Genomic DNA, 55491 nt, shown 5'->3' on the forward strand with positions numbered 1-55491 from the left:
CGGACTGCCGCTCACCCTCGACGACTTCCTGCGCTGACGGCGGGATCCGGGAGTTCGGCGTTCGGTGATCCGAGGCCCGGCGACGGCGGCCCGGGCTCCTGTGGCGCCGGGTACCGCACGGCTGCGGGAAAGCAGCGCAGCAGTGCGGCGAGCCGCTCGGTATCGCCCGCCACCTCGGTGTCTGCCCGCTCGACGGCGTCGTGCAGCGCCGCACCGGCGAACACCAGATCGCGCAATGTCGCCGCCTCCGCCACGGTCAGCCACGCGTCGGGTTCGGCGTGCTCGCCGCGGTCCAACTCGAGGCGCCCGCCCGCAACGGTGATGCGGAACCGATCGCCCGCGACGTCCAGCTGGCAGCGCAGCGACAGCCCACCCGCCAGTGCCGGATCGAAGGTGGCGCGCAGGGCGAACAGGAGCGCGTCGACGCTCAGTTCCGCCGCGCCGTCCTCGGGCAGCGGTGCGCGGCTGCCCCAGTGGGCGAGCGCGCGGAGCACGGGCTCCAGTTCCTGCCCGCGCTCGGTGAGTTCATACACGGCGGCGGGCGCAGGCGGTCCCAGGCGCCTTCGCCGCACCAGGCCGTCGGCTTCGAGCTCGCGCAACCGCTGCGCGAGGACGTTCTGGCTCATCTGCGGCAGCCCGCGGTGCAGGTCGGAGTAGCGCTTCGGGCCGAAGATCAGCTCCCGCACGACAAGCAACGCCCACCGCTCGCCGACCGCGTTCAGCGCTCGCGCGATGCCGCAGGGGTCGTCGAACAGCCGCTTCTTGCTCATACACCCGATTGTACTTGCACAACAGGTGTGATCACTCCTAAAGTAGGAGTATGAACCGTGACCTCAGCCGACGGCACCGTCATCGGCTACACACGGCACGGCGACGGGGCCCCCGGGTGATCCTTGGTCGACATGCTCCGACGGTGACGACCACACATCGAGAAATGGAGAGAAGCAGTGAACGAGATGACACTTCGGGTGACGTCCGCCGACGGTACGAGGATCGCCTACGACCGGAAAGGCGCTGGCCCGGCGGTGATCCTCGTCGGCGGCACCCTGGACGACGGCGCTGAGAACGCGCCGCTGGCCCGAGTCCTTGCCAACCATTTCACGGTCTACAACTACGCACGACGCGGCCGGGGCGCCAGCGGCAATACACCGCCGTACGCCGTGGCGCGGGAGGTGGAAGACCTCGACGCGCTGATTGCGACAGCCGGCGGCTCAGCTCACGTGTACGGCGCCTCATCTGGCGGCGCCCTCGCGCTGGAGGCAGCAGCGGCAGGTTCGGCGATCGACAAGATCGCGGTGTGGGATGTGCCGTACGTGATCGGGGACGACCTGCGGCCGAGGTTCGACCAGTACCTCGCGGACACCCACGAGGCATACGAAGCCGGCCGGGACGAGGAGATGCTGGAATTGTTCATGAGGCTTACCGGCGGACCCGACGCGGACATCGCGGCCGGCAAACAACACCCGTTCTGGGCCTGGTCCGTCGCGCTCGCCCACACGCTCGTCAAGGACGCCGTGGTCCTCAATGACTACAAGATCCCCACGAACCGACTTGCCCGCATCACTCAGTCGGTCCTGGTGACCACCGAGGGTCCGATCACCGAGCCCCAGATGGCGGGCCTCCCGACCGACTTCTTCGACCGCGCCGCGAAAGCGATAGCCGCTGCCATTCCCCAGACCGAACGACACACGCTCGACGGGCAGGGACACGTCGTCGCCCCCGAACCCATGGCCCGTGTACTGACGACGTTCTTCAACCAGTAACCCGTCGACTGATCAGGTCGCGACCGCGGGTCGCTTCGGAACGCAGGTCGCCACGCCACATACCCGACGATCTCCGCTCAGAGCCGATCCGTCCGGGATCGACACACATCAGTTCTGCGACCATGTCTAAGCTCGGATCCATGGTCGAGACGACGAGGATCGTGCTTGCTTCGCGCCCGGAGGGTGCACCCACCGCGGCGAACTTCCGCACCGAAACCGCCGAGCTGCCGCCGCTCGACGAGGGGCAGGTGCTCTTGCGAACGTTGTATCTGTCCCTCGATCCGTACATGCGCGGCCGGATGAGTACCGCCGAGTCGTATGCGAAGCCGGTCGAGCTCGGCGCGGTGATGGTCGGCGGCACGGTCGCCGAGGTGGTCGACTCCCGCGCCGCCGGTTTCACCAAGGGCGATGTGGTCCTGGGGTATTCGGGGTGGCAGACGCACGACGTGGCGGACGCGTCCACGCTGCGCAAGCTCGATCCGGAGACGGCGCCGGTGTCGACCGCGCTGGGTGTGCTCGGCATGCCGGGCTTCACCGCGTACTCCGGGCTGCTGAAGATCGGGCAGCCCAAGGCGGGGGAGACCGTCGTGGTCGCCGCCGCCACCGGGCCGGTCGGTTCGGCGGTCGGCCAGATCGCCAAGGTCAAGGGCGCTCGTGCGGTCGGTATCGCGGGTGGTCCGAAGAAGTGCGCGGCTCTGATCGATGAGTTCGGCTTCGATGCCGCGATCGACCATCGCGCGCCCGATTTCGCCGAGCAGCTGAAGGCCGCGGTGCCGGACGGCATCGACGTCTACTTCGAAAACGTCGCCGGCCCGGTCGCCGAGGCGGTGTATCCGCTGCTCAATACCTACGCGCGCGTCCCGGTCTGCGGCCTCATCGCCAACTACAACTCCGCCGGCGCCGCCGACGGCCCGGACCAGCTGCCCGCCTTCTACGGCCGCATCCTGATCAAGAGCCTCACCATTCGCGGCTTCATCCAGACCGAGTTCGTCCGCGAGCTGTACCCGGACTTCCTGCGCGACATGGCCGGCTGGGTCGCCGACGGCAGTGTCAATTACCTCGAGGACGTCACCGAGGGCCTGGACAACGCTCCCGACGCGTTCGTCGGCATGCTCGAGGGCCGCAACTTCGGCAAGGTCGTGGTGAAGGTCGCCGACTAGGGCTTGCGGCCGATGCCCGCCCAGTACCAGGCGGATTCCGGGTCCGCGGGCGGGTCACCGGGTGCCGGATGCCAGGTGACCACCGGCACGACACCCGGTTCGACGAGTTCGGTACCGGCGAAAAGTGTTTCGGTTTCGGCGTGGGTGCGCGGGTAGAAGGTGATGCCCGCGTGTTCGGCGGAGTCGACCACGCGGGACATGGCGCGTTCGTCGAAATCGGCGGTGGGATGGCTGATCACCAGGTAGCTGCCGGACGGCACCGCGTCCAGCAGGTTCTCGATGATGCCGTGCGGATTGTCTTCGTCGCGGAAATACATCATGATCGCGACCAGCATGATGGCGACCGGCTGGGTGAGGTCGAGGGTGGCGCCGAGGGATTCCTCGCGCAGGATGCCATGCGGGTCGTGCAGGTCGGCGTGGATGAACGCGGTCTTGCCCTGCGGGTTGCTCGACATGAGGGCGCGGGCGTGCGCGAGCACGATGGGGTCGTTGTCCACGTAGACCACGCGGGCGGCCGGATTGAGCCGCTGGGCCACCTCGTGGGTGTTGCCCGCGGTGGGGATGCCGGTGCCGATGTCGAGGAACTGGGTGATCCCGGCCTCGCGGGTCAGGTAGTCGACCGCGCGGCCGAGGAACGCGCGGTTGGCGCGGGCCATGGTGCGGATGGCGGGGATGTGGGCGGCGATGGTGTCGGCCAGGGCGCGATCGGCCGGGTAATTGTCGCGCCCGCCTAGCCAGTAGTCGTAGACGCGCGCCTCGTGCGCGACGCTGGTGTCGATCCTGGTCGGTAGTCCGCTGGCGGTCGGTGACTGGCTGTCCGGCATGGTGATTCCCTCCTGAGGCGGTCCCGGAGCGTCGGTTCCGGTGGCCGCCGAGTCGCCCACGGCTGGCGACTACTACTGCGAAACGTGCTCGGCAAGGATATTCCAGCGAACGCCTGGCATGCGGTAGTTCCGCGGTATATAGGTGGGTTTACGGGCGGTTCACCGGTTTCCTTGATCATTTCCGGGAACGACTGCGGGAACGGCCGCGCGCCGAGTGGCAAACCGGTCGGTCGCTTGTTGGGCGGTATGTCGTTTATGCGGTGTGTCGCGGGGCATACGTGATCTTGATGAGGTTGAATTGCCCAGGTCACGAGTTTTTCTTCGATATTCGAGTCTTGCGAGCCACACGCGATTCCTCGTGTCCGGACCCACCTCGGCCTGTGAAAAGGAGCATGAACGTGAGCATGATTCTGGCTGCGTTACACGACACCGTTCTTGCGGAGGTCGGCAATCCCACACCGGAAGCGCCTCCGCTCGCGGATAAATTGATGCAAATGGGTCGCTACTTCACCTGGCTGGTCCAACTCTCGGGCATCACCGCCATTACCTACGGCGGCGGCCGGTTCGCGTGGGAGAAGTGGAACGGCGGCGGTTTGCAGTCGCCGAAGATGATCGCCAGCGCGATGGCCGGCGGCGCGGTGGCCACCAGCGCGGGCACCATCATGAATTCCGTGATCAGTTGAGCCGGTAGGGCATGTGGTCACCGGCTCGGCGAGGTCGGTCTCGTTGAGCCGGGTTCGGTTGCGGCGCTGCCCGGTTCGTTTGGTCATCGGACCAAGAATTGGTCGCTTGTTCAAAGTTGTTGTGCAGCAAGATATTTCCACATGATTATGATGTACGTCACATTGCCGTAGCGAAACTGTCCCAGATACATTGTGGGCGATGAATCGCACGCGATCAATTCTAGGGGCGGCGGGCGAAACCGCCGTCGAGTCCCGAATCACCGTCGCCGACCGCATTGTCGAGGCGGTCGCCGAACACACCGACCACGTCTTCGGGGTCGGCGGCGCGAATATCGAGGACATCTACGACGCGTTGCACCGCAGTGCCGCGCCGATCACCGGGATCGTGGCCAAGCACGAATTCGGTGCCGCGACGATGGCCGATGGTTATGCGCGCGCCACCAGCCGGCTCGGGGTCGTCGCGGCGACGTCGGGTGGCGGTGCGCTGAACCTCGTTGCCGCGCTGGGCGAATCGTTCGACTCCCGGGTTCCGGTGCTGGCCTTGATCGGTCAGCCCCCGCTCGCGCTCGAAGGACGCGGGGCGTTCCAGGACACCGGCGGCGGGGCCGGCCGGATCGATGCGCAACGACTGTTCGGCTCGGTCTCGCGTTTCTGTGTCAAGGTCACCAGGGCCGAGGATGTCACCGCCGTCCTGGGCGATGCGCTGCGAGCCGCGCGGGCAGGCGGGCCCGCGGTGTTGTTGCTGCCGAAGGATGTTCAGGCACAAGACCTACCGGAGCCGGGCTCCGCCGTGCGGAACGGCTCGGGCGATAGCTTCGTCCACGACGGGCCGGAAGCCTGCGCCGAGGCGCACGCCCATGACGAGGCGCTCACCCTGGTCCGTTCCGCGGCGGGCAGTGGTCGCACCGTGATCATCGCGGGACCGGAAGTCGCTCGTGCGGATGCCCGAACCGAGTTGCTCGTCGCGGCGCGGGCGCTGCGTGCTGTGGTGGTGGTGACGCCGGATGCCAAAGACGCCTTCCCGAACGACCATCCGCTGTTCGCCGGTCTCGCGGGCAGCATGGGGCATCCGCGGGTGGCCGAGCTGATCGCCGGTGCCGAGCTGTGCGTGCTGGTGGGCACCCCGATGCCGGTAATGGCTCGAGCCGGTCTCGAAGCGGCCCTGGCGAATTGCCCTCGGGTCCTGCACCTGGGCGCCGAGCCGGCGTTCGTGCGGACGCAGACCTGGCTGCGCGGGCCGCTGCGGTCCCGGCTGCGGGAGGTGGCGTCGGCGGTGCCGCCGGACTCCGGCGACGAACCGGCACCGAATCTCCCACTCGCGCTGGAGGTTCCGCCCGCATCCGGACCGGGGGTGCGCTACCGCGACGCGGTGGCGGCGATCAATGCCAGGCTCGGTCCCGGCATCGACGTGGTGGCCGATGCGGGCAACACCGGCGCGGCGGCGGTGCACCACCTGCCGGTGCCGGCCGGCAGCCGATTCCTCATCGCACTCGGCATGGGCGGCATGGGTTACGCGTTCGGCGCGGGCATCGGCAGCGCGCTCGGCCGTGGCCGCCGGACGTTCGTCATCGCCGGAGACGGCGCCTATTTCATGCACGGTCACGAAGTCCACACGGCCGTGGAGCATCACGTACCGGTGACCTTCGTGATCTTCAACAACAACGCGCACGCGATGTGCGTGACCCGCGAACAGCTGTACTACTCCGGCGATTACACCTACAACCGCTTCGGCCCCGCGCGCATCGGCGCCGCGGTCGCCGCGATGTTCCCGCATATCCCGGCCTACTCCACCGACACTCGCGCGTCCTTCGAAGCCGCGCTCGACGAGACCCGCGGCGCGTCCGGCCCCGTGTTCATCGAAATCCTTTGCGACCCCGACGAAATACCTCCGTTCGCACCATTTCTGAAGGAGCTCTCCGCATGACCGAACCCGTCGCAAGCACGGCCACACCCGTCGAAGTCCCGGAACTCGACGTGCCCGGGGTGTATCGGGTCGAGAACATCAGCGTCAAAGAGGGCATGCCGATCGTCCTCGACATGACCCGCGCTGTTTACCCGCACGACGAGGTCTACGGCCAGTTCTGCACGGTCAACGAATACGTCGCGGCGCCACCGGACGAGGTGTTCGATTATCTCGCCGACACTCGTAGCTTGTGCGAATGGACCTACAGTATGCGAGGTTTCGAGCGCACTGCCGAGCCGGACCTTTGGGTGTCCGACGATCGCATCGGCGAGCACACCCGCATCTACACCCGAACGGTCGCCAATGCCTCAGCCCGCACAGTCGACTACCACTGCGCCTGGGACCAGCCCGACCACCTCTGGATGATCTACATCATGCGGGTGTTCGACGCGCAACTGGTGCTGAACAAGCCGGGATCGGTTGTCCTGTGGACCAATTGCCGTCACCCGTTCTACGACGAGAACGGCTACCCGGATACCGCACCACCGGAGCGTCCGGTCTGGGTCGGTGATTTCTGGAACCTCTTCTATGCCGGTCACCTGCTGGAATTGCGCAACCTCAAGGCTATCTGCGAGCACCGCCACGCCAAAGGTGAGCCGATCAAGCCGGAGTGGATGAACTGATGAGCACCGACACCGTAAGCCTTATCGATGTTTCTAGCTACCTGCCCGAGAACCGCGTAGCCGCAGAGTATTTCACCCAGTACGCGGAGCCTGAAGACCATATCTCGAACGCGATGTTCAAATCGCCGCCGTTCCGGCACCACATCGCGCCCGGTGAGACTCCCGCCGATATGGTCGAACAGGCGATCGCCCCGATGGTGCACCGGCGTGGTACCGACTTCCTCGGCGAGATCGACGTTCTCGTCGTGCACACGCAGCTGCCCGAGATCGGCATTGTCGGCAGCGGCGGTGAGGTGGCCGCTCGTCTCGGCATCAATCCGGAATGGCTGATCGACCTGCACAACGGTGGTTGCGCCGCCTTCGTGCACGGCATGAAGATCGCCAGGCAGATCTTGATGAGCAGCGACGCGCGCTCGGCTTTGATCGTAACCGTGCAAAACGTCGCGGGGCAGGTTTTCACCCAGGAACAGGTGCGCGCCAAACCGCAGGCCGCCATCCCCGGCGATGGGGCGGGGATCGGGCTGATGGAGACGTCCGATGCCTCGCCGATTCTCGATATCGAGACCCGGCACCTCCCGGAATTCGCGGGGCAGATGACGGTGGTCGCCGACCCGCCACGCAAATACTGGGAGGCCGGCGAAGGCCAAATGCACGTCGGCTTCACCGAGTCGAAGATCGCGAAAGTCCTTGCCCGCGGGAACCGTATCGTCCCGGAGGCGGCGCACGCGGTGTGCCGGCGCATCGGCGTGCGGTCGGACGAATTGGATCTGCTGGTGACCAATCAGCCGAACCGGGCGTTCCTGCGCAACTGGCGCGATGCCCTGCAACTGCCGGTGGAAAAGCACCCCGACACCTTCGACGAGTGCGGAAACCTGTTCGCCGCGGGCATACCCGTGACGTTCGACCAGGCCGTCCAGGCGGGGCGGGTGCCCGCGGGTTCGCTGGTGATGTTCGCCGGCTTCGCGCACGCCGGGGACTTCGCCGCGGCGGCCGCGGTGCGCTGGGGCGGACGCTGAGGGCCGGGCGGACCGTGCGACTCGGTCATCAGCTCTCGCTCAACGAGAACCCTTACGGCCCTTTGCCTTCGGTGCAGGCTGCGTTGACCGGCGCGCTGGTCACCGCGAACCGCTATCCGGAGTTCCTGCCGCGCAGGCTGCCCGGCCTGATCGCGGAGCGGCTCGGCTACGCGCCGGAGCGGGTCGTGGTCGGCGCGGGCGCGACCGGCGTGATCATGCACATCCTGCAGGAGTTCGTCACCGCGGGCGCCGGAGTGGTGATGGCGACGCCGACCTTCGACGGTTATCCGCTGCTGACCGGTACGGTCGGCGGCCGGGTGGTGGAAGTGCCCTTGACACCGGAGGGGCACCAGGATCTGGCGGCGATGTCGGCCGCCATCGACGAGCGCACGGCGGTGGTCGTTCTGTGCAGTCCGCACAACCCGACCGGAACCCGCGTCGAGCACGGTGCGCTCGCCGAGTTCCTCGCACGCACCGACCCGTCGATCACTGTGGTCTTCGATGAGGCATACATCGATTTCGTGCCGCCCGCCGACCGGGTGGACACCGCCGTGCTGGTCGAGCGACATCCCAATCTGATGGTGATGCGCACCTTCTCCAAGGCCTACGGTCTGGCGGCGTTACGCGTCGGCTACGCCTTCGGTTCGGCGCCGGTGATCGGCCGAATCCGCCGCTGGCAGTTGCCGTTCGGCATGACCGCCCTGGCCGAGGCGGGTGTCCGCGCCTGCTACGCGGCGGAGGACGAGCTGGCCGTGCGCACCGAAACCATCACCAGGGAATGCGGCAAACTCACCTCCGGCCTGCGCGACCTCGGTTACCGCGTCCCCACCAGTGCGGCGAACTTTGTCTACCTCTCCGGCTGCGCGCCCGCCGAACTCGACCGGCTCCGCGCGGTGTTCACCCGCGACGGCATCCAGGTGAAACACTGTGCCACCGGAATCCGGATCACCGTGGGCGACGCGGCGGCGACGGAAGCGGTCGTCGGGGCGGCCCGGTAAGAACCGATAGAATAAGCGAAAAGTTTGCCGGGCGATCAGATTTCGCGACCGGAACCGGTCGGCGACCGCATGCTATGAGGTGTGAACACGCACCGTCGCCCGGGTTTTCCCGCCGGGCGGGCCGCCGGTACCGGATTCATTGCCGGCTGGCCGGCAGTGGATATCCGTCCGCTCCGGCAGCGTGATCGCCTGTGGTGCCGGGTGCCGGTGCTCAAGGTGATCCGGTCGATCGTCGTGCCCGAGGTCGAGGAGGTTCGCGCTCGGCTCGCCGAGTGGCGTGCCGTCCGTCCGGACGATGCCCGGGTGCGGCTACTGGATGTCGAGCACGGCCGGACCGGACAACCGGCGCCCGGGTGGGCGGCCGCGTTCGTGCGGGCGCTGGTGACGAGCTCTGCGGAAGACTGTCCGGCGGACGGCTCGCCGGCGCCGGATGTGCGCGATTTGGGTGGGCTACCGTTCCGGCTCACCCTCGGCAGGGAGTGGGCGCAGTTCAGTTATTCGCACGCGCTGGCTGACGGCACAGCCAGCTGGGATTTCCTGGGATGGCTGCTGGCGCTGGGCAATTCGCGTGATCTCGGCTCCGATCGGTGCGTCCGCCCGCTGGCCCGCGGACTATTGGCGACGTTCTGCCGCTCCGGATCCAAGCTGCCGCAGGCAGTCTCGGTCCAACGGGAAATGCGGCACCTGCGCACCGAGGGCGACCGGAGGGTGGTGAACGTTGTCGGTCCGCCGTCCTTCACGACGACGGCGGTCGCCAGTTCCGAGTCGTTTGTCCAGGGAGCTAGGCGGTTTCGTGCGGAACGGGGATCGGCCGCGTCGGTCATGTCGATCATGACCCTGCGGGCACTGTTGCTGTGCCGCCATCACGGGCTCCAGGTCGACGGCACGGTGGTGTTCATGGTCGACCTGCGGCGCTATCTCGCCGGACGCGGATCGGTCGACGGCAACTTCAGCTGGTCCAAGTCCGTGCCGGTCCTGGACTCGGACACCCCGACCGAGCTGAGCGCGCGGATCGGCAGCATCGTCGACAGCGGGCTGCCGCTACTCGTCTTCGGTCAGGCCTTGCAGCGCAAGCGGATTCATCGCTCCGGTCCGCCATCGGTGCGGGCCGGTGGCAATGGTCCGGTCCGCCTGATGATGTCGTACGGGACCAGGTGGCCGGCCGCCCCGCCGCCGGCAGGCTCGGCGCCACCCCGGATCACGGTGTCCATCGCGCCGCCGGGCCCGAACTTCCTCGGCTTCAATGTCGTAGAGGCCTACGACCGCCTCCACGTGTCGGTGAACCGGTGCGGCGAATTCGATCGTGCGCTCGTCGGCCGGATCGCGACCGACTTCGTCGCAGACCTTGGCACCGGCCCGATCGACGAGTCGCTGTGGGCGCGATGACCGCTGAACGACCGGCCCGTCCGGCGGCATCGTCAGGCAGAGCTCGGACCCAGCACGGAGTCGGTCGGCTCGGACGGTGATTCCTTCAATTCGATGAACAGCGCGTGAGTTTCGGTGTCGCCGATGTTCTCGCCGGAGTGTTCCTGGGCACCGACCCAGCGCACCTGCCCTTGTGTGAGGGCGACCTCCACCTGCTGGCCGTTGGCGGTGATCCGGCGGCGAAACGACGTCAACGGATACAGCACGCTGTCCGGGTGATCGTGCGGCTGGGTCCGGTCACCGGGCCGGTCCCGGTATTCGAGGACGCGCACGCGTTCGTTTTCGAAGATCACCCGATACAGATCGGGGTTGACGACAGTGGGGTCAGTGCTCATCGCGACACCTCCGGAAGTATATGGAACTAGAGTACCATGATGGGCATGCCGGTACCATATGAAGAAGGGGGACGGCGCAGCCAGAAGGCGCGCACCCGTTCCGCGCTGGTGTCCGCGACGCGCGGATTGCTGGCGCAGGGGAAGATCCCGACCGTCGAGGAGGCTGCTCAGGCCGCCGACATCTCCCGGACCACCGCGTACCGGTACTTCGCGAATCAGCGTGCGCTGCTGGCCGCGGTGCGCCCGGAAATCGAGCGGGACGATCTGCTGCCCGACCCCGCGCCCGCCGACCCGGCTGCCCGGCTCGAACTGGTGATGCGCGAGTGTGTCCGCATCACGCGGGAGTGGGAGCCGGAATTGCGCACATCCCTGCGGCTTTCGCTCGAACCCGACGCTACGGACACGACGCTGCTGCGCCGTGGGCGGGGCATCGGCTGGCTCGAGCATGCGCTGGCGCCGCTGCGTGCGCACCGGCCCGGCCTCGACGTGCACCGGCTCGCTGTCACGATCCGGTCGGCCACGGGTATCGAGTCCTACATCTGGCTCGTCGACGTGGCCGGGCTGACCCGCGCCGAGGCCGCCGAAACGCTGTGCCGCACAGCGCAAGCCCTGCTCGCGTACGCGCTTGCCGAGCCGTCCGGCGCATCCTGAACCGGGCGAAGCGATCGCCGTGGGCGACTTTGCGGCAACCGCCACGGGCGTGACCGCGACGCGGTAGAGTGCGGTGTTCACGGGACATTTGCCGCATGCGGATGATGCCTCCGTTGGTCTGGATAAAACTGATCAATCACACAGAGGCACCAGGAAGATGAATCGTTCGGGGCCGGGTCGCTTCATTCTTATTGTGATGGCCGCTATTTCGCTGTCTGTGGGAGCGGTGACTCCTGAGGCGCCGGGCGGACCGTTCCTGCCGAGTCTGCCTATTGGAACGGCCTCGTACACGGTTGAGGTGGATCGATCGGGCAACGCCCCGGCGTACATCTTCTATACCGCCGGTGTGAGCGCGGCGGCGCTGGTCCCGGCCGTCGGCGCGGTGCTGTCCAGGGTGCCCGGCGGTGCGCCCGCCAACGTGATCGCGGATCGCTCCGGCCGCGAGATCTGGCGCTACACAGCACCTCCCGGCCAGGGGGTGGCGAACTTCCGTACCCAGACCTATCGGGGCAAACCGGTGCTGACCTGGTGGCAGGGCAGCACCGTCGGCGGGCACGGTTCCGGCGTCGACTACCTCGCCGACGACCACTACCGGGTCATCGCCACCGTCACGCCCGGCCCGGGGCTCGGCTCCGACGTGCACGAATTCCGGCTCACCCCCGACGGTCGTGCCCTGATCACCGCGTACCAGGAGATCGCCGCCGACCTCACCGCGATCGGCGGCCCGAAGGACGGCACGATGTTCGACTGCATCGCCTCGGTGGTCGACGTCGCGACGAACGAGGTGCTGTTCCAGTGGAGCGCCGCGGCACACATCCCGCTGACCGACACGCAGGTGCCGGGCCTGCTTCCCGGCAACACCAGTTATGACCCCTACCATATGAATTCGATCGCCCTGGATCCGGCGGGCGACCTGGTCGTCTCTCTGCGCAACACCTCGGCCGTCTACGACATCGATGCGCACACCGGTGCGATCAACTGGCAGCTCGGCGGCAGGAACTCCAGCTTCGAACTCGGGCCGGGTGTCCAGTTCGGCTTTCAGCACGACGCCGAATTCGCCGCCCCGGCAACGCTGCGCCTGTTCAACAACAACTCCAGCGGGCCGAGCACACTCGGCCCGTCCAGCGTGCAATGGATCCGTCTCGACCTCGAGGCGCGGCGAGCGACTCTGGTACGCAACCAGACTCATCCCAGCGGGCTGGTCACGGTCGCGATGGGCAACGCGCAGGGCCTGCCGAACGGGAACACGCTGGTCAGCTGGGGCGTCGTGCCACGCATTTCCGAGTTCGCCCCGGACGGTGAGCTGGTCTACGACGCGACCGTCCCGTTCGGCAGCTACCGCGCCTACGCGGACCCGTGGCCGCCCTGATCTCCTGAAGGCGCCCGGCTATCTGCCCGCACGACATGGAAGTTCCTGGGGCGCAGTCTGATTCCCACGGCAATCAGGACGAACATGCCGGCCACGCAGAGCCAGGCGAAGAGGTCGCCGGTGCGCCGGTAGAGCGTTGCGGTGCCGTGGATCGGAAACAGCAGCAGGCGCGCGACTCTGCCCAGGCGCGGCGCGAGCAGCCGGTCCACCAGGTAGGGGAGCGTGAGCACGGTGCCGAAGGCCAGGCCGCCCAGTGCGGTCGTCGCCGTCAGCGGTACGGCCACGTGCCACAGAACGAACATCGCGGCCGCCACGCCGGCCGGCCAGACCGAGCCGACCCTGGTGGCCACCCGGCTGGTGCGCGAAAACCGCAGCAGCAGAATCGAAAACAGCCATGCCGCCAACGGGATGTCCCAGCGGCCGTTGACCGCGAACAACGACAAGACTGTGCCGGCGGCGAGCCACAGATAGCGCAGCCCGTCGGGCGAGATAGCGCAGCCGGTCGGGCGGTCGCCCGGTGCTCGACGACGGATCGGCGCCGGAATCGACGCTGTCGGACAGTTGCTTGCTCGTACCCGTGGTCAAGGGGCTGATCACCCGTGAGGTGGATCCGGCGAATCGGCGGGCCAAGATCGTGACACTGACCGAGCGCGGCCGCGAAGTCCCCCAGCGGCTCGGCACGGCCATGTTCACCCGGTCGTCGGTTGCTCGGCTCGGCCCGGTCGAACAACGCCAACTCGCGCGGCTGCTGACCGAGCTGACCCGAGCGAAAGCTGTTGAGGCCGAAGCCGGTACGGACTGACGAATCGGCTGCCCGTCGGTCATCCTCGACTGCCGGGCTAACCCTGACGCTGCGGCAGGGTCGGCGACGGTGGGAATGATTGACGCGCAACGGATTTGCGGAAACGCGGCGTGTGCGGGGCCGAATGGCGGTGCCGTGTGCGAGTGTGGCGGGTGTCACCTGGCTGGGTACGCGCGCCGGGGTTAGCTTGAACTTTAGAGGTGCTAACTAAATCCGTGTGTTACTGATGCTTCAGGAAAGCTGGCGACATGTCTGACGACGTGAATGTGAAGCAGGACAACGACAATGGCGCGATCGGCCGCCGGGCGCTGATCGGCACCGGCGTGGTCGCGGTGGGTGCGGCGGCGCTGGGCGGCGGCTTGGTCGGAGCGGCCGCGGCGAGTCCCGCAGCGCCGGACGGACTCGGGAACGAGGGCGCGGTCGACAGCAACCTCAACAACGCACCGCATTTGTTCAAACTGACGGCATCGGAACGTGCCAACCATGACGGCGGCTACCTGCAAGGCGCCAACGAAGACAATTTCCCGGTGTTGAAGGGGCAGAAGGGATCCGTGTATTTCGTCCACCTCGACGGTGGCGGCATCCGGGAGCCGCACTGGCATCCCTCGGCCTGGGAGCTGAACTTCATCATCTCGGGCCGGGCGAAGTGGTCCATCCTGGGGACGCATCCGGACGGGACCTACCACAACGACGTGTTCGAAGCCGGGCAGGGCGATCTGGTCTTCGCCCCGCAGGGATACTTCCACTACTTCGAGAATGCCAGTGCCGATACACCTTTGGACGTGCTGGTCATGTTCAACACGAGCGCGGGGGAGCCGAACGACGACATCGGCATCGTCGGCACCCTCAACTCCCTGCCCCGGGAGGTGCTCGCCGCGTCCTTCGGGATCCCGGTCTCCGCCTTCGCCGACGTGCCCAAGGAGATCAAGCCGGTGGTGATCACCCGCCATCGATGACCCGGTCCCCGCCTCCGCCGCCGAGCGACGGCGGAGGCGGGCCGATTCGGACCGACGCCGACCTGCCACACTCACGCGCATCGGTCCCGGCGATACGCTGAGGGCGACGTCATGGTGCCGCGTACGAGTTACCGCGTGAGTGAAGGGAAGTCGCGGAATGCTGTTGCCCTCGACCGAGCGGGCGCTGTTGCATCGGGTCGCCGTCGAGCAGGCGGAATACCGCGTGCCGTCGCTCATCGCCGCGGTGGTGCGCGACGGGCAACTCGTGTGGTCGGGCGCGCGAGGCCGGGTCGACGGGAACCCGCCGACGACCGATACCCAATACCGCATCGGCTCGATCACCAAGTCGATGGTGGCCACCGTGGTGCTCCGGCTGCGCGACGAAGGCAAGCTCGACCTGGCCGACCCGGTGGCCAAGCATGTGCCCGGCGCACCGCTGGGAGACCGGACGGTCGCTCAGCTCCTTTCGCACACCGCGGGCCTGCGCGCGGAGTCGCCCGGCGAATGGTGGGAGCGCACCGCAGGCGGCGATTGGGCCGAGCTTGCCGACAGCTTGGACGGGGACCCGGGTAGCCAGGCGCTGGTGCACCGGGCGGGCCGGCGGTTCCACTATTCCAACGTCGGCTTCGCCGCGCTCGGCGAGCTGGTCGCCCGGCTGCGCGGGCACAGCTGGTTCGAAGCGGTGCACGCCGAAGTGCTTGTCCCGCTGGGCATGACGCGCACCACGGTATCGCCCGTGGCACCGCACGCCACCGGCTGCGCGGTGCATCCCTGGGCGGACGTCGTGCTCGCGGAACCCGCGCACGACCATGGGGCGATGGGCGCGGCCGGGCAGCTGTGGTCCACGGTGCGGGACCTCGCCCGCTGGGCGGCGTTCGTCGGCGGCGACACCGGCGAGGTGCTCGCGGCCGACACACTCGCCGAAATGCGGGACCCCGCCACGATCGACGACGGCGACGAGTGGAACATGGGGTACGGGCTCGGCTTCCAGTTGCGGCGTCACCAAGGTCGGCGGCTGGCCGGCCACAGCGGCGCCATGCCCGGTTTCATCGCCAACGTCTGGGCCGACCCCGACGATCGGACCGGCGTGCTGTTCCTGTCCAACACCACCTACGGCGGCATCCGGGGCAAGCTGGACCTCGCGCTGCTGGACATCCTGGCCGAGCACGAGCCGGCGTTGCCCAGGGAATGGCTGCCCGCACCCGCCGTCGACCCGAACCTGTTGGCGCTCACCGGAACCTGGAATTGGGGCACCGCGTCGATCGCCCTGCACCTGCGCGCCGACGGCCTGCTCCAGCTCAAAGCCCTCGCGCACGGGGGCCGGCAGTCCCGGTTCCGTCCCGAGCCCGACGGTTCCTGGACCGGCCTCGACGGCTACTACGCGGGTGAGCGCATGCGATTCGTGCACGGCCCGGATGGCACGGCCACCCGCCTGGAACTGGTGAGCTACGTCTTCACCCGCGCACCCTACGAACCCGCCGACCCCATCCCCGGCGGCGTCGATCCGGCGGGCTGGCAGGGGTGCGGCTGAATCACCAGCCGCGCTCCGCGGCCTGCACCTCGCCCGACTCGATCGCCGCCACCAGCGCGGCGTGATCGGCATAGGTCTGCGCCGCGTAGCCGCGCGCGAAATCGATGATCCCGGCGGTGAACGCCGCGCCCTTTCCGATATACGCCTCGATCGCCTCGGGTTCGCCGCTGCGGGCGTGTGATTTGGCCAGCGCCGAGCCGCACGTCTCGGCGAATTGCGGTAGGTAACCGGCGATCTGACTGCCACTGGGGATGATCTTCATGTCGCGGAATTGCCTGGTGTAGTAATCGATGTCGTTGACCCGGACCGAACCGAGAAAGATGTCGCTCGCGGATTGCATCAACCGCTGCCCGACACAGACCCGCTCGCCGTGGTTGCCGAAGATGCTCGGGGCGAGGAACTCCTCGTAGACCGAGGCGGTGGCCTGCTTCATCTGGAAGAAGAGCAGCTCGCCGCTGTCGCCCTCCATGAGGTGCAGGTAGACCCGCATTCCGACGCTCCCGACCCCGACCACCTGCTGGACCGTGTCCACTCGGGAGAAGCGGCCGACGAGCCGGATCAGGTGCGGCGGGATCGATGCCAGGTAGGTGTCGAAGATCTGCTCGTACACCCGGACCGCGTCCACATCGGTGAGGTCGACGTGGCGGCGCTTGATCGGATCGTCGGAAATGCGCCGCCGCCCGTCTTCGACGGTGACCAGCTGGCGCGCGGTTCCCTCCTGGGAGCGCTTCTTGCGCTGCTTGCCGATCGTCCGTTTGGCGTGTTTGGCGAACTGAGAGTCGAGGTTTCGCAACGGGACATCCGCGGTGATCCGGTCGTACCACACGTCCAGTTCACCCGATCGGGCATAGCGGCGCATCGCCGAGCGATAACCATCGATGGCCGCTGTCGCCGCCGCGTCCGCCGTCGACGCCGCGATCCCCTCGGTGGCGGCGAGCACGTACACGCTCGTGCAAAGCCGTTTGAGGTCCCACTCGAACGGACCGGGCAGGGTCTCGTCGAAATCACGAGCGTCGAACAGCAATTGCCGCTCCGGCGACGCCCACAACCCGAAATTGAGAATGTGCGCGTCCCCGCACATCTGCACCATCAATCCGGAGTGCTCGCGTGCCGCCAGATCCGCGGCCATCACCGCCGCCGCGCCGCGCAGATACGCCCACGGCGACGACCCCATCCTGGCGTAGCGCAACGGCAGCAACTCTGCGTCGCGCACGGCCTCCTGGGCACGCAACCGGCCCAGCGCTGACATCGAACGACCACTCGGATCCCAGTCACCCGCCGACCGGCGCGGCGCGCGGGCCCGGGCCGCGCGGCCCGCCTCGCGGTCCCGGTCGACCGCAGGCGTCGCCCGGAGTCGCGCAGGCGGGGACGAGCTCGCGGCCTCGGAAAGTTCTGTGCTCATCGTGGTCCCTTCCTGGTCGGTCCGGGAGATAAACGAGATCAGACAACCCTCAGCAAATCATCAATCGAGCGCGTTGACCAGCAGGCCGGGTTGCGTCCGCGCCCACAGCTCGCGACGACGCCGCTGGGCCGCGGGCTCGGCGACCGGCACCGCCAGCAGCAGGCGCCGGGTGTATGGCGAGCTGGGCTCGGCGAGCACCTGCGCGGTGGGACCCTGTTCGACGATGGCGCCGTCGCGCAGCACGACGACATGGTCGGCGAGTTGCTGGACGATGGCGAAATCGTGGGTGATGAACACCGCCGCGAACCCGAGTTTCGATTGCAGCCGCCGGATCAGCGCCAGGACCGACGCTTGAACGGCCGCGTCCAAGGCGCTGGTCGGCTCGTCCAGCACCAGGACATCGGGTTGAACGGCCAGCGCGCGGGCGATGGCCACCCGCTGGCGCTGGCCGCCGGAGAGCTGGCGCGGGTAGCGCGTGATCAGGTCACGGTCCAGCGATACCTCGTCGAGCAGTTCCTCGACGCGTTCGCGCCGTTGCGCACTGTCCAGCTCGGTGTGCACGCGCAACGGCAGCTCGATCGATTGCAGCACCGTGTGCTGCGGATTCAACGACGACATCGGGTCTTGGAACACCACGCCGAGCTGTTTGCCGAGGGCACGGCGGTTTCGCTTGCGGAGCAACGCGATCGGCTCACCGTTCAGGGCGACCCGGCCCGATGCCGGGGTGACCAGTCCGCACAACGCGCGCCCCAGCGTCGACTTCCCGGCGCCGGACTCACCCACCAGGGCCACGATCTGATGTTCGCGAACAACGAGATTCGCCTCCCGCAACGCGGTGAACCGGGCACCGCCCTTGCGGTACTCGACGGTGAGGTCCTCCACCTCGATGACCGGCTTCGCCTGCTCGGCAACCGAACTCGACGCCGGCGGTTCGAGCTGCAACACCGCGGCGAGCAGCGTTTTCGTATAGTCCTGCCGCGGCGCCAGCAGGACCTGCCCGGCCGGCCCCGCCTCGACCGGGCTGCCGTCGCGCAGCACAACGACATCATCGGCCAGGTCGGCGACCACGCCCATATCGTGGGTGATCAGCAAGAGGGCGATGTCGTTGCCCTGCTGCAACTCTCGGAACAGCTGGAGCACCTCGGCCTGCACGTTCGCGTCGAGTGCGGTGGTCGGTTCGTCGGCGATGATCAATTGGGGCGCCCGGGAAATCGCCATCGCGATCATGGCGCGCTGCAACTGCCCGCCGGAGATCTCATGCGGATAGCTGGCCGCCACCCGCGCCGGATCGCCGATCTTGACGCGCTCGAACAGCTCCAGCACCAGCGAATCCGCCTGCCGCCTGGTGTATTTGCGGTCGGTGCGGATCACCTCGCGCAGCTGCGCCCCGATCCGGTACACCGGGTCGAACGCGGCTGCCGGATCTTGGAACACCACCCCGATCTCGCTCCTGCGCACCTGCCGGAGCGCCTCGGGGCGCATCCCGGACAGGCGCTTGCCGGACAGGGTCACGGTGCCGGTCGTGGCCGAACCCGGCGGCAGCAAGCCGAGCACCGACAGGGCGGTGAGCGACTTGCCGGAACCGGATTCGCCGACCAGCGCAAGGGTTTTGCCGCGTTCGATGGTGAAACCGAGGTCGCGCACGATGGTCCGGCCGTCGATCGCGACGCCGAGCTCGCGGACTGCCAGGGCCGGCGGCGACGTCATTGCGCGAGCGAGACTTTGAAGTACACCGGGTAGGCGGGGAACGGCGGCACGTAGAAGTTGCGCACGTCGCTGCCGAAGATGAACGTGTTCACCGAGTTGACCAGCGGAACGTTCGCGGCGTCACCGGTGACGATCCGGTCGACCTCGAGCCACAGTTCACCGGCCCGCTTCGGGTCGACCTCGGCGGTCGCCTTGGCGATCAGGTCGTCGACCCGCGGATTGCTGTAGCGCGAGACGTTGAAGCCGCCGTTGCCGATCTCCGAGGAGCCGAAGCTGGGCTGCAGCATCGACGCCGCGCTCGGGAAGTCGGCCTGCCAGCTGGCCAGCGCCAGGTCGTAGCCGGACCCGTCCTTGTGCTGGGTGATGTCGTCGAAGCTCGCGTTGTCGAGGGCCTGGATGGTGACCCGGATACCCGCCCGGCGCAGCCCCGCCTCGATGGCCTGACCGCCCGCGGAGTTGGTCGCGTCGTTCTTGGTCACCAGCACCAGGTCGATGCCGTTGGGGTGTCCCGATTCGGCGAGCAGTTGCTTCGCCTTCTCTACGTCACCGGTCGGCTGGGTCGGGAAGGCGTCGAACTTCTGGTAACCCGGGATGGCCGGGGGAATATTGGTGGTCGCGTAGTCGCCGCGGGACTCACCGCCGAGCGAGGTGCGAAACGCCTGCTTGTCCGTCGCGTAGACGATCGCCTGCCGGACCTTCGGATCATTGAGCGGCGCCTTGCTCACGTTGAGCTGCAACTGATACAGCGATCCGCCACCGGCCTCGGCGATCCGGTTCTTCGCCGACGGGTTCGACCGGACCAGCGGCAACTGCGAGGCGGGCACGAACGAGGCGGAGAACGCGGACTTGGCGGTGCCGGTGTCGGCGATCAGCTCCTGGCTGATCGTCGTCTGCTGCATGCCGAGCTGGAAGATCACCCGATCGGGACCGGCCGTGCGCGCGGTGTCGGTCTTCGGATCCCAATTCGGGTTGCGCACCAGGACCACCTCGGAGGCCTTGTCGAACTTCTCCACCTGGTACGGACCCGAGGCGACCGGCGACTGGAAGTACGTGGCCGGGTTGTCCTTCGCCTTGGGCACCGGCGTGAACGCGGGTTGCGAAGCAATCCAGGGGAAGTCGCCGAACGGCTTGTTGAGGTGGAAGATCAGCGTTTTCGCGTCGGGCGTCTCGATGGAGTCGAGCGACTTGCCCGCGTACGGGCCGTCATACGCCTCGCCGCCCTGGAGCAGCGTGCGGTGGTAGGTGAAGCCGCCGGACAGCAGCGGCGCGAACGAACGTTCCAGACCGTATTTGATATCCGCCGAGGTGATCGGCGAACCGTCCTGGAATTTCAGGTCGTCTTTGAGCGTGTACTTCCAGGTGCGCCCGCCGTCGGTGGTGGTTCCGGTGTCGGTGGCGAGATCCGGGATCGGCGTCATCTCTTTGCCGGGTTCGGCCTGCCAGGTGGTGAGCCGGCGCGCGATGAGACTGAGCGAGGTGATGGCCAGATTCGTCGACTTGGCCGGATCGAAATTGAAGTCGGTGTTCGACGACAGGATTCGCAGCGTCCCGCCCTTTTGCGGCGGGACGGATTGCGTGGTGTTCCCGGCGCCGTCGGTCGGGTTGGCATTGCAGGACGTGACCGACAGTGCGACCGCCAGCGCGGCGGCGGCCAGTGCCGTCTTGGATTGCTTCTTCATCACTTCACCCTGGGATCGAGCAGTCCGAGAACCGCGTCTATGAGGAAATTGGCGACCAGAACGATCGCGGCGGAGAAGATGGTGACCCCGACGATGACCGGGAGGTCGATGGTGTGGACCGCGTCGATGAGCAGCCGGCCGAGGCCGGGCATCCCGAAGACCTGCTCGGTGATGACCGCCCCGCCCAGCAGCGCGCCGAGGTCGACCGCGAACAAGGTCAGGATCGGCGCGAGAATGTTGCGCACCGCGTGACCGAAGATGACGCGCCGCTCAGCCAGGCCGTTGGCCCGCGCGGTGCGAATGAAGTCCTCGCGGAAGATCTCGATCAGCTGATTGCGCGAAATGCGGGCGTACATGGCGGCATTCACCAGGGCGAGCACGACCCAGGGCGCGACCAGGTGCCAGGCCCATTGAACGACACCCGAACTCAACGGCACGTAGCCGCTCACCGGAATGACGTTGAGCGTGAACCCGAACAACAGCACCACGAGCAGACCGAGCAGATACGTCGGGGTCGACAGTCCGAGCGCGGCCAACGACGTGACGGCCCGGTCGGTCGGCTTGCCCTGCCGCCGTGCCGCGACCAATCCGGCGCCGACTCCGAGGATCAGCCACAGCACCCCGGCGCCGAGCGCGATGGACAGCGTGATCGGGAAGCGCGCGAAGATCAGCGACGCGACCGACTCGTTCTGCTGGAAGGAATAGCCGAAACACGGTGCGGCGCATTGGATCGTCGCCAGCCCCGACCCGTAGCTGCGGCCGGCGACGACACCGGCGACGAAATCGGAGAACTGTTGGTACCACGGATGATCGAGGCCCATGTACAGCTGCGCCTTGAGCAGATTGTCCGGCGTGCACGGCTTTCCGCAGGCGAGCTGCGCCGGATCGGCGGGCAGCAGGTAGAACACCGCGTAGGTCAGGAACGCGACGATGAGTAGCACGCCGAGCGCGAGGAGTAGCTTCACCGCCGACGACGACAGCCGACGGCGCACGATTGTCCACCTCATGCCGCGTGGAACGCGTTCCGTAGACCGTCGCCGACCAGGTTGAACCCCAAAGTCAGTAGCACCAAGGCGATTCCGGGGAAGATCAGGAACCACGGATCGGTCTGCACCCAGGCCACCGCGTCGCCGATCGACCGGCCCCACGACGGTGTCGGCGCGGGGACGCCTACGCCGAGAAACGACAGCGAGGCCTCGGTCGCGATGAGCCCCGGCATGCTCGTGGTGGCGAAAACCACCACCAGCGCACGCAAATTCGGCAGCACCTCGCGGGCCAGGGCATGCAGCGGCGAAACCCCGATCACCAGCGCGGCCCGGACGAAATTCCGGTTGCGCAGCGACAAGGCCTGCGCCCGAATCACTCTCGCCATGCCGGGCCACCCGAAAATGCCCACGATGAACACCACCAGCACCGGGCGCGGGAACGTAGCGGGCAGCACCGCGCTGAGCGCGATCATGAACAGCAGCGACGGAAAGCCGAAGAGCACATTGATCGCACCGGAGAGGATCCGATCCACCCAGCCGCCGACGAACCCGGCGGTAACGCCGATCACGAGCCCGAGCAGGGTCGAGATCGCCAGCGCGCCGAGCGCGATGAACAGCGAGGTCCGGGTGCCGGCGACGATGACCGCCAGCAGATCTCGACCGGTCAGCGGTTCGACGCCCAGCGGGTGCGCGGCGCTCGCGCCACCGAACCTGCCGGACGGCACGCTCTGCGCGTCGAGGGTCTCGGCATGGAACGTGTACGGATCGATCTCGAGCAGGCGGTTGATCAGCGGCGCGAACGCCGCGACCGCGACGAAGAATACGACCACGACAAGGCCGAACGTGCTCCAGCGATCGCTCGAGAACCGGTACCAACGCGACCGCAACTAACCCCCCAATTCATCGGATGTCTGCGTCACAGTAGACAAGGGGCAGGGGGTGATCCACTGATTGCCTCAGCGAGATCGTAATTCGGCGGAACCGGCGCGCGGACACCGGAATAGCGCATGAGCAGCGGCAAACTCGCTGGCGTAAGGTGATTGAATGCCCGAAGTAGCGCATCCCAGCTCCGCGGTGCGTGTCGAACCGGCCGCAGCGCCGGGCACCACCGCGACCGCCGGGGATTCCGATCACGACCTGCTGGCGCTGGCGAACCAGCTGTGTTTCGCCCTGTACTCCACCTCGCGCTCGATGACCGCCGCCTACCGGCCGTTCCTCGAGGCGATGGAGATCACCTACCCGCAGTACCTGGCCCTGCTGGCGCTGTGGGAACGGCCCGGGATGACGATGAAGGAGCTCGGCGAGCAACTGCGCCTGGACTACGGCACCGTCTCGCCGTTGATCCAGCGACTACAGTCGCACGGTTTCGTGGAGAGCGTGCGCAGCGCGCACGACCGCCGCTCGGTCGAACTGCGTGCGACCGAAGCGGGTCTGGCCCTGCAGCGTCAGGCGAAGGAGATGATCGAGTCGGTGATGGACTCGGTCGGCTACCCGCTCGACGACCTGATCGCCCTGCGCGACCAGGTGAACGCGCTCGGCGAACGCCTCGACGCGGTCGCCTGCGCGCGCAAGGAACACTGAGCGCGGTTACGCGTCGAGCACCTTGACCTGTCGCTGCACCACCGGCGGCTCGGTGGACCAGGGGAAGTTGATCCAGCGGTCGGTGTGCTTCCACACGTATTCGCAGTCGACCTCCGAGCGCGGCTTCTGGCAGATCACCGCGCAGCGGACCTCGGCGACGTGGTCCTCGCAGAAGTCGCGCACCAGCTTGAGCGTGGCGCCGGTGTCGGCCACGTCGTCGGCGACCAGCACGGTCGCCCCGGCCAGGTCGACCGCCTGCGGCACCGGCGGCAGCATGACCGGCAGGTCCAGGCGCTGGTCGATGCCGGTGTAGAACTCGACGTTCATCACGTGCAGGTTCTTCACGTCCAGCGCGTAGCCGAGCGCGCCCGCCACGAACAACCCGCCGCGGGCGATGGACAGGATCAGGTCGGGCTCGAACCCGTCGTCCGCGATCGTGGTCGCCAACTCCCGACTCGCCGACCCGAACAGATCCCAGGTCAGCACTTCCCGATCCGCCATGGATCCTCCATTTTCCTCGTCGCGACTGCGCACCGAGCATACGAGTTGCCGCGATGTGGCCGGCGGCACGGTCGGCGACGGTTCGCCGCCGCAGATGTCGTCCGGATCGGGTTGTCCGCTGAACAGTAAGAACTTCATCGACCGGTCGGACGATCCGGTTCTACTGTGCGGGTATGGTTTTCGCTCGAACCCCGCGCCGCCGCTGGCTACGCATGACCGTCTTCGCCGCCGTCGCGGCCTTTGTCGCGGCGTGCTCCTTCGGATCCGCCACGGCCGACCCGGGTCCGTGGTGGCATCCGGAGAAGGGCCTCACCTGGCAGTGGCAGCTGCACGGCGAGCCGGTCGACACCTCGATCAACGCCCAGGTCTACGACATCGACCTGTTCGAGAACCCGGCGGCGACCGTGAAAACCCTGCACGATCAGGGACGTAAGGTGATCTGCTACCTGTCGGGCGGCTCGTGGGAACCGTATCGGCCGGACGCGGGCGAGTTCCCGGACAGCGTGAAGAGCGGTCCGGTCCCGGAGTGGGACGACGAGCGCTGGCTCGACGTCAAGCAGATCGATGTGCTGAAGCCGCTGATGGCGAAGCGGATGGATCTGTGCAAGCAGAAGGGGTTCGACGGCGTCGAACCGGACTGGGCGGATCTGCACAGGCAGAACACCGGCGAGCTGAAGATCTCCGCGGCCGATCAACTGGCTTACAACCGCATGCTGGCGGGTCTCGCGCACGATCGCGGTCTGGCCATCGGGTTGAAGAACGATCTGGACCAGGTGTCCACGCTGGCCGGGCTTTTCGATTTCTCGGTCAACGAACAGTGCTTCGAGGAGCGGGCGAGCTGCGACAAGCTGACGCCGTTCCTCGCCGCGGGCAAGCCGGTGTTTCACGCGGAGTACACGCTGCGGCTCACCGAGTTCTGCGCGGACTCGGCCCGGCTCGGCCTGTCGTCCATCCGGAAGCACCGCGAACTCGACGCCTGGCGTGAAACCTGCTGATCGACGGATCAATTGGGCGCTTTTACCCGGCGCGCGACTGCGGCAAACATTGTTTCTCGGCAATTGCGGATATGCATAACCGCCTTTTGTGGAATTTCGATCCGGCTTTTCGGCGGTCGATGATTCGCGCGCGACACCCGGTGGAAATCGGGCAATGCGTCGCGCTATTCCGCTACGGTTCGCGCTATCGCCTGGAACGACACCGTACAGAATGGGGATTGTCATGCGCTTTCGCCCGGCCCGGATCGTCACCCTCGCAATCTTGTTCATCGCGGCGGCCGCCGGTCTGACCGCACTGGCCTCGGCCGCCACCGCCGAGGAGCAGTGGACCTACATCTGCGACTCCATCGAGGAGCCGGAGGAGGTCGGTGCGAAGGGATCGGGGAACTGCCAGGCGAACAACGGCGCACCCGAGGCCGGTCCGATCAAGCAGAAGTTCAAGCTGCATCAGCGCGGCGTGCAGCCGAAGCCGGACATCGTCGCGGTCTGCGAGGGCGAATCCAAGAGTGCGTTCGGCGAGGCGTCGCTGCCGGCGCGGGTCGACGGATTCGGTTGCTACGTCTACGAAACGCGCTGATCCGCCGGCTCACGTCTATTTCGTGCCGGACTTGAATTTCTGCATCGCGGCCAATCCGGTGGCGGACAGGTCGGGCCACGGCGGTCGACGGAACACCGCGAGTGTCGCGATCACCGCCGCCGCCAGCCCGATGAACTCGGCGAACAGCGCCATGCGCGTGCGGTCGACCGCCGCCTCCCAGGAAACCTTGCCGTCGTTGATGACGAAGATGCCGAGGGGCGACGGCGCGAACGGGCCGACACCGAGGCGGGTGACGGTGATGACGGTGGAACCATCGGCGGTTTCGTACGGTTCGCCGAACACCTGGGTGCCCCGGCCGCCGCCTGGCTCGAGCCGTCGTACGGACCTGCCGATGATCGTCATCTTCCCCGCTCTCGCCGTGACCCGGTATTCGCTGGGCACCACCGTACCGCCAGTGTCGCGAAGGGGACATCCCAGCGGCGAAACTCGAGGTGCGCCACGGGATGTCCCGTTCGAAGTCAGGGGCAGAGGCGGTGCAGGTCGCGGGGGAACAGGGTCGCGGTGCGGATGTTGTCGGCCTCGATCAAGCGGCTGACCCACCGTTCCAAGCCGATGGCGAAGCCGCCGTGCGGGGGCATGCCGTGCCGCATGGCCTCGAGATAGCCGGCGTATCCGGCGGGGTCTTCGCCGCGCGACGCCAGTGCCTCGAGGTAGTCGGCGTGGTTGTGCAGCCGCTGGCCGCCGGTGACCAGTTCGAGCCCGCGGAAGAGCAGGTCGAAGGAGTTCGTCCAGCGTGGGTCGCCGGGTTGCGGATGGGTGTAGAACGGCCGTTTGGCCGCCGGATACCCCTCTACCGCAAGGAAATCCGAGTCGAACCGCGACTTCGCCCAGGCGCCGAGGAAGCGTTCGTGCTCGGGCGCGAGGTCGGGTTCCTCCGGTGCCGCCCCGACGAGTTCGAGGGCTTCGCGGAAATGGATGACCGGGATCCGCTCGGGCACGCACGGCAGCTCGACGCCCACCGTTCGCACTGCGTCCCCAGCCTTTTCGTCGATCGCGCCGATCATCGCGGCGAGCACGTCCCGCAGCCGGGCGAGGACGTCGCGGTGGTCCCGGATGAAGCCGAATTCGGCGTCGAGAGAGACGTATTCGGCGAGATGCCGGGCCGTGTCGTGCGGTTCGGCGCGAAACACCGGGCCCACCTCGTAGACTCGCTCGAAGACGCCGGTGAGCATCTGCTTGTACAGCTGCGGGGACTGCGCGAGATAAGCCGTCGAGCCGAAGTAGTCCAGCGCGAACACATTTGCGCCGGACTCGGTCGATCGGCCGACGATCTTCGGCGTCGTCACCTCGGTGAATCCGGCGCCGTCGAGGTGCCGCCGGAAGCCGGACATCGACGCGGCCGCGATCCGCCACACCGCCTGCCGGGTGGGGTGGCGCCAGGTGATCGCCGCATGGTCGAGCGCGGTCGGCAGGGTGACGCCGAGGCTCGGCCGCCACAACTCGACCGGCGGCGGCTCGGCGGGCGCGCCGAGCGGATGCACCGCCGGGCCGGCGATCTCGATTCCGCCCGGCGCCTTGGCGTTTTCCACCGCCGTCCCGGTCACCCGAACCACCGTTTCCTCCGGCAGCCCCGAAATCTGTTCGCGGACTTGTGGATCGGTCACCACCACCTGCGCGAACCCGGAACGGTCGCGCAGCACAACGAATGTGACGTGCGCGAGCTGCCTGCGCCGGTGTATCCATCCCTCGATGGTCACCGGGTTGCTACGTGGCCGAACGGCCGGTAGAGCCGAACACAGAATGCGCGGCATCGGTTTCACCTCCTGGTTGCTGTCCCCGGGAGGTGTGGGCGATCGGGTCCGTCGCGGTGCCACCACACCTTCGCAGCGTGCTGCTCGCTGCCTCTAGTGGTCGGATTTCGTCGTCGGTGACCGGCCGACGCGGCTCGGAGTTCGTCACGCTCGTCGGCGCCGCGTCATCGAGCTTAGCCGGTCGGATCGACGGCGCCAGTGATTAACCGCGGGCTAGCCGATGTCGGCGGCGCCGCGCGACGATGTCATCCCAGTGACGTGGCCGTTCGCGTTGAACGCGACGACGACCTGGACGCCGGGGCTGGTCATGCGCAGCTTCGAGCCGTCCTGGTTGAACCGTGGGTCCAGGCCGCGCTGCATGGCGTAGCTGTGCAGCACGCGCCGGTGGTCGGGTACGCCGAGCTCGAGCGCCCAGTCGAGCACCCGCCGGACCCGGGGCAGTTCCGGGGCGGGCAGCGCGAGATCGGGATGCTCGATCAGCACCGCGAGCCGGGTGCCGCCGCCGACATCGCAGCTGTACCAGGTCCAACTGCCGGACACCGCCTTGGCCAGCTCGCCCATCAACCAGGTGACCCGGCTCGGCTCGGTCGGCGATCCGGGCAGCCACGTGAACGGCACCTCGGCCGTGTGCAACGCCGAAATCCCGTGCCGCAGACCATAATCGCGCACCGACCGGGCCAGCTCGGTCAGCTCCGGCGGATACCAGTCGTTGTTCGCCCAGCTCCACAGCCAGCTCTGCGGTCCGGGCGCCGCCGTGCCCAGAACGTGAAACCGCTTGCACACCAACGGATGATCCCCGAAGAACTCGAACCGTGGCGGCTCATATCCGACCTGCCATCGATGCTCACCCAGCACCCGGACACAATGATCCTGATGTTCGAACGACATCAATGCGGCATCATCGAGTAGCTGTTCGAGCGTGGGTGATTCATGGTCGAGATAAGCGGTCACGACCGTCGATCCTGTCTTATGGAAGGGCACCGTGCATCCCCATAGAATTAAGGTCCATAAAGTTCTCGCCGCACGGGTATCGCGAAACTCGCCGGTAATTAGAACGGCGACCGCGGAAAATACCTCCGGCGGCGCGTCGTGCGCTGGGCAACGCCCACCCGGCATGGCACCATCGGACCCATGACCAGCAGTTCCGCCGACGCGTCGCATCTGCGCGACCTCGCGCGGCTGCGCCGGGTCCGCGACCGGATCGACCGGGAGTACGCGCAACCGCTCGACGTCCAGGCCCTGGCTCGCGACGCGCACATGTCGGCCGGTCACCTCAGCAGGCAGTTCAAGCTCGCCTACGGCGAGGCACCTTACAGCTATCTGATGACGCGGCGCATCGAGCGCGCGATGGCACTGCTGCGCCGCGGCGACCTGAGCGTCACCGAGGTCTGCTTCGCGGTCGGCTGCTCGTCGCTGGGCACGTTCAGCACCCGCTTCACCGAGCTGGTCGGGATGCCGCCGAGCGCCTATAAACGCGACGCCGCGCAGGCGGCCGCTGGCCTGCCGTCCTGCGTGGCCAAACAGGTCACCAGACCGATCAGGAATCGAGAAGCGCAGGTGGCCGGGCCGGAATTAGCCTGATCAGCATGACAATCACCATTCACGCCAGCTTCCTCCCGCAGAACGACCCGGACGCCGCCATCGCGTTCTACCGCGACATTCTCGGCTTCGAGGTCCGCAACGACGTCGGCTACAACGGGCTGCGCTGGATCACCGTCGGCTCCGCCGATCAGCCCGGCACCTCCATCGTCCTGTTCCCGCCGGCGGCCACCCCCGGCCTCACCGACGACGAGCGCCGCACGGTCGACGAGATGATGGCCAAGGGCACCTACGGCAGCATCGTGCTGGCTACCAGGGACCTGGACGGCACCTTCGAGCGGTTGCAGGCCGCCGACGCCGAGGTGGTCCAGGAGCCGACCGACCAGCCGTACGGGGTGCGCGACTGCGCGTTCCGCGATCCGGCCGGCAACATGGTCCGGATCCAGCAGCAGAGCTGAGCCGGCGCACCGCACGCAGGCGAGTCAGGACGGACCGGTAACTGACCGATAGCCTCTGAACTGGAAAGGAATCGACATCATGGCCTGGAGCAAGCGCAACCGGCAGTTGCACCGTCTGCTGTCGCTCATCTTCACCGGGACCGTCGTGCTCGCGATGATCGCCGCCGCCGCCGGCCTGACCGAGACCGCGATCTGGCTGTTCTACCTGCCGCTGCCGCCGCTGTTCCTGCTGATGGGCACCGGCCTGTACATGTACGTTCAGCCTTATCGCGCCAAGCGCCGCAACGCTCGCCCGAACCCCGCCTAGCAGTACCGATCACCGGTTGGATGGAGACACCATGGCCACCGCCTCGAAGAAGGGCACGACGGCGCCCGCGCAGCCCGTTGCCGACAGTCACGACTTGATTCGCGTGCACGGTGCGCGGGTGAACAACCTGCGCGACGTCAGCATCGATATCCCGAAGCGCAGGCTGACGGTGTTCACCGGTGTCTCCGGATCGGGCAAGAGCTCGCTGGTGTTCAGCACCATCGCCGCGGAGTCGCAGCGGCTGATCAACGAGACCTACAGCTCGTTCGTGCAGGGTTTCATGCCGACGCTGGCGCGGCCCGAGGTGGATGTGCTCGAGGGGCTGACCACGGTCATCACCGTGGATCAGCAGCGCATGGGGTCCGATCCGCGCTCCACGGTCGGCACCGCGACCGACGCGAACGCGATGCTGCGCATCCTGTTCAGCCGGCTCGGCAAGCCGCATATCGGCTCGCCGCAGGCGTATTCGTTCAATGTCGCCTCGATCAGCGGCGCGGGCGCGGTGAGCATCGAGCGGGCCGGCCGGACCGTGCGGGAACGGCGCAGCTTTCAGATCACCGGCGGCATGTGCCCGCGCTGCGAGGGCCGCGGCTCGGTCTCCGATATCGACCTCACTCAGCTCTACGACGATTCCAAATCCCTGACCGAGGGCGCGTTCACCATCCCCGGCTGGAAATCCGACAGCTTCTGGACCGTGCGGGTCTACGCCGAATCCGGCTTCGTCGACCCGGACAAGCCGATCCGCAAGTACACCAAGAAGGAACTCAACGATTTCCTCTACAAGGAGCCGGTGAAGGTCAAGGTCGACGGGGTCAATCTCACCTACGAGGGGCTGATCCCGAAGATCCAGAAGTCGTTCCTGTCCAAGGACCGGGAATCGATGCAGCCGCATATTCGCGCGTTCGTCGACCGCGCGGTCACCTTCGCCACCTGTCCGGACTGCGACGGCACCCGGCTCAGCGCCGAGGCCAGGTCGTCGAAGATCAAGCGCAAGAACATCGCCGATCTGTGCTCGATGGAGATCCGCGATCTCGCGGAGTGGGTGCGCGCGCTGGACGAGCCATCGGTCAAGCCGTTGCTCGATTCGCTGGTGCACACCCTGGATTCGTTCGTGGAGATCGGCCTCGGATACCTCTCGCTGGAGCGGCCGTCGGGCACGCTGTCCGGCGGTGAAGCGCAGCGGGTCAAGATGATCCGGCATCTCGGGTCGGCGCTGACCGATGTCACCTACGTGTTCGACGAGCCGACCATCGGTCTGCACCCGCACGACATCCAGCGGATGAACGATCTGCTGTTGCAGTTGCGGGACAAGGGGAACACGGTGCTCGTGGTCGAGCACAAGCCGGAGACGATCGCGATCGCCGACCATGTGGTGGATCTCGGTCCCGGCGCCGGGTCCGGCGGCGGCACCGTCTGTTTCGAGGGCACCGTCGAGGGGCTGCGGAACAGTGGAACCAGCACCGGCCGCCATTTCGACGACCGGGCGGCGCTCAAGGAAGCGGTACGTGAACCCAAGGGCGCGTTGGAGATTCGTGGCGCGACGGCGAACAACCTGCAGAACGTGGACGTCGATATCCCGCTCGGGGTGCTCTGCGTGATCACCGGTGTCGCCGGTTCCGGCAAGAGTTCGCTGGTGCATCGGTCGGTGCCCGCCGCGGAAGGCGTGATCGCGGTCGATCAGACGCCGATCCGAGGCTCCCGGCGCAGCAATCCGGCGACCTACACCGGGCTGCTCGAACCGATCCGCAAGGCGTTCGCGAAGGCCAACGGCGTCAAGCCGGCGCTGTTCAGCTCCAATTCCGAAGGCGCGTGCCCGAATTGCAACGGCGCGGGGGTCATCTACACCGATCTGGGCATGATGGCGGGCACCGCCAGCACCTGTGAGGTGTGTGAGGGCAAGCGATTCGACGCCTCGGTGCTGGACTACCACCTCGGGGGCCGGGACATCAGCGAGGTGCTCGCCATGTCGGTGACCGAAGCCGAGGAGTTCTTCGGGTCCGGGGAGGCGCGGGTCCCGGCCGCGCATGCCATCCTCGAGCGGCTCGCCGACGTCGGCCTCGGGTACCTCACCATCGGGCAGCCGCTGACCACGCTGTCCGGCGGCGAACGGCAGCGGCTGAAGCTGGCCACGCACATGGGCGACAAGGGCGGTGTCTACGTGCTCGACGAGCCGACCACCGGCCTGCACCTCGCCGACGTGGAAAACCTGCTGGCCCTGCTGGATCGGCTGGTGGAGTCCGGCAAGTCGGTGATCGTCATCGAGCACCACCAGGCCGTGATGGCGCACGCCGACTGGATCATCGATCTCGGGCCCGGCGCGGGCCACGACGGCGGCAAGATCGTCTTCGAGGGCACCCCCGCCGATCTCGTCGCCGATCGATCCACCCTCACCGGCGAGCACCTCGCTCAATACGTCGCCGCACCGAAAACCGCGCGGGCGCGTAAGTAGGTCGAACGATCGGGCAGCGTCAGGCCAGGCGGACGGTGGCGGTGGCGAGCCCGAAGATCTTGCGGCCCGCCGACTTCGCCACGATCACGACGACGGCGGTCCTGGTCTCCGGGTCCAGCGACTTGATCCGGCCGCTGAATTCCACACTGCCGGACGAGCGTGCGTCGATGACGGTGTAGTTGGAGAGGCGGACGCCGTACCTGAGCACCGCGCCGGGGTCGCCGAGCCAGCCGGTGACGAAGCCGGCGCCGAGGCCCATGGTGAGCATGCCGTGGGCGATCACGTCGGGCAGCCCGGTGAGGGAGGCGACGTCGTCGTGCCAGTGGATCGGGTTGACGTCGCCGGCCACGCCGGCATAGTTCACCAGGTCGCCCCGCGTGAGTTGGGTTACCCGCGTGGGGAGTTCGTCGCCGACGGCGAGATCCTCGAAGCGGATCGCGGTGTGCGGGACCCGCGTCCGGGAGATCTCGGACCGGATCGGATCGATTACCGAACTCGGCTTCGATTCGATCGGCTGTTCGGACGTCGTTGTCCTGGAGGTTATTTCGACGCCGTGCATGACCACGCGCTCGATCGCCTCGCCGATTCCGGCGGCGACATCCGCGCCGGTGACGCCCGCGACGGTGGTGTGCATGATCTGCACGACCCGGCCGGTCTGGTCGATGAAGGTGTTCTTGATGGTGAGCAGGTCGTTGCCCGCCACCCGGCGCACCGACGCGAGTTCGACGTCGCTGATCAACCGGTCGCCGGTGACCACCGGCTGGTACATCTCGAAAACCTGGTCGGTCTGGACGAATACGTCGTAACCGGTGAGGACGGTTTCCAGCAGCTTGCGGTTGGCCAGCATCGCGGGGATCGAGACGAACGTGGTCGGCGCGACCAGGCCGGGGTAGCCGAGTTCGCCGGCCGCGTCCTCGCTCCAGTGCGCCGGATGGAAATCCTGTACCGCGCGGGCGTATTCGCGGATCTTCTCCCGGCCGACCTCGTAATAGTCGTCGGCCCGGTAGTAATGGCCGACCAGGGCGGCCACATCGTAGGTTGCTTCCATCAAGCCGCTCCTCGCATTCGATTCCCCGGCATCGTAATCGGCCCTATTCGGCGGCGCGGCGGCGGACGGTGCGCTCCAGGATGCCGAGGGTGGCCTTGAGCGCGGATTCGGGGACCACCGGGAAAGTGAGGCGGCTGCGCCACTTTTCGTCGATCTCGGACCAGTCGTAGAAGGACGTGACCAGGGTGCCGCCCTCGGCCGGCTCCAGGCGGTAGCCGTAGATATGACGGACCGGCGGGCGGATCTGCCCCTCGACGGTCCAGGCGATTTCCTGATTCGCGGTGAACTCGGTGATGACGACCTCGACGTCGTACTTGCCGAGCGGGAAGTCGCCCAAGGCTTCTCGGTCCATGTGGACCAGGAAGCGGTCGCCGGCCCCGGTGACCGGTTCGCCTTCCGCCTCGAGCAGCATGCCCGACGCGTCGATGTCCACGTGGCCGTGCGGGTCGGTGAGCACCGCGAAGATCGCGTCGGGGGAGGCCGGGATGAGCCGGGAGACCTCGACCCGATCGGGGTCCGGCGCTGAAATCGCGCCCTCCACAAGCGTTTCCGCCGTGGCGATCAGGACCGCGCGGCCCAGGGTGTGGCCGGACATGGTGAAGCCGAGGACGGCCGGGGTGGCGTCGGCGGGGACGCCGATGGAGTCGACGTCGAGGGCGTGCACCACGACGAAGTAGCGGTGTTTGCCGTGCCCGGCCGGTGGGGCCGCACCCAGAAAGCGTGCTGTGCGTGCGTCGTTGAGGATCTGGTAGGCGCCTTCGGGCAGGCCTGATCCGGTGTCGTCGCCCGCGCCCTCGGCCAATTCGGTGACGGTGGCGGGGATGTCGGCGACCGCCCAGTGCCAGAACCCGGAGCCGGTGGGGGCGTCGGGGTCGTAGACGGTGACGGCGTAGCTCTTCGTGCCCTCCGGGGCGCCACTCCAGGACAGGTGCGGCGAGGTGTCCTTCCCGCCGGGGAGGCCGCCCGAGTGCTGCTCGGGTGCCCAGGCGCCGCCATGGCTGACGGTGTTGCTGGTCACCGTGAAGGTGGCCGCCTCGGGTAGGCGGGCGAAGGGGTTGTTGGCGCTCATCGCGGGAATCCTTTCAGGCCGTGCGTAGAGATCGGCGGTGTGGCCGCCCGATCGACTCTAGCATCAATAATCGATTATCTGCCAGATCGTCTATACTCGGCTCATGACCCGGACGGCTGATGCCTCGACCTCGTCGGGAAAGCGGATGCTCAGCGAACAGATCTACCTGCACCTTCGGGACGCGATCATGCGTGGGGAGTACGCGCCCGGCGCTGCGCTCAAACCGCAGGACCTGGCCAGAGAACAGGGCGTGAGTCTCGCCGTTGTGCGTGAGGCCTTGGTGCGGGTGGTCGGGGAGGGGCTCGCCGACCGGTTGCACAACCGTGGATTCGCCGTCCCGGCCTACTCCGATCGGCGCTGGCAGGAGATCGCGGAGGCGCGGCGGACCATCGAGCCGGCCATGCTGCGGATGTCCATCGAGCGCGGCGACATCGAGTGGGAGGCGCGCGTGCGTGCCGCCCATCATCGGCTGGCGCGCACGCCGCCGTTCGCGCCGGACGGGGGCGAGTTCTACAGCGACGAATGGGCCGAAGCACATCGGGTCTTCCACCGCACGTTGTTGGAAGCGTGCGGAAACCCGTTCCTGCTGGCGACTTTCGATCGGATGTGGACCGCGAGCGAGCTGGCCCGGCGCTGGTCCGGGCAGCGTAATCCCGGCCGGGACGGGGCCATAGAACACCGCAGGCTGGAGGAGACGGCGCTGGCTCGCGACGCCGACGCCGCAGCGGAGACCCTGATCCACCACCTCACCCTGACCGCCGCCGGACTGACCCGCCCCGCACCCGCGGGCGAAACCCGATAGTCCGCGCCGGCGGACCCGAATACCCTGTGGCAGTCACCGATCGGCGCTGGAACGATTGGCCTCCGGTGCCACGTTTTCGGTGAGAGGGATCCGCGCATGCCGGTGTTGAGGCGGTTCTGGATCGAATTCGACCTGTCGGGAAACGGTTCGTATGCTTCCTGGCCACTGTGGGAACGAGGCGTCGGTGTCACCGGGTACGACGCGCGCGATTGCCTGACCCTCGTGGCCGCCTCGGCCAACGACGGAGCGTTGCCGCCGGTGCGCCGCATAACGGTCGATGTCTCACTGGCCGAAACACTTCCGGCGGATCCGCCTTTTGTCGGCGTCCCGGTGTGGCGAGGCGTCTGGTTCCCAGCCGACAATCTCCGAACCGGACCCATCCTGCGTTCTGTCGGCCGAATCGGCAGGCGCGCCGACAATCCGACGCCGGTCCCGGCGGCACCCCGTCGAGCGCGAACCATCGGCGCCGAATCCTGGTGGTGGGACGAGATCCCGCACATAGACGCCCTGCGCTGGCCGCTCGTGCAGATGCACTCGGACCGGTACCGCGCCTCGATGCCGCACGCCGCTCCGGTAGTCCGCGACCGGGTCGGCAAGGACTCGGTTTACGCGACGATGATGCGTGCGGCCATGGATTTCATGATCGCTTGGCAGCCGACGCCGGACGAATGGTCCGACCCGACCAACGTACGGTTCGGTGATCAGCAAGAATTGGCCGAGTACTTGCGCGCGTTCCGCGACTATCTTTTCGGGGATCGCGCGGAGCCGATCTATCCCGCGCGGTCTTCGCGGGCGTCGAGCCCGGCTCCGGGAGCCGAGCTCGACAGCTGATCACGGGCGAAGCTACGCGCGGTCGAACTCGCCGTCGGCGACCCGTGTGGTGAAGGCGTCCCAGGCTTCCGGGGCGAACACCAGGGCCGGTCCGGTGGGGTTCTTCGAGTCCCGGACACCGACCGCGCCACCTTCGATGAAGGCCACCTCCACGCAATCCTTGGAGGCACCACTGCGACGGCTCTTGAACCACTGCGCGCCGGACAGGTCTACGTTCACGGGCATACTCCTTTGTGATCCTGAGAATGAGAGCGCGGCTGCTGCCGCGTCCACGATAGCCACACACGGTCGAGCCGAGCCACGATACGACCCGATCCCGCCCCGGCGCCACCCTTCCATTTCCGCAGACCTCAACCGGTGGCGATCCGTTCCGGTCGCAGTGATGCCCGCTTTGCGCGTTTTACGAATAACGCCGCCCGATATGCCGTATCTGCTGGCATTCAAGAGGTTTCGCAATTGCGCCGCCAATTGTCGGCGTAGTCGTGGCCGGCGCACTTCTCATTTCGTCGCGCACGAAACGACCGGTAAACCATTGTGCGCGTCCCGAAAACCTTTGCGCGCGTATGCCTGCACGCCGTCAGATCCATAGGCCGAGTTCGTCGGGGCGAGGATTCGAGACCAATTGGGAGCGTGGGGTGTTGAAGGTTATCACGGGGCGGGTGGTCGTTTCGTAAGGCGTCCAGGGGGTGCGGCCGCGGGCGAAATCTATCCAGGTGTGGTGGATTTCGGCGGCCAGGGTTTGGGGCGGGGTGTGCGGGCCGAGCATCATTGTGGCGCCCTCGGCGGTCAAGGTGTCGAAGACGAAGGCAATTTCGCTGGCATGGCAGGCTCGGAGGTCGAGGTACGGTGTGGGCCAAGCGAATTCGTAGACGTGAGCGGTGGTCGCGGCCTCGGCGAGGCGAGTGGCGGGGACACGGAAGGCCCAGTCGGTGAGGATGGCGGCCAAGAGGTCGCCGGGGGTCGCGTCGGGGCGGTTGGCCGAATAGGTATCGGCGACGGTGGGGTCCAGGCCGCGGGCGCTGAGGACGCCGGCCAGGGCATCCGGGGTGAGGGTGAGCCCGGCGGGGGCGGTGTAGAGGCGGAATTCGTCGGCGGTGGTGCCCACGATCAGCGGGATGTCACGGGCCGCGCCCGCGGCGATCGCGTCGACGGGGAGCGCGGTGAGGACCCGGTCGTCGATTGTGGGGTGGAAGGCCATCAAACCCAGACTTGCCGTGAGGGTGGAGCGCCCCCAGCGGGCCGGGTCCTGGCTGAGGGTGAAGTCGAGGACCAGGTTTCGTTCCGCTTCGAGCAGGGCCGGGATTTCGGCGGCGCCGGGGGTGGTGTCCAGCCGCCCGGCGAAGTCCGCGGCCACGAGGCGCGCGTCATCCAGGGTGGAGGCGATGGATCCGTTGCCGCTCTGGATAATTGCGCGCTGGAACAGGCCGGTGGCCAGGGGAGAGGCGAGTAGCGTGGCGACGCTCATCGCGCCCGCGGATTCGCCGAACAGGGTGACTTGCGTGGGGTCGCCACCGAAAGCGGCGATATTGTCGCGGACCCACTCGAGCGCGGCGATCTGGTCGAGGATGCCGCGATTGGCCGGTGTCCCTTCGAGGGCGGCGAAGCCGATCGCGCCCAACCGGTAGTTGAGGCTGACCAGGACGACGCCGTCACGAGCGAACGCATGCCCGCTGTACACCGAGACCGCGCTGGAACCCACGCGGAACGCCCCGCCGTGGATCCAGACCATGACCGGCAGACCCGCCGCGGCCGGATCGGGCGTCCACACGTTGAGATTGAGGAACTCGGACCCCTCGATGATCGGATTGTGCAGAATCGAGCGCAGCGGCTCCGGATAGCCCAGCTGCGGTGCGGTGGGACCGAATCGGGTGGCATCGCGTTCGTCATCCCAGGTGGGCGCGGTCCCGGGCGCCTGGAACAGTGCGGCACCCAATGGTGCTGCCGCATAGGGTATTCCGAGGAACGCGTGCACAGATCCGGTCGCGCTACCGCGCACCTTGCCTTGGGGCAGGTCCACTACTGACGTGTGCATTCGGTTCCTCACAAATCGCCGGCGACACCTTGAACGTCTCATACCCGGGCGACTCACTAGGGTAGAATGATGCGGATCTTTCTGGCCGGTGCGACCGGCGTGATCGGAACACGGCTGCTCCCGCTGCTGGCCGAGGCGGGACACGAGGTCGCGGGAATGACCCGATCGGCAGGCAAGGCGGACCGGGTGCGCGACGCCGGGGCGATCCCGGTGATCTGCGATGTCTACGACCTGGACGCACTCATCGCGGCGGTCGTGGACTTCCGGCCCGACCTGGTCATGCATCAGCTGACCGATCTCCCCGACGATGTCGCGCGGCTGCCCGAGGCGGCGAACGCGAACTCGCGCATCCGCACCGAGGGCACCCGCAACCTCATCGCCGCGGCCCGCGCCGCAGGCGCGAAGCGTTTCCTCGCGCAGAGCATCGCGTGGGAACCGGCGGGCGGGGCCCAGGTCATCCAGGACCATGACGCCGCCGTCCTCGACATCGACGGCGTGGTGGTGAAGTACGGCCAGTTCTACGGTCCCGGAACCTATTACGAAAGCGAGCTGCCCGCCCATCCGCGGGTGCACGTGGATGACGCCGCGATCCGGACGATTCCGCTGCTGGACGCGTCCCCGGGCGTGGTCATCATCGCCGACACCGCTTAGGCCACGGCTTCTCAGCCCGTGGTCTGCGGCAACGCGCGCCGGGCATAGGCGCGCACGTCGGCGTCGACATCATCGACGGCGCGTTCGAGGGCGTCGATCGCGTCCCGATTGCCCGGCCAGGTGGTCAGGGTCAGCACGGCCGCCTTGCGCACGTCGAGATGTGGGTCGTTCAGCGCCTCGGCCAGGATCGGCACGGCGGACTCACCTTCCGCGCCCGCCAGTCCGCGCGCCGCGCCGACCCGCACCTGCCAGGCCGAATGCCGCAGCGCGGCAAATAGTTCGGTGACGTCGGCCGGGTCCGGGGGGATGACGGCGAACGCCGCCAGCGCCGCGGCCCGCACCAGCGGGTCGTGGTCCGTGGCGAGCACCCGGATCACTTCGGGCCCACCGCCGCCGATGGCCGCCAGTCCCTGCGCGACCGCGATCCGGACCTCGCGGATGCCGTCGCCCGCGACCGACGAAACCGCCTGCCGGTCATCGAGCGACACCAGGGCGCGGACCGCTTCGATCCGCACCCGATGATCCGAATCCGCCAGTGCCGAACGATATTGCGGCGCGGTTCCGGCGCGCAACGCCCGCAGCAGATCGATCACCGTTGCCCGCACGACCGCATCGGGCGACCGCAGCCGCTCGGCCAATCCGATCGCACCGGGTAACACCTCGACCAGTTCCCGCAGACTCGCCGCGGCCGCTCGCCGCACCGCGGCAGCGCCATCATCGAGCGCCTCGACCAGCACCGCCGCGAAACCCTCCGGAGTGTTCTCGGTGAGCACGGACAGCGCCGCCACCCGCACGCCACTGTCTGCATCCACCAGATAGGTCGACAGGTCGGCCACGGTCGGCGCGTCGAGGGCGAGCAACGCGACGAGCCGAGGCGAAGGGGGAGTGACGGATTCGCGAACCGCCGCGACCTCGCCGGCCCGCTGCGGCGCGCGACCGCTGAGCGGCGCCGGCTCGTGCACCGCGACGATGGCCGGGTCGGCCGAGGTCAGGTCGTCGAGTCCGGGGACCGGAACCAGGTACGGCGCGACCGGCCGCTTGCGGAATTCCATGGCGCCGTCGGCGTTCTTGCGCAGATTGAGGTGATACCGCCAGCCGACATCGTCGCGCTCGGGAATATCGGCGCGATCGTGGTACAGACCCCAGCGAGACTCGGTGCGGGTCAACGAGCTACGCGCCGCCATCTCGGCGCAATCGCGGATGAACGACACCTCCGCGGCCCGCATCAGCTCGTGCGGCGTCCGCGCGCCGATCTGCGCGATCTCACCCCGCATCCGATCGAAGGTCTCGATCGCGATCGACAGCTTGGCGGCCGTCTTCGGCGGCGCCACATAGTCATTGACGAACCGGCGCAACTTGTACTCGACCTGCGGCTGCGGCGGGCCTTCCGGGTGACGCAACGAGCGATAGATCAACTCGTGCGCCTCGGCCAGCTGATCCTCCGGCAGCTCGACCGGCGCCGCGACCTCGTCGAGCGTCGACGCGGCGTGCGCACCGGCCAGATCGCCGAAGACGAACGCGCCGATCATGTAGTTGTGCGGCACGCACGCCAGATCGCCTGCCGCGTAGAGACCGGGCACGGTGGTTCGCGCATGCTCGTCCACCCACACCCCCGACGCGGAATGCCCGCCGCACAAACCGATTTCGGAAATGTGCATCTCGATGTCGTGCGTGCGGTAGTCATGCCCGCGATTGGCGTGGAAGGTGCCGCGGGTCGGCCGCTCCGTGGTGTGCAGGATCCCCTCCAACGTGGAGAGGGTCTCCTCCGGCAGATGTGAGACCTTGAGATAGATGGGCCCGCGCGCGGATTCGATCTCCCGCTTGACCTCGGCCATCATCGCCCCCGACCAATAGTCGGAGTCGACGAACCGCTCACCCTGCGCGTTCACCTGGTATCCGCCGAACGGATTGGCGACATACGCGCAGGCCGGCCCGTTGTAATCCTTGATCAGCGGGTTGATCTGGAAGCACTCGATCCCGCTGAGCTCCGCGCCGGCGTGATAGGCCATCGAATACCCGTCACCCGCGTTCGTCGGATTCTCATAGGTCCCATACAGATACCCCGAGGCGGGCAGCCCGAGCCGGCCACACGGACCGGTCGCCAGGATCACCGACTTGGCGCCGACGACGACGAATTCACCGGTGCGGGTGTGCAACGCGGCCGCGCCCACCGCGCGCCCGCCCTCGGTGAGCACCCGGACGGGCATCAGCCGGTTCTCGATCCGGATGCGCTCCCGCATCTTCCGTTGCCGCAGAACGCGATACAGCGCCTTCTTGACGTCCTTGCCCTCGGGCATCGGCAGCACATAGGACCCCGACCGGTGCACCCGCCGGACCGCGTACTCGCCGTACTCGTCCTTCTCGAATTTCACCCCGTACCGCTCGAGCCGCTGCACCATGGCGAAGCCACGGGTCGCGGTCTGATACACGGTGCGCTGGTCGACGATTCCGTCGTTGGCCCTGGTGATCTCGGCGACGTAGTCCTCCGGCTCCGCCTTACCGGGGATGACGGCGTTGTTCACGCCGTCCATCCCCATCGCGAGCGCGCCCGAGTGCCGCACGTGCGCCTTCTCCAACAGCAGCACATCGGCCCCGGCCTCGGCGGCGGTGAGCGCGGCCATGGTGCCCGCCGTCCCGCCGCCGACGACCAGCACATCGCAGTCCAGCCGGACCCGATCGGACAGCTCCGGAATGTTCACAGGTTCTCCAGGATTTCGGCCCGCACCGAGCGTCGATCGACGTCCTGGCGCGGGTTCGGCACGTCGACGATCGTGCGGAGCGCGCCGCCGCCGAGCACGGCGACGCGATCGCCGAGCAGCAGGGCCTCGTCCAGATCGTGGGTGACGAAGACGATGGTGGTCGGGTGCGTGCGCCAGGTGTCGATCAGCAGGCGCTGCATGGTCGCGCGGGTCTGGGTGTCGAGCGCGCCGAACGGTTCGTCCATGAGCACGGCGCGGGGTGCGCCGGCCAGGCTGCGCGCCAGCTGCACGCGCTGGCGCATGCCGCCGGACAGGTCACGCGGCAGGAAGTCGGCGTAGCCGGTCAGACCGATCTCGCTCACCCAATGCCGCACCCGCTCTTTGCGTTTGCCGCGCGGCAGGCCGCGCAGTCGCAGCGGGAGTTCGATGTTCTGGCCGACGGTGCGCCACGGCAGCAGCGCGTCGTCCTGGAAGACCAGGGCGCGGTCGGCCGACGGCCCGGTGACGGGCGCGCCGTCGGCCAGCACCGTACCGCCCTGCGGCGTCCGCAATCCGGCCAGCGCGCGCAGCACGGTGGACTTCCCGCAACCGGATTTGCCGACCAGGACCAGGATTTCGCCGGGCGCGACGTCGAGATCGAGCCTGTCGATGACGGTGCGGTCGCCATAGGAGATTCGGACATTGTTGAGCCGCAACCGCATTCCGGCCGTTTCGAGCGACGCCGTGGTGGTCATTCGGACACCTCTCTAGGCAGCCAGTGGGTGACCCGGCGACCGGCCAGTTCGACGATCCCGGACGTGCCGAAGCCGAGGATGCCGATGGTGATCATGCCGACGAACACGGCCGGATAGTCGACGATGGTGTAGGCCTGCCAGGTCCGGTAACCGATACCGAGCCGGCCCGAGATCATCTCCGCGGAGATGAGACAGATCCAGGCCACCCCCATGCCCACCGACAGTCCGCTGAACACGCCCGGCAGGATCCCCGGAAACACCACGCGCACAAGCACACCGACGCGCGAGGCGCCCAGGGTACGCACCGCGTCCGCCCAGACCGCGGGCAGCGCGCGCACCGCGTGCCGGGTACTGACTAGCACCGGGAACACCGACGCGGTGAAGGTGATGAACACCATGCCGGACTCGTCGCTGGGGAACATCAGGATCGCCACCGGCACCAGCGCGATCGCCGGAATCGGGCGGGCCAGCTCGGTGAGCGGGCCGAAAACATCGGCCAGCAGCCGGGATCGGCCGAGCCCGATCCCGGCCAGCACACCCACCACCGCGGCGAGCCCGAACCCGCTCACGATCCGGATCAGCGATTGGGCGATGTCCAGGTAGTACTGATCCGATCCCAGATGTTTGCCGAATTCGGCGATGATCTCGGTGACCGTGGGCAGCGTGTCGAACCGGAGCCCGGCCCGGACGTTGTTGACGGTGAGCAGTTGCCACAGACCGACAGCGGCGGCGACCGAGGCGACCCGGATCAACCGGGATTGCCACAGTCCTTTGCGCGGCTCGCCTGCGCCGGTCCGCGCAGACTCGTCCCGCGCCGGCTCAGCCGCGGTGACATCGCCGGCCTGGATCTTCGCCGGGACTTCGATGGTCATGGGCGAACGTCCGTGACGGCCTGGTCATAGGACACGTTCACCGCGCCCGCGTGCGCCTGCCGATACCGCTGCGCCGCAGCCGGAGTCGTGAACGGCAGGAACGCGTCGCCGTCACGCACCCAGATCGACTTGTCGGCGAGCCACCGCGTGCCGAGTTCGGCATCGGGGAGGTAGGCGGCACGGACGACCTTGCCCTGCGACTTGGCGGTCTGCACCGCCCGCAACAGGCAGCCCGCGTCGGCGGCCGGCTGCGGCCGATCCGCCCCGTCGATCCACACCTCGCCGGCCCGCGCCGAATCCGTCACGGCCCGACCGCAGATCGGATCGGTGCCGCTGATCAGGCTCGGATTCGCCGTCGTCGCCACCGACCGGTCGTAGTCCGCGCGACCGTCCTCGGCGAACGCCTTCCGCAGCGGCCCACTGTCGACGAACCCGTCGACATCCAGCTCGGCGAAGTCGCCGATCGATTTCAGATACGGCACATCGCCTTTCAGCGCGTTGATCAAACTCGGTTTGAGCGTGGTGTCGAAAGACGTTCCGCCCGGCCCGTTGTAGAGGTAGACGACCTCCTGCGGCAGCCCCGAGCCGTCCGCGACGATCTTGGCGGCCTCGAACGGCCGGTCCCGTTGAAACGCCGTCGCGTCGAGCTGTGCCGCCAGAAAGGCCTGCAATACCTCCGGATGCTCGGCGGTATACGCCCGCCGCGCGACCACGCCATGGAACGTCGGCACTCCGAGTTCCGCACCGTCGTACAGCAACTTCGCCTTGTTCTGGAACACCAGCAGCCCGGGCCACGCGACGAACTGTGAAAGCGCCTGCACCTGATGCGATTCCAATGCGGTCGCGCCGATCTGCGGCTGCTGGTTCAGCACCTCGACACCCTTGCCCGCATCGATGCCCGCCCGGGTGAGCGCCTGCACCAGGGTGCCGTGCCCGGCCGATCCGACGCTGGCCGAGACCTTCTGCCCGGCCAACTCGGCGATGCTCGTCGCGGTCGAATCCGGCGGCACGACAACCATGTTGAGCGCGCCCCTCGGGTTGTACCCGGTCACCGACACCAGCGCGGTCTTCGCTCGCTCGTTGGCCTGCGTCCGAGACCCGTTGATCAGCAACGGATAATCGCCCATCGACCCGATGTCGATCTTCTCCGCCACCATCTGCGCGGTGATCGGCGCGCCGGTGTCGTAGTCCTGCCACTCGACCTGATACCTGGCGCCACCCCGATCGGTGATCTGCCGCAACCGCTGTTCCAGGTACCCCTGCGCTTTGAGCAGCGTCCCGGCGGTGACGGTGTTGATGGTCTTGGACTGGTAACCCACGACGACCTTCACGGTCCCGGCGGGGGTGTCGTTCGAACTCTCGAGGGAGCAGCCGGCCAGGGTGAGCGCGGCGGCGAGCAGGGCGGGAAGGAGGCGTACTTTCATCGGACTTCCAGATCAGCGGAGCAGGTAGGGCATGTTGACGGTGACGGCGCCGGTGGGACAGCGGGCGGCGCACGGGCCGCAGTACCAGCACTCGTCCACGTGCATGAAGGCCTTGCCGTTGTCCGGGTTGATGGCGAGCGAGTCGAGCGGGCAGATCTCGACGCACAGCGTGCAGCCCTGGATGCAGAGCGATTCGTCGATGGTCACCGGAATATCGGTGCGCTGGTTCGCGAGTGCCATCTAGAGGACCTTCCATTCGGGGGTGCTACGGGTCAGGCTGCCGCGCATGGTGATTCGGTCGCCGCGCAGGCGGATGTACTCGAGGTCGACCGGCCTGCCGTCGTCGAGGTGGGTCAGCCGTTCGAGCATGAGCAGCGGTGCGCCGCCGGGGATGTCGAGGGTGGAGGCGGTGTGCGGGTCGGCGGGCACCGCCTCCAGCGCGAGGTCGGCGTGCCCGAGCGAGCGGCCGCTGAGCTGTTCGAGCAGCACGAAGATATCGGTGTGCTCGAGGTCGTGGCCGAGCAGTTCGGTGCCGATATCGGGCACCAGGTAGGTGAGGTCGAGGCTCAGCGGCAGGTCCGCGAGATAGCGCAGCCGTTCCACATAGACGACGCGCTCGCCGGGCGCGAGGTGCAGACGGCGCGCGACCGCCGCCGGGGCGGTGACGTGCATGGCGGCCCGGACCTCGTTGCGCACGGTGCCGTGGTCCTTGAACGTCTCCTGGAGGCCGAGCAGCGCGTCGAGGCCGTGATCGTATTTGCGCGTCGCGACCCGGGTGCCGATCTTGGGCGCCCGATCGATCAGCCCCTCGTCCTTCAGTAGCGCGAGGGCCTCGCGCACCGTATTGCGGGACGTCTCGAACTCCGCCGCGAGCTGCTGTTCGCCGGGCAGTCCGGCGTCGAACGCGCCGGCGTGCAGTTGATGCCGGAGCAGATCGGCGACTCGCCGGGCTTGATCGGCGCGCAACCGCCGCACCGGTGTGGGTTCGGCCGCGCCATCTGCCGCCTTTCTGTCGCTGACCTGCATGGATAGCGACGATAGTGCGGAATCGGCAGCCCGGATCCCGGCGGCGGGCAGGCCGGGAATCAGGGGATGTTATTGCGCCGCCGCCACCCGGCCCCGACCTGGCGAAATGGTGGATCGGCAGGCCAATACGCCACCTCGGCGGACCGGCACCGGATTCGGATCACGCCGATTCGAATGCGGCGGGTTATCGAGGGCCGTAGGTATTGAGGAAGAGTACGGGGCCCGCGCCGAAGGCGCCGGCGGTGTCGAGGTGCAGGACCGCCGCCAATGCTTTGGCGGTGTACACGGTTTCGAGACCGAGTCCGTCCTGTGCCGCGAGCGACTGCGCCTCGCGCGCGGCCGGGGTCGCGTGTCCGTAGCCGGGGCCGAGCCAGTCCGTGGTGATGGTGAGGTCGTCCACGCCCAACCCGGTCGGCTCGAATTGTGCCCCGCGTGAACGCAACAGCCGCTCCGCCTTCGCGGCCAGCCGGATGATGTGGGGCGCGTCGAGGGGGAGCGAGTCGTTGACGACGACCCCGACGACCCGGGTCCGCAACCCGGCCAGCCGCAGTCCGAGCGCCAAACCCGCTGCGGTGCCGCCGGACCCGACCGCGGTGACGATATGGCCGGGTTCGGGCAGCACGCCCGCGGCGATCTGGTCGGCCAATTCCAGTGCGCCCTCGACGTAACCGAGCGCGCCGAGCGGCGACGAGCCACCCACCGGCAGGAAGTACGGCCGTTCGCGGCCGAGTTTGTGCCGCAGGTAGAGCCAGGGCGCCGTCAGCCTGGTTCGCCGCTTGGTGTGCGTGAGATGTACTGCGGCGCCGGACTTCTCGATGCGTCGCAGCTGTGCGCGAACGTGATCGTCGGCCGGTTGATCGACCAGCGTGAGGATGGTCGAGATGCCCTGATCGCGCCCGTAGAGCGCGGTGGCGAGACCCCAGTTGGTGCCGGTGCCGCCGACGGTGAGGATGGTGCGGGCGCCGCGCCGATGTGCCTCGGGCAGCAGCCATTCCAGCTTGCGGACCTTGTTGCCGCCCCAGCCGCCGTCGCCGTAGACGCTGTCGTCCTTGCACCACAGCGCCGCGGCGGTACCGACGTCCAGGGGGCGGACCGGGGTCGGCGCGGTGCCGAGGCGCAGATACGGCAGGGTGTCGGCGAGGTCTGGGAAACGCTTGTGCAGCAATGAGTCCGACATGTCAGCTTCCGGTGGGAGGTCTCGTGATCGCCTCGGGGATGCCGAGCAGTGCGGCCTGCACCTCGTGCAGCCGGTCGACATCCCCTCGGATGCCTGCGACATTATCGTTGTACAGGAATGCCTCGCCCAGCCGGACCAGGGTGTAGGCGAGCAGGTCCGGTTCGACCGGCGGCCGGTAGCCGTCCTCGCGTTCGGCGCGGGCGATGAGCTCGCGCACGGTGGTAACCACCAGCGGCTGCACCGGCCCGTCGCTCGCGGTCAGAATGCGCAGCCCGGCCAGCGGCTCGTTCTCGAAGTAGCGCCGGAACGGCACGTTGTCGGTCATCCAGCGATTCACCCGGTAGAGCACGTCCAGGATGCGCCGGGCGCCGGTGGAGCGCCGCTTGGCGTCGGCGCGGGTGAGCAGCGCGGCGAACTCGCCGGCCAGCACCGTGCCGAGCACGCCCTCGCGCGAACCGAACCAGCGGTAGACCGAGGCGCGGCTGAGCCCGAGCTGCGCCGCGATCGCCTGGATGTCCACCCGCTCACCGGCCAGGAACGCCTGCCGCGCGAGGTCGATCACCTCCTCCCGGGTCGCCGACGCCGGTCGGCCTGGCGGGCGGGTGGTTCGCTGGCGGGGGGTGGTCATCGGAAAATGGTACATCCTTGCAGGTGTGTACCGAATCAGAACCAGGCGTCGCGCATTTCCAGGGTAGTGGTGTCGAGGCGGGCGAGCAGGTCCAATGCCGGTGCCGTCTTGGGCAATTCGAAGCGGTAGAAGTACCGGGCCGCGTGCCGCTTGCCGTCGTAGAAATCGCCGGTGTGGTCCCCGGTGGCCAGTAGCTGCTCGAGCCAGATCCAGGCCAGCACGATGTGGCCGAAGGCCTCCAGGTAGACCGAGCTGTTCGCCAGCGCGGCCTCGAAGTCGCCGGTGGCGAACAGGCCCGCGGTCACCTCGACGAGGCGCTGCCAGGACGAGTCCAGTTGCGCGGCAAGCTCGGCCGCCTCGCCGCCGGCGGCGCGCGCCGCCGTCACCGTGCCCTGCACCCGCTCGTTCAACGCGAGCAGGCTGGCGCCGTTCTGCTGGGTTACCTTGCGCCCCAGCAGATCGAGGCCCTGGATGCCGTGCGTGCCCTCGTGGATCGGGTTGAGCCGGTTGTCCCGGTAATGCTGTTCGACGTTGTATTCGCGGGTGTAGCCGTAACCGCCGAGCACCTGGATGGCCAGGTTGTTCGCCTCCAGGCACCATTGCGACGGCCAGCTCTTGGCGATCGGGGTGAGGATGTCGAGCAGCAGCGTGAGCGCCCGCCGCTCGTCCGCCGAATCGGCGGTCTGCTGCTCGTCGACCAGCCGCGCGCAGTACAGCACCAGTGCCAGCGCGCCCTCGGTGTAGGACTTCTGCGCCAGCAGCATTCGCTTGACGTCGGCGTGCTCGATGATCGGCCGCTGTGGCGCGGTCGGATCGGCGGGCAGCTTCGCCCGGCCCTGCGCGCGGGTACGGGCGTAGTCGAGCGACTCGAGGTAGCCGGTGTAGCCGAGCGCCGAGGCGACCATGCCGACGCCGATGCGTGCCTCGTTCATCATGTGGAACATGTAGCTGAGCCCGCGGTGCGGCTCGCCGACCAGGTAGCCGACCGCGCCCGCGGCGCCGTTGGGGGTCCAGCGGCCCTCGCCGAAGTTGAGCACGGTGTTGACCGTGCCGCGGAAGCCCATCTTGTGATTGAGCCCGGCCAGCGCGACGTCGTTGCGCTCGCCGACCGTGCCGTCGTCCTCGACCAGGAACCGCGGCACGACGAACAGCGAGATGCCCTTGGTGCCCGCCGGGCCGCCGGGGATCTTCGCGAGCACCAGGTGCACGATGTTCTCGCCGAGCTCGTGATCGCCGCCGGAGATCCACATCTTCGTGCCGAACAGCCGGTAGGTGCCGTCGTCCTGGGGCTCGGCCCGGGTGACGATGTCGGCCAGCGAGGAACCCGCCTGTGGTTCGGACAGGCACATGGTGCCGAAGAACCGGCCCTCGAGCATCGGGCGGACGAACCGGTCGGTGAACTCCGGACCGGTGTGGGCGAGAAGGAGATTCGCGTTGGCCACGGTGAGGAACGAGTAGCCGGAGGTGCCGGGATTGGCCGCCTGGAACCACGCGTAGCTCGCCTGCGCGACGGTGACCGGCAGCTGCGCGCCGCCGAGTTCGTAATCCATTGCCGCGGCGGGCAATCCGGCCTTGGCGAAGGCGGCCAGCGCGGTGGCCACCTCGGGGATGATGGTGACCCGTTCGCCGTCGAAGGTCGGCTCGTTCGCGTCGTTGAGCTTGTTGTGCGGCGCGAAGTATTTGGTGGCCAGCTGCTCGCTGAGCTCGAGCATCGCGTCGAAGGTGTCGCGCGAATGATCGGCGTAGCGCTCGCGTTTGACGAGTTGCTCGACGTTCAACCACTCGTACAGCAGGAAATCGAGATCGCGCCGGGAAAGCAGCGTGGAACGCATCAGCCGTCCTTTCGAGACATGTGCCAACCACTGTATCTTACGGCGGGCGGCTGCGCCTCGGCGTCGGCTCAGCCGGTGACGCGGTCGATCTGTTCGGCCGCAACGCCCCAGCCGGACAGCAACTTTCGGACCTGCTCCGGGTCGGACGAGAGCGCGGCCGGGGTATCGACCGGGGTGCGGTCGAAGCGCGGGGCGGGCGCGGGCTGGAGCACGCCGTCGACCTCGATGAAGGCGTTGCGGGCGCGGTTGTGCGGGTGCTCGTGGGCCTCCCACGGGCTCAGCACCGGGGCGACGCAGGCGTCGGAACCGGTGAACACCTCGGCCCATTCGTCGCGGGTGCGCTCCTTGAACTTGGCGCCGAGCACCTCTTTCAGCCGCGGCCAGCCGTTCTTGTCCAGCTGGAACGGCAGGTCGGGGTCGTCGATGCCGAGGATGGCGAGCATCTGGTCGTAGAACGGGGTCTCTACGCAGCCGACGGCGAGAAACTTGCCGTCCGCGCATGCGTAGGTGTCGTAGAAAGGCGCGCCACCGTCGAGCATGTTCTCCCCGCGCGGGAAGTTCCACAGCCCGAGGTGGTGCAGGCCGTGCATCGACGCGGTGAACAGCGCGGAACCGTCCACCATGGCCGCGTCGACCACCTGCCCCCGGCCGGAGCGTTCGCGCTCGTAGAGCGCGCCGAGCACACCGAGCGCGAGCAGCAGGCCGCCGCCGGCGTAGTCGCCGAGCATGTTCGCGGGCGGTACCGGCGGTTCGCCGGCCCGGCCGACCAGGCCGAGCGCGCCGGAGATCGCGATGTAGTCGATGTCGTGACCCGCGGTGTGCGCCAGCGGGCCCTGCTGGCCCCAGCCGGTCATCCGGCCGTAGATCAGCCGCGGGTTGCGGGCCGCGAGGTCGGCGGGGCCGAAGCCGAGCCGCTCGGCGACGCCGGGCCGGAACCCCTCGATGAGCACGTCCGCGTGGTCGGTGAGCGCGAGCAGCGCCTCACGATCGGCGGGCTGCTTGAGATCCAGTGTGATGCTGTGCTTTCCGCGATCGAGCGGGCCCGGGGGCGAGACGATGCCCGCCCCGGGCGCGCCGCCGCGGTCGACCCGCAGCACCTCGGCGCCGAGATCGGCCAGGATCATCGCGCCGAACGGGCCGGGCGCGAGGCTGGCGATCTCGATGACTTTCACTCCGTGCAGTGGTCCCATGTCTCCGCTCTCTGTAGCGCTGATGTGCCGTGCGTTCGTTCGGTCAGTCCAGGCCGGAGAGGCGGGCCAGGATGGTGGCCGCCATCGCCGCAGGGTCGCCGTGGTCGGGGCGCAGGACGAGTTCGGGTTCGGTGGGGGCCTCGTAGGGGTCGTCGATGCCGGTGAAGCCGCGGATCTCGCCGGCCCGGGCCTTGGCGTACATGCCCTTCGGGTCGCGGGATTCGCAGATCTCCAGGGGAGTGTCGACGAAGACCTCGACGAACGGGATGCCTGCTTCCAGGTGCGCCGCGCGCACCCGATCGCGGTCGGCCTGGTACGGGCTGATCAGCGAAACCACCGCTACCACACCGGCTTCGGCGAACAGCCGGGCGACTTCGCCGACGCGGCGGACGTTCTCGACCCGGTCCTCGGCACTGAAGCCGAGGTCGGCGTTGAGCCCGTGGCGCAGATTGTCGCCGTCGAGCAGGAAGGCCGGACGGCCCGCCGCGACGAGCCGGCGTTCGAGTTCCACGGCGACGGTGGACTTCCCGGAGCCGGACAGCCCGGTCAGCCAGACCGTGAGCCCGCGAGTAGCGCGCTCGTCCCGGCCGACCGCGGTGGAGTGCCAGACCACCCGCGAGGACGGCAGGCTCGGGCCGGTGATCATGCCCGCGCCGACGGTGTTGTTGGTGGTGTCGTCGACCAGGATGAAGCTGCCGGTGAACCGGTTGCGACGATACGGATCGAACAGCAGCGGTTGCCGGGTGCGCAGCTGGACGCGGCCGATCTCGTTGAGCGACAACGATTCCGCGTTCTCGTCCCGGTGCAGGGTGTTGACGTCGAGCCGGTAGTCCAGGGTGCGCACCTCCGCGGTGGCGGTGCGGGTGGTGTGCCGGATGGTGTAGGTCGAGCCCGGCGTGAGCTGGGTTTCGTCGGCGAACCAGCAGACCATCGCGTCGAGATCGCGTCCCGCGGTGGGCCGGTTGTTCGGCCGGCAGATCATGTCGCCGCGGGACACGTCGAGCTGATCGGCCAGCTGCATGGTGACCGCCTGCGGCGGAAAGGCTTCCGCGATCGGTTTGCCGCCCGGGCCCCAGATCGCCTCCACCGTGGTGGTGAATCCCGAAGGAAGCACCGCCACTTCGTCGCCCGGCTTGAACACCCCGCCGACCACCGTGCCCGCGTAACCGCGGAAATCCTGGGCGTGGCTGCGGGTTACGTACTGCACCGGGAACCGCGCGTCGATCAGATTGCGGTCCGAGGCGATGTGCACCTCTTCGAGATGGTGCAGCAGGGGAGTGCCCTCGTACCACGGCATGCTCGCCCCGCGGTGCACGATGTTCTCGCCGTCCAGCGCGGACATCGGCACGAAGGTCAGGTCGAAGATGTCGAGTTTCGAGGCGAACTGGGCGAATTCGGTGCGGATCTCCTCGAACCGCGCCTGTGACCAGTCGACCAGGTCCATCTTGTTCACGCACAGCACCAGGTGCGGGATGCCGAGCAGGCTGGCCAGGAACGCGTGCCTGCGGGTCTGCTCCACCACGCCCTTGCGGGCGTCGACCAGGATCAGCGCCAGGTCGGCGGTGGACGCGCCGGTCACCATGTTCCGGGTGTACTGAATGTGACCCGGGGTGTCGGCGATGATGAATTTGCGCCGGGGCGTGGCGAAATAGCGGTGCGCCACGTCGATGGTGATGCCCTGTTCGCGTTCGGCGCGCAGGCCGTCGGTGAGCAGGGCCAGGTTCGGGTAGTCGTCGCCGCGGTCGCGGCTGGTCCGCTCCACCGCGGCGAGCTGGTCGGTGAAGATCGTCTTGGAATCGAAGAGCAGGCGCCCGATGAGGGTGGACTTGCCGTCGTCGACGCTGCCCGCCGTGGCGAGACGTAGCAGGGTTGCGGTCATCAGAAGTAGCCCTCTCGTTTGCGATCTTCCATGCCCGCCTCCGAGATTCGGTCGTCGGCGCGGGTCGCGCCCCGCTCGGTGACCCGGGCGGCGGCCACCTCGGTGACCACCTCGGCGGGGGTGGCCGCGGTCGACTCCACGCAGCCGGTGCAGGTGGCGTCGCCGACCGTGCGGAACCGCACCGTCGTCTCGCGCGGTTCCTCGCCGTCGAGCAATTCCAGAAAGCGCGTGTGCGCCAGCAACATTCCGTCGCGCTGCACCACCGGCCGGCGGTGCGCGTAGTAGAGCGGCGGCAGGTCGATGCCCTCGGCGGCGATGTAGGTCCAGATGTCGAGCTCGGTCCAGTTGGACAGCGGGAACACCCGAATGTGTTCGCCCGCACGGTGTCTGCCGTTGTAGAGGTTCCACAGCTCGGGTCGCTGGCTGCGCGGATCCCACTGGCCGTACTCGTCGCGGAAGCTGAAGACGCGTTCCTTGGCCCGCGCCTTCTCCTCGTCCCGGCGCGCGCCGCCGAACACCGCGTCGAAATTGCCCTCGTGGATCGACCGCAGCAGCGTGGTGGTCTGCAACCGGTTACGCGAGGTGCGCGGGCCGGTCTCCTCGACGACGCGGCCCGCGTCGATGTCGTCCTGCACGCTGCCGACCACCAGCCGCAGCCCGAACCGCGCGACGGTCTCGTCGCGGAAGGCGATCACCTCATCGAAGTTGTGCCCGGTGTCGATGTGCAGCACCGGAAACGGCAGCGGCGCCGGCCAGAAGGCCTTGGCCGCCAGGTGCAGCATCACCACCGAGTCCTTGCCGCCGGAGAACAGCAATACCGGGCGCTCGAAGGTTGCCGCGACTTCTCGGAAAATATGTGCCGACTCGGCCTCGAGCGCGTCCAGATGAGGCAGCTCGTAGGTGCTCGCCGTCGACTTCGCGTACTGGCTCACACCGCAAAACTAGAACACGTTTCGATTGTTGGCAACAGGTCGTGCCGGACCGGAATCGGCGAAAGACCGCGGGGGTCAACTCCAGGATGACCGCTGCGCCGGTGGATTACCACCCGAAGCGATGGTCACGGCATCCGCGGCGGCGACCAGAGCCGTTCCACGCCGGTCGATTTCGGCGCCGGTGATGGACTTGCCGACGTACATGGTCAGCACCATGTTCTGCCTGCCGTCACCGCCGTAGGTCGGCGCGGCCAGCAGGCTGACCGGATGTTCCTTGCGTGGGCGCAGATCCGTGCCGAGGTACACCCGCTCGCCCAGGCTGGTGACCAGCTCGCCGACCAGTTCGCGCAGGTCGTCGGGCAGGTCGCGGGCGGCGAAACCGGCCAGCATGGAATACAGCCTGCGGCCCGCGGCGGTGAGGCTCTCCACCAGGTAACCGCGCTCGCGGCATTCGGCGACGATCTGCCGCAACCGCGCCTCGTCCTGCTGCAACGGCACGGTCGCCGGCTTGGCCAGCCAGGCGTCGAACGCCGCGTCGGTATCCCACAGCACGTACATCAGTCCGACCGGGGGCGCGAAATGGTAGGCCGCGCCGACCTTGACCAGGCCGGGTCCGGTGCTCTCCAGGACCATGATCTGCTCGCCGACCACGGCGGAGGCGGTGCAGGTCGTGCGGTAGCGCGCGGTGAGTTTGTCCAGTTCGGCGCGGGCGAGGGCGGATATCGCGAAGCTGTCCTGGGCGACCCGGCCCGCGGCGATGAGGGCCGGACCGAGGCCGTAGGTGAGCGTGTCGGCGTCGCGGACCAGGTAGCCGCCCGCGGTGAGCTCGGTGAGAATGCCGAGACAGGTCGGTTTGGCCAGGTCGAGGGCGCGGGCCAGCTCGGACAGGCCGTAGCGCTTGCCGCGCTGCTCGACCAGGAAATCCAGTACCTGAACCACCCGCACGGTAGGTGCGGATCTACGGGCGACCATTGACCACTCCTAGAACACGTTCTAATCTTGCCTCAGACGAAATGTACCAGACTGGTACGTATTTGGAACACCGCGAGTCAATGGAGACCTTTTGCTGACACAGCCGTTCGCGGACGCCATCGCCGCCGCCGAGCAGATCATCACCGAGGCGGCGCACATCCGCACGGAACAGGACCTCGTCGAGGGCTACGACTACCTGGCGGGCAGCATTCGCGCGGCCTTACAGATGGCGTGGGCCTACGAGCGGGACTTCCCGTTCTTCGTCCGGTCCACCGGGCCGTACACCAAGATGGGCCTGGACAACCCGGACACCCTGTACTTCCACTCCTACCTGCGACCGGACGCGGAATACGTGGTCACCGGAAAGCGCGGCAGCACACGCGATCTGAGCTTCCAGGTGCTCAACGGCAACTACTCGCCGGTGGACGTGCCAGACAGTCAGACCGCGTTCGACGACCGTTCCCTGGAGATCGGGGCGGACGGGTCCTACGAACTGCGGCTCGGGCCGGGCGAATCGCGGTCGGGTTACGTGCATCTCGCGCCGGACTCGGCCATGTTGGTGGTCCGCGAGGTCTACAGCGACTGGGCCACCGAGCAGCCCGGCACGATCCGGATCGCGCGGGCCGACCGCGTCGGCGACGCGCCGCCGCCGCTGACCAAGGACCTGCTGACCAAGCGGTACGGCGTCGCGGGCAAGATGCTCATCTCCCGGTTGCAGACCTTCCTGGCCTTTCCGAACTGGTTCTACCTGAACCTGCCGGTGAACACGATGACCGAACCCCGTTCCACGCCGGGCGGTCTCACCACACAGTTCTCCTCGGCCGGCCACTACGAGCTGACCGACGATCAGGCGATGATCATCACGGTGCCGAAATCCGATGCGCCGTATCAGGGTTTCCAGCTCGGCAGCATGTGGTACCTGTCGCTGGACTACATCAATCATCAGACCAGCCTGACCGCCGATCAGGCGCAGGTGGACCCGGACGGCATGATCCGCCTGGTGGTCAGCGAGCGAAATCCGGGCCTGGCCAACTGGATCGAACGCACCGGCCACGATCGCGGCTACCTCCAGTTCCGCTGGCAGCGGCTGGCCCGGGAGATGAAACCCGAGGACGGGCCGACGGTCGAGGTGGTGCCGGTCGGCGAACTGGCCCAGCGACTTCCGTTCCACGATCAGGCGAGCGTCACGCCGGAACAATGGCGCGCACGAATCGCGGCACGGCAGGCTGCCGTCGCGGAAAGGATGCTCGGCTGATGTTGTTGCAGGACAAGGTTGTTGTGGTCTCCGGGGTCGGTCCCGGACTCGGGCGCGCCATCGCGGTGCAGAGCGCCAAGGCGGGCGCCGACGTGGTGCTCGCGTCGCGCACCGAATCGCGGCTCACCGAGGTGGCCAAGGAAATCACCGAACTGGGCCGGCGCGCGGTGGTGGTGCCCACCGACATCAACGACGAGGCCGCCGCCGTCCATCTGGTCGAGGCCGCGCGGAGCGCGTTCGGCCGGGTCGACACCCTGGTGAACAACGCGTTCGCGATTCCGCCGATCACCGATCTCGCCGACGTCGACCTGGATCAGGTGCGCGCCGGATTCGAGACCAATGTGCTTGCGGCGCTGCGGTTGACCCGGTTGTTCATCCCCGCGCTC

Annotated in this window: 56 protein-coding genes and 1 pseudogene (2 of these 57 only partly in view); 26 read left to right on the forward strand and 31 right to left on the reverse strand. The window is 67.9% G+C overall.

The annotated features are described in order from the left end of the window. On the forward strand, positions 1-37 hold the 3' portion of the coding sequence (locus ACFYO1_RS35920; RefSeq protein ID WP_387241354.1) for a hypothetical protein. Its footprint begins 128 nt before the window's first position; 37 of the gene's 165 nt are visible here — the last part of the coding sequence; its start codon lies off the left edge, out of view; it ends in the stop codon at positions 35-37. Here the strand turns inward: ACFYO1_RS35920 and ACFYO1_RS35925 are convergent. Then, positions 12-770 carry a winged helix-turn-helix transcriptional regulator gene (locus tag ACFYO1_RS35925; protein WP_387241357.1) on the reverse strand — a complete coding sequence of 253 codons (759 nt, stop codon included), beginning with the start codon at positions 768-770 and terminating at the stop codon, positions 12-14. The two genes, ACFYO1_RS35920 and ACFYO1_RS35925, sit on opposite strands and share 26 nt — an antisense overlap. 186 nt (positions 771-956) lie before the next feature. Here ACFYO1_RS35925 and ACFYO1_RS35930 point away from each other — a divergent pair, with 186 nt between their 5' ends. Further along, entirely contained in the window at positions 957-1763 is an 807-nt protein-coding gene (locus tag ACFYO1_RS35930) for an alpha/beta fold hydrolase (RefSeq protein WP_387241713.1), read from the forward strand. Positions 1764-1903: 140 nt separating this feature from the next. Next, the gene (locus ACFYO1_RS35935; protein WP_387241359.1) at positions 1904-2923 is read left to right on the forward strand and encodes an NADP-dependent oxidoreductase; all 1020 of its coding nucleotides are present in this window, start codon (positions 1904-1906) and stop codon (positions 2921-2923) included. Here the strand turns inward: ACFYO1_RS35935 and ACFYO1_RS35940 are convergent. After that, on the reverse strand, positions 2920-3747 hold the full coding sequence (locus tag ACFYO1_RS35940) for an SAM-dependent methyltransferase (RefSeq protein ID WP_387241361.1): 828 nt from the start codon (positions 3745-3747) through the stop codon (positions 2920-2922). The genes ACFYO1_RS35935 and ACFYO1_RS35940 overlap by 4 nt on opposite strands. 404 nt (positions 3748-4151) lie before the next feature. Between ACFYO1_RS35940 and ACFYO1_RS35945 the strand changes: the two genes are divergently transcribed. The 6 genes from ACFYO1_RS35945 (at position 4152) to ACFYO1_RS35970 (ending at position 10416) form a co-directional block, all read left to right on the forward strand. After that, positions 4152-4430 carry a hypothetical protein gene (locus tag ACFYO1_RS35945; protein WP_379286282.1) on the forward strand — a complete coding sequence of 93 codons (279 nt, stop codon included), beginning with the start codon at positions 4152-4154 and terminating at the stop codon, positions 4428-4430. A gap of 199 nt (positions 4431-4629) precedes the next feature. Further along, on the forward strand, positions 4630-6354 hold the full coding sequence (locus ACFYO1_RS35950) for a thiamine pyrophosphate-binding protein (RefSeq protein WP_387241363.1): 1725 nt from the start codon (positions 4630-4632) through the stop codon (positions 6352-6354). After that, positions 6351-7016 (forward strand): SRPBCC family protein, encoded by a 666-nt coding sequence (locus ACFYO1_RS35955; protein ID WP_387241367.1) that lies wholly within the window; start codon positions 6351-6353, stop codon positions 7014-7016. Before ACFYO1_RS35950 ends, ACFYO1_RS35955 begins: the two co-directional genes overlap by 4 nt. Further along, positions 7016-8032, forward strand: coding sequence for a 3-oxoacyl-ACP synthase III family protein (locus ACFYO1_RS35960; RefSeq protein ID WP_387241369.1), 1017 nt, complete (start codon positions 7016-7018; stop codon positions 8030-8032). Before ACFYO1_RS35955 ends, ACFYO1_RS35960 begins: the two co-directional genes overlap by 1 nt. A gap of 14 nt (positions 8033-8046) precedes the next feature. Next, entirely contained in the window at positions 8047-9030 is a 984-nt protein-coding gene (locus ACFYO1_RS35965; protein WP_387241372.1) for a pyridoxal phosphate-dependent aminotransferase, read from the forward strand. A gap of 81 nt (positions 9031-9111) precedes the next feature. Further along, on the forward strand, positions 9112-10416 hold the full coding sequence (locus ACFYO1_RS35970; protein ID WP_387241375.1) for a hypothetical protein: 1305 nt from the start codon (positions 9112-9114) through the stop codon (positions 10414-10416). Positions 10417-10448: 32 nt separating this feature from the next. Here the strand turns inward: ACFYO1_RS35970 and ACFYO1_RS35975 are convergent, their stop codons facing one another. Then, complete coding sequence (locus ACFYO1_RS35975; protein ID WP_387241378.1) at positions 10449-10790, reverse strand: cytoplasmic protein; 342 nt, start codon at positions 10788-10790, stop codon at positions 10449-10451. Between the two features lie 45 nt (positions 10791-10835). On the opposite strand from ACFYO1_RS35975, the gene ACFYO1_RS35980 reads away from it, so the two are divergent. Together ACFYO1_RS35980 and ACFYO1_RS35985 are read left to right on the forward strand one after the other, a co-directional pair. Beyond that, positions 10836-11441 (forward strand): TetR/AcrR family transcriptional regulator, encoded by a 606-nt coding sequence (locus ACFYO1_RS35980; protein WP_387241381.1) that lies wholly within the window; start codon positions 10836-10838, stop codon positions 11439-11441. A gap of 298 nt (positions 11442-11739) precedes the next feature. Then, entirely contained in the window at positions 11740-12810 is a 1071-nt protein-coding gene (locus tag ACFYO1_RS35985; RefSeq protein ID WP_387241384.1) for an arylsulfotransferase family protein, read from the forward strand. Here the strand turns inward: ACFYO1_RS35985 and ACFYO1_RS35990 are convergent. Continuing rightward, a complete protein-coding gene (locus ACFYO1_RS35990; protein ID WP_387241387.1) occupies positions 12786-13247 on the reverse strand; it encodes a hypothetical protein in 462 nt (153 codons plus the stop codon). The two genes, ACFYO1_RS35985 and ACFYO1_RS35990, sit on opposite strands and share 25 nt — an antisense overlap. Before the next feature lie 80 nt (positions 13248-13327). Between ACFYO1_RS35990 and ACFYO1_RS35995 the strand changes: the two genes are divergently transcribed. The 3 genes from ACFYO1_RS35995 (at position 13328) to ACFYO1_RS36005 (ending at position 16099) form a co-directional block, all read left to right on the forward strand. Next, positions 13328-13612 (forward strand): hypothetical protein, encoded by a 285-nt coding sequence (locus ACFYO1_RS35995; protein WP_387241390.1) that lies wholly within the window; start codon positions 13328-13330, stop codon positions 13610-13612. A gap of 248 nt (positions 13613-13860) precedes the next feature. Next, positions 13861-14568, forward strand: coding sequence for a cupin domain-containing protein (locus ACFYO1_RS36000; RefSeq protein ID WP_387241393.1), 708 nt, complete (start codon positions 13861-13863; stop codon positions 14566-14568). Between the two features lie 157 nt (positions 14569-14725). Next, positions 14726-16099 (forward strand): serine hydrolase domain-containing protein, encoded by a 1374-nt coding sequence (locus tag ACFYO1_RS36005; protein ID WP_387241396.1) that lies wholly within the window; start codon positions 14726-14728, stop codon positions 16097-16099. Between the two features lies 1 nt (position 16100). Here the strand turns inward: ACFYO1_RS36005 and ACFYO1_RS36010 are convergent, their stop codons facing one another. The 5 genes from ACFYO1_RS36010 to ACFYO1_RS36030 are packed head-to-tail and all read right to left on the reverse strand — an operon-like array spanning position 16101 to position 22760. Further along, a complete protein-coding gene (locus ACFYO1_RS36010; RefSeq protein ID WP_387241399.1) occupies positions 16101-17501 on the reverse strand; it encodes a DUF2252 domain-containing protein in 1401 nt (466 codons plus the stop codon). A gap of 60 nt (positions 17502-17561) precedes the next feature. Beyond that, complete coding sequence (locus ACFYO1_RS36015; protein WP_387241402.1) at positions 17562-19208, reverse strand: dipeptide ABC transporter ATP-binding protein; 1647 nt, start codon at positions 19206-19208, stop codon at positions 17562-17564. After that, a complete protein-coding gene (locus ACFYO1_RS36020) occupies positions 19205-20887 on the reverse strand; it encodes an ABC transporter substrate-binding protein (protein ID WP_387241405.1) in 1683 nt (560 codons plus the stop codon). Before ACFYO1_RS36020 ends, ACFYO1_RS36015 begins: the two co-directional genes overlap by 4 nt. Continuing rightward, positions 20887-21879, reverse strand: a complete 993-nt coding sequence (locus ACFYO1_RS36025; RefSeq protein ID WP_387241408.1) for an ABC transporter permease — start codon at positions 21877-21879, stop codon at positions 20887-20889. The genes ACFYO1_RS36020 and ACFYO1_RS36025 overlap by 1 nt, the downstream gene beginning before the upstream one ends. 11 nt (positions 21880-21890) lie before the next feature. Continuing rightward, a complete protein-coding gene (locus ACFYO1_RS36030) occupies positions 21891-22760 on the reverse strand; it encodes an ABC transporter permease (RefSeq protein WP_387241411.1) in 870 nt (289 codons plus the stop codon). A gap of 157 nt (positions 22761-22917) precedes the next feature. Here ACFYO1_RS36030 and ACFYO1_RS36035 point away from each other — a divergent pair, with 157 nt between their 5' ends. After that, positions 22918-23454 carry a MarR family winged helix-turn-helix transcriptional regulator gene (locus tag ACFYO1_RS36035; protein ID WP_387241414.1) on the forward strand — a complete coding sequence of 179 codons (537 nt, stop codon included), beginning with the start codon at positions 22918-22920 and terminating at the stop codon, positions 23452-23454. A gap of 6 nt (positions 23455-23460) precedes the next feature. On the opposite strand, the gene ACFYO1_RS36040 is transcribed toward ACFYO1_RS36035, so the two are convergent. Then, positions 23461-23955, reverse strand: coding sequence for a phosphoribosyltransferase (locus ACFYO1_RS36040; RefSeq protein WP_387241417.1), 495 nt, complete (start codon positions 23953-23955; stop codon positions 23461-23463). A gap of 173 nt (positions 23956-24128) precedes the next feature. On the opposite strand from ACFYO1_RS36040, the gene ACFYO1_RS36045 reads away from it, so the two are divergent. Both ACFYO1_RS36045 and ACFYO1_RS36050 read left to right on the forward strand, forming a co-directional pair. Further along, entirely contained in the window at positions 24129-24950 is an 822-nt protein-coding gene (locus ACFYO1_RS36045) for an endo alpha-1,4 polygalactosaminidase (protein WP_387241420.1), read from the forward strand. A 223-nt stretch (positions 24951-25173) separates the two neighbouring features. Beyond that, positions 25174-25527: a hypothetical protein gene (locus ACFYO1_RS36050; RefSeq protein WP_387241423.1), complete on the forward strand. Its 354-nt coding sequence runs from the start codon at positions 25174-25176 to the stop codon at positions 25525-25527. A 15-nt stretch (positions 25528-25542) separates the two neighbouring features. Here ACFYO1_RS36050 and ACFYO1_RS36055 read toward each other — a convergent pair whose 3' ends face one another. The 3 genes from ACFYO1_RS36055 to ACFYO1_RS36065 form a co-directional block, all read right to left on the reverse strand. Next, positions 25543-25890: a hypothetical protein gene (locus ACFYO1_RS36055; protein WP_387241426.1), complete on the reverse strand. Its 348-nt coding sequence runs from the start codon at positions 25888-25890 to the stop codon at positions 25543-25545. A gap of 116 nt (positions 25891-26006) precedes the next feature. Next, a complete protein-coding gene (aspS, locus tag ACFYO1_RS36060) occupies positions 26007-27245 on the reverse strand; it encodes an aspartate--tRNA(Asn) ligase (protein WP_387241429.1) in 1239 nt (412 codons plus the stop codon). Positions 27246-27512: 267 nt separating this feature from the next. Then, positions 27513-28250, reverse strand: coding sequence for a DUF6882 domain-containing protein (locus ACFYO1_RS36065; RefSeq protein WP_387241432.1), 738 nt, complete (start codon positions 28248-28250; stop codon positions 27513-27515). Positions 28251-28430: 180 nt separating this feature from the next. Between ACFYO1_RS36065 and ACFYO1_RS36070 the strand changes: the two genes are divergently transcribed. The 4 genes from ACFYO1_RS36070 to ACFYO1_RS36085 all read left to right on the forward strand — a co-directional run bounded on the left by ACFYO1_RS36070 (position 28431) and on the right by ACFYO1_RS36085 (position 32052). Then, positions 28431-28880 carry a helix-turn-helix transcriptional regulator gene (locus tag ACFYO1_RS36070; RefSeq protein ID WP_387241435.1) on the forward strand — a complete coding sequence of 150 codons (450 nt, stop codon included), beginning with the start codon at positions 28431-28433 and terminating at the stop codon, positions 28878-28880. A 5-nt stretch (positions 28881-28885) separates the two neighbouring features. Further along, positions 28886-29296, forward strand: a complete 411-nt coding sequence (locus ACFYO1_RS36075) for a VOC family protein (protein ID WP_387241437.1) — start codon at positions 28886-28888, stop codon at positions 29294-29296. A 79-nt stretch (positions 29297-29375) separates the two neighbouring features. After that, positions 29376-29603 (forward strand): hypothetical protein, encoded by a 228-nt coding sequence (locus ACFYO1_RS36080; protein ID WP_387241440.1) that lies wholly within the window; start codon positions 29376-29378, stop codon positions 29601-29603. Positions 29604-29634: 31 nt separating this feature from the next. Then, positions 29635-32052, forward strand: a complete 2418-nt coding sequence (locus ACFYO1_RS36085; protein WP_387241443.1) for an ATP-binding cassette domain-containing protein — start codon at positions 29635-29637, stop codon at positions 32050-32052. Between the two features lie 19 nt (positions 32053-32071). Here the strand turns inward: ACFYO1_RS36085 and ACFYO1_RS36090 are convergent, their stop codons facing one another. The 3 genes and pseudogenes from ACFYO1_RS36090 to ACFYO1_RS36100 all read right to left on the reverse strand — a co-directional run. Continuing rightward, entirely contained in the window at positions 32072-33100 is a 1029-nt protein-coding gene (locus ACFYO1_RS36090) for a fused (3R)-hydroxyacyl-ACP dehydratase subunits HadA/HadB (RefSeq protein WP_387241446.1), read from the reverse strand. 43 nt (positions 33101-33143) lie between these two features. Next, entirely contained in the window at positions 33144-33641 is a 498-nt protein-coding gene (locus tag ACFYO1_RS36095) for an SRPBCC family protein (protein WP_387241716.1), read from the reverse strand. Between the two features lie 6 nt (positions 33642-33647). Continuing rightward, positions 33648-34169 (reverse strand): annotated as a pseudogene (locus tag ACFYO1_RS36100) (YbhB/YbcL family Raf kinase inhibitor-like protein); the annotation flags it as partial. 103 nt (positions 34170-34272) lie between these two features. Here ACFYO1_RS36100 and ACFYO1_RS36105 point away from each other — a divergent pair. Further along, a complete protein-coding gene (locus ACFYO1_RS36105) occupies positions 34273-34971 on the forward strand; it encodes a GntR family transcriptional regulator (RefSeq protein ID WP_387241449.1) in 699 nt (232 codons plus the stop codon). Between the two features lie 96 nt (positions 34972-35067). Beyond that, complete coding sequence (locus tag ACFYO1_RS36110; protein ID WP_387241452.1) at positions 35068-35802, forward strand: hypothetical protein; 735 nt, start codon at positions 35068-35070, stop codon at positions 35800-35802. Positions 35803-35814: 12 nt separating this feature from the next. On the opposite strand, the gene ACFYO1_RS36115 is transcribed toward ACFYO1_RS36110, so the two are convergent. Both ACFYO1_RS36115 and ACFYO1_RS36120 read right to left on the reverse strand, forming a co-directional pair. Continuing rightward, on the reverse strand, positions 35815-36021 hold the full coding sequence (locus ACFYO1_RS36115; RefSeq protein WP_387241456.1) for a DUF397 domain-containing protein: 207 nt from the start codon (positions 36019-36021) through the stop codon (positions 35815-35817). Positions 36022-36379: 358 nt separating this feature from the next. Then, positions 36380-37834, reverse strand: coding sequence for a carboxylesterase/lipase family protein (locus ACFYO1_RS36120; protein ID WP_387241459.1), 1455 nt, complete (start codon positions 37832-37834; stop codon positions 36380-36382). 69 nt (positions 37835-37903) lie between these two features. Here ACFYO1_RS36120 and ACFYO1_RS36125 point away from each other — a divergent pair, with 69 nt between their 5' ends. Continuing rightward, the gene (locus ACFYO1_RS36125) at positions 37904-38485 is read left to right on the forward strand and encodes an NAD-dependent epimerase/dehydratase family protein (protein ID WP_387241461.1); all 582 of its coding nucleotides are present in this window, start codon (positions 37904-37906) and stop codon (positions 38483-38485) included. Positions 38486-38496: 11 nt separating this feature from the next. Here the strand turns inward: ACFYO1_RS36125 and ACFYO1_RS36130 are convergent, their stop codons facing one another. The 13 genes from ACFYO1_RS36130 to ACFYO1_RS36190 form a co-directional block, all read right to left on the reverse strand. After that, on the reverse strand, positions 38497-41184 hold the full coding sequence (locus ACFYO1_RS36130) for a fumarate reductase/succinate dehydrogenase flavoprotein subunit (RefSeq protein WP_387241464.1): 2688 nt from the start codon (positions 41182-41184) through the stop codon (positions 38497-38499). Further along, on the reverse strand, positions 41181-41918 hold the full coding sequence (locus tag ACFYO1_RS36135; RefSeq protein WP_387241467.1) for an ABC transporter ATP-binding protein: 738 nt from the start codon (positions 41916-41918) through the stop codon (positions 41181-41183). Before ACFYO1_RS36135 ends, ACFYO1_RS36130 begins: the two co-directional genes overlap by 4 nt. Beyond that, complete coding sequence (locus ACFYO1_RS36140; protein ID WP_387241470.1) at positions 41915-42790, reverse strand: ABC transporter permease; 876 nt, start codon at positions 42788-42790, stop codon at positions 41915-41917. The genes ACFYO1_RS36135 and ACFYO1_RS36140 overlap by 4 nt, the downstream gene beginning before the upstream one ends. Then, entirely contained in the window at positions 42787-44214 is a 1428-nt protein-coding gene (locus ACFYO1_RS36145; protein WP_387241473.1) for an ABC transporter substrate-binding protein, read from the reverse strand. Before ACFYO1_RS36145 ends, ACFYO1_RS36140 begins: the two co-directional genes overlap by 4 nt. Before the next feature lie 12 nt (positions 44215-44226). Beyond that, a complete protein-coding gene (locus ACFYO1_RS36150; protein ID WP_030519968.1) occupies positions 44227-44454 on the reverse strand; it encodes a ferredoxin family protein in 228 nt (75 codons plus the stop codon). After that, complete coding sequence (locus tag ACFYO1_RS36155; protein ID WP_387241477.1) at positions 44455-45240, reverse strand: GntR family transcriptional regulator; 786 nt, start codon at positions 45238-45240, stop codon at positions 44455-44457. A gap of 184 nt (positions 45241-45424) precedes the next feature. Further along, complete coding sequence (locus tag ACFYO1_RS36160) at positions 45425-46417, reverse strand: 1-aminocyclopropane-1-carboxylate deaminase/D-cysteine desulfhydrase (protein ID WP_387241480.1); 993 nt, start codon at positions 46415-46417, stop codon at positions 45425-45427. A gap of 1 nt (position 46418) precedes the next feature. Beyond that, on the reverse strand, positions 46419-47045 hold the full coding sequence (locus tag ACFYO1_RS36165) for a QsdR family transcriptional regulator (RefSeq protein WP_387241483.1): 627 nt from the start codon (positions 47043-47045) through the stop codon (positions 46419-46421). A 35-nt stretch (positions 47046-47080) separates the two neighbouring features. Next, positions 47081-48877, reverse strand: a complete 1797-nt coding sequence (locus ACFYO1_RS36170) for an acyl-CoA dehydrogenase (RefSeq protein WP_387241486.1) — start codon at positions 48875-48877, stop codon at positions 47081-47083. A gap of 68 nt (positions 48878-48945) precedes the next feature. Beyond that, a complete protein-coding gene (locus ACFYO1_RS36175) occupies positions 48946-50067 on the reverse strand; it encodes a CaiB/BaiF CoA transferase family protein (protein WP_387241489.1) in 1122 nt (373 codons plus the stop codon). A gap of 43 nt (positions 50068-50110) precedes the next feature. After that, positions 50111-51946: an adenylyl-sulfate kinase gene (gene cysC / locus ACFYO1_RS36180; protein ID WP_387241492.1), complete on the reverse strand. Its 1836-nt coding sequence runs from the start codon at positions 51944-51946 to the stop codon at positions 50111-50113. Then, positions 51946-52878: a sulfate adenylyltransferase subunit CysD gene (cysD, locus tag ACFYO1_RS36185; protein ID WP_387241495.1), complete on the reverse strand. Its 933-nt coding sequence runs from the start codon at positions 52876-52878 to the stop codon at positions 51946-51948. The genes cysC and cysD overlap by 1 nt, the downstream gene beginning before the upstream one ends. 75 nt (positions 52879-52953) lie before the next feature. Continuing rightward, positions 52954-53850, reverse strand: a complete 897-nt coding sequence (locus ACFYO1_RS36190; RefSeq protein WP_387241498.1) for a helix-turn-helix domain-containing protein — start codon at positions 53848-53850, stop codon at positions 52954-52956. A gap of 91 nt (positions 53851-53941) precedes the next feature. On the opposite strand from ACFYO1_RS36190, the gene ACFYO1_RS36195 reads away from it, so the two are divergent. Both ACFYO1_RS36195 and ACFYO1_RS36200 read left to right on the forward strand, forming a co-directional pair. After that, positions 53942-55105: a hypothetical protein gene (locus ACFYO1_RS36195; protein WP_387241501.1), complete on the forward strand. Its 1164-nt coding sequence runs from the start codon at positions 53942-53944 to the stop codon at positions 55103-55105. After that, on the forward strand, positions 55105-55491 hold the 5' end (the start) of the coding sequence (locus tag ACFYO1_RS36200; RefSeq protein WP_387241504.1) for an SDR family oxidoreductase. It continues 390 nt past the right edge of the window; the window shows 387 of its 777 coding nt (coding positions 1-387); its start codon is at positions 55105-55107; the stop codon falls past the right edge of the window. Before ACFYO1_RS36195 ends, ACFYO1_RS36200 begins: the two co-directional genes overlap by 1 nt.

The sequence above is a fragment of the Nocardia sp. NPDC006044 genome (genome assembly GCF_042871115.1).
GTDB lineage: Bacteria > Actinomycetota > Actinomycetes > Mycobacteriales > Mycobacteriaceae > Nocardia.

What these genes read in the sequence shown, in the direction of transcription:
- ACFYO1_RS35925 (WP_387241357.1), bottom strand. Translation starts at nt 770, where the DNA reads ATGAGCAAGAAGCGGCTGTTCGACGACCCCTGCGGCATCGCGCGAGCG.
- ACFYO1_RS35930 (WP_387241713.1), top strand. Translation starts at nt 957, where the DNA reads ATGACACTTCGGGTGACGTCCGCCGACGGTACGAGGATCGCCTACGAC.
- ACFYO1_RS35935 (WP_387241359.1), top strand. Translation starts at nt 1,904, where the DNA reads ATGGTCGAGACGACGAGGATCGTGCTTGCTTCGCGCCCGGAGGGTGCA.
- ACFYO1_RS35940 (WP_387241361.1), bottom strand. Translation starts at nt 3,747, where the DNA reads ATGCCGGACAGCCAGTCACCGACCGCCAGCGGACTACCGACCAGGATC.
- ACFYO1_RS35945 (WP_379286282.1), top strand. Translation starts at nt 4,152, where the DNA reads ATGATTCTGGCTGCGTTACACGACACCGTTCTTGCGGAGGTCGGCAAT.
- ACFYO1_RS35950 (WP_387241363.1), top strand. Translation starts at nt 4,630, where the DNA reads ATGAATCGCACGCGATCAATTCTAGGGGCGGCGGGCGAAACCGCCGTC.
- ACFYO1_RS35955 (WP_387241367.1), top strand. Translation starts at nt 6,351, where the DNA reads ATGACCGAACCCGTCGCAAGCACGGCCACACCCGTCGAAGTCCCGGAA.
- ACFYO1_RS35960 (WP_387241369.1), top strand. Translation starts at nt 7,016, where the DNA reads ATGAGCACCGACACCGTAAGCCTTATCGATGTTTCTAGCTACCTGCCC.
- ACFYO1_RS35975 (WP_387241378.1), bottom strand. Translation starts at nt 10,790, where the DNA reads ATGAGCACTGACCCCACTGTCGTCAACCCCGATCTGTATCGGGTGATC.
- ACFYO1_RS35980 (WP_387241381.1), top strand. Translation starts at nt 10,836, where the DNA reads ATGCCGGTACCATATGAAGAAGGGGGACGGCGCAGCCAGAAGGCGCGC.
- ACFYO1_RS36000 (WP_387241393.1), top strand. Translation starts at nt 13,861, where the DNA reads ATGTCTGACGACGTGAATGTGAAGCAGGACAACGACAATGGCGCGATC.
- ACFYO1_RS36005 (WP_387241396.1), top strand. Translation starts at nt 14,726, where the DNA reads ATGCTGTTGCCCTCGACCGAGCGGGCGCTGTTGCATCGGGTCGCCGTC.
- ACFYO1_RS36010 (WP_387241399.1), bottom strand. Translation starts at nt 17,501, where the DNA reads ATGAGCACAGAACTTTCCGAGGCCGCGAGCTCGTCCCCGCCTGCGCGA.
- ACFYO1_RS36015 (WP_387241402.1), bottom strand. Translation starts at nt 19,208, where the DNA reads ATGACGTCGCCGCCGGCCCTGGCAGTCCGCGAGCTCGGCGTCGCGATC.
- ACFYO1_RS36020 (WP_387241405.1), bottom strand. Translation starts at nt 20,887, where the DNA reads ATGAAGAAGCAATCCAAGACGGCACTGGCCGCCGCCGCGCTGGCGGTC.
- ACFYO1_RS36035 (WP_387241414.1), top strand. Translation starts at nt 22,918, where the DNA reads ATGCCCGAAGTAGCGCATCCCAGCTCCGCGGTGCGTGTCGAACCGGCC.
- ACFYO1_RS36040 (WP_387241417.1), bottom strand. Translation starts at nt 23,955, where the DNA reads ATGGCGGATCGGGAAGTGCTGACCTGGGATCTGTTCGGGTCGGCGAGT.
- ACFYO1_RS36045 (WP_387241420.1), top strand. Translation starts at nt 24,129, where the DNA reads ATGGTTTTCGCTCGAACCCCGCGCCGCCGCTGGCTACGCATGACCGTC.
- ACFYO1_RS36050 (WP_387241423.1), top strand. Translation starts at nt 25,174, where the DNA reads ATGCGCTTTCGCCCGGCCCGGATCGTCACCCTCGCAATCTTGTTCATC.
- ACFYO1_RS36055 (WP_387241426.1), bottom strand. Translation starts at nt 25,890, where the DNA reads ATGACGATCATCGGCAGGTCCGTACGACGGCTCGAGCCAGGCGGCGGC.
- ACFYO1_RS36070 (WP_387241435.1), top strand. Translation starts at nt 28,431, where the DNA reads ATGACCAGCAGTTCCGCCGACGCGTCGCATCTGCGCGACCTCGCGCGG.
- ACFYO1_RS36075 (WP_387241437.1), top strand. Translation starts at nt 28,886, where the DNA reads ATGACAATCACCATTCACGCCAGCTTCCTCCCGCAGAACGACCCGGAC.
- ACFYO1_RS36080 (WP_387241440.1), top strand. Translation starts at nt 29,376, where the DNA reads ATGGCCTGGAGCAAGCGCAACCGGCAGTTGCACCGTCTGCTGTCGCTC.
- ACFYO1_RS36085 (WP_387241443.1), top strand. Translation starts at nt 29,635, where the DNA reads ATGGCCACCGCCTCGAAGAAGGGCACGACGGCGCCCGCGCAGCCCGTT.
- ACFYO1_RS36090 (WP_387241446.1), bottom strand. Translation starts at nt 33,100, where the DNA reads ATGGAAGCAACCTACGATGTGGCCGCCCTGGTCGGCCATTACTACCGG.
- ACFYO1_RS36105 (WP_387241449.1), top strand. Translation starts at nt 34,273, where the DNA reads ATGACCCGGACGGCTGATGCCTCGACCTCGTCGGGAAAGCGGATGCTC.
- ACFYO1_RS36110 (WP_387241452.1), top strand. Translation starts at nt 35,068, where the DNA reads ATGCCGGTGTTGAGGCGGTTCTGGATCGAATTCGACCTGTCGGGAAAC.
- ACFYO1_RS36120 (WP_387241459.1), bottom strand. Translation starts at nt 37,834, where the DNA reads ATGCACACGTCAGTAGTGGACCTGCCCCAAGGCAAGGTGCGCGGTAGC.
- ACFYO1_RS36125 (WP_387241461.1), top strand. Translation starts at nt 37,904, where the DNA reads ATGCGGATCTTTCTGGCCGGTGCGACCGGCGTGATCGGAACACGGCTG.
- ACFYO1_RS36135 (WP_387241467.1), bottom strand. Translation starts at nt 41,918, where the DNA reads ATGACCACCACGGCGTCGCTCGAAACGGCCGGAATGCGGTTGCGGCTC.
- ACFYO1_RS36140 (WP_387241470.1), bottom strand. Translation starts at nt 42,790, where the DNA reads ATGACCATCGAAGTCCCGGCGAAGATCCAGGCCGGCGATGTCACCGCG.
- ACFYO1_RS36145 (WP_387241473.1), bottom strand. Translation starts at nt 44,214, where the DNA reads ATGAAAGTACGCCTCCTTCCCGCCCTGCTCGCCGCCGCGCTCACCCTG.
- ACFYO1_RS36150 (WP_030519968.1), bottom strand. Translation starts at nt 44,454, where the DNA reads ATGGCACTCGCGAACCAGCGCACCGATATTCCGGTGACCATCGACGAA.
- ACFYO1_RS36155 (WP_387241477.1), bottom strand. Translation starts at nt 45,240, where the DNA reads ATGCAGGTCAGCGACAGAAAGGCGGCAGATGGCGCGGCCGAACCCACA.
- ACFYO1_RS36160 (WP_387241480.1), bottom strand. Translation starts at nt 46,417, where the DNA reads ATGTCGGACTCATTGCTGCACAAGCGTTTCCCAGACCTCGCCGACACC.
- ACFYO1_RS36165 (WP_387241483.1), bottom strand. Translation starts at nt 47,045, where the DNA reads ATGACCACCCCCCGCCAGCGAACCACCCGCCCGCCAGGCCGACCGGCG.
- ACFYO1_RS36170 (WP_387241486.1), bottom strand. Translation starts at nt 48,877, where the DNA reads ATGCGTTCCACGCTGCTTTCCCGGCGCGATCTCGATTTCCTGCTGTAC.
- ACFYO1_RS36175 (WP_387241489.1), bottom strand. Translation starts at nt 50,067, where the DNA reads ATGGGACCACTGCACGGAGTGAAAGTCATCGAGATCGCCAGCCTCGCG.
- cysC (WP_387241492.1), bottom strand. Translation starts at nt 51,946, where the DNA reads ATGACCGCAACCCTGCTACGTCTCGCCACGGCGGGCAGCGTCGACGAC.
- ACFYO1_RS36190 (WP_387241498.1), bottom strand. Translation starts at nt 53,850, where the DNA reads ATGGTCGCCCGTAGATCCGCACCTACCGTGCGGGTGGTTCAGGTACTG.